The following is a 56,086-nucleotide window of genomic DNA, read 5'->3' on the forward strand; positions in this document are numbered from 1 at the left end:
ACCGCGTGATCGACGGTTTCATGATCCAAGGCGGTGGTTTTGCCGTGGGCATGACGCAAAAACCCACCCTCGACACGATCGAAAACGAGGCCAACAACGGCCTGAAAAACAAGCGCTACACGCTGGCCATGGCGCGCACCTCGGCCCCGCATTCGGCCTCGGCGCAGTTCTTCATCAACGTGGCCGACAATGGCTTTCTCGACCACACCGCGCCCACGGCGCAAGGCTGGGGTTATGCCGTATTTGGCAAGGTCATCGCTGGCACCGAGGTGGTGGATGCCATCCGCAGCGTAAAAACCGGGCGCAAGGGCTTTCACGACGACGTGCCGCAGGACGATGTGGTGCTGGAAAAAGCCGTGGAGCTGCAAGCCAGCGCAGCCTAAAGCGGTCTGTTGAAGCGGGGGGTCTGCCAATGCAAAGCCGCACTGCGTTGCGCCCCGTTCTTTGCCTCCCCTGATACGCTCAACCCTGCGACCATGAACCAAGCCACCGTGCCCACGGCGCACCCGCAAGCCCTGCCCGAACCCGACCTCGTCTGCTCCGCCCCGGGCTGGGAGCGGGTCGAGTTCATCTCTGACCTGCACCTGCGCCCCGAAGACCCCGCCACCGTGTCGGCTTGGCTGCGCTACCTGGAGCACGGCCGCTTCGACGCCCTGTTCATACTGGGCGACCTGTTCGAGCTCTGGTTTGGCGACGACATGCTGCAGCGCCCGCCCGAAGCTCCCGGCAGCGAGCTGTTGCAGCGCAGCATCCAGGCGCTGCAAAGCGCCAGTGCGCGCGCCCCGGTCTATCTGATGCACGGCAACCGCGACTTTCTGCTCGGCAGCGCCTTTGCCCAGCACAGCGGCGTGCGCCTGATCAGCGACCCCTGCGTACTCGAATTCGCCGGGCAGCGCTGGCTGCTCAGCCACGGCGACGCCTGGTGCCTAGAAGACCGCAGCTACCAGACCTTTCGCCAGATGGTGCGCGCCCCGGCCTGGCAGCAGGGCTTTCTGGCGCGCCCGCTGCCCGAGCGCGAGGCGCTGGCGCGCATGGCGCGCCACGCCAGCGAAAGCCAAAGAAGCGCCGGCAACACCGCAGCGACCAGCGCGCCCGACGCCCCCGACTACGGCGACGTGGATGCCGCCACCGCCTGCCAGTGGCTGCGCGCCACCGGCTGCCAGACCCTGATCCACGGCCACACGCACCGCCCCGGCCAGCACGATCTGGGCGCTGGCTTGCAGCGCCTAGTGCTGAGCGACTGGTGCGGCCTGAGCCAGCCACCGCGGCGCGAGGTGCTGCGGCTCGATCGCCAAGGCCAGGTCCACCGCCTCAGCCCCGAGCAAGCGGCCGCGCCCACACCCGCCGCGCAGGCCCCCGTGCCAGCGGCATGAGCCCGGCCCCGCGCTGGCTGCGCGTGCTGCGCCACAGCCGCTGGGTCCGCACACTCACACGTTGGTTGGGCGGTGCGCCACCCATTCCATCTGGCCTGTGGCGGCGTGTATTGCAAGCACAGCCCTTCCTGCAGCACCTCGAGCCGGCGCAACGGGAGCGCTTGCAGCTTTTGTGCCGCCATTTTCTGGCGCAAAAAACCTTTAGCGGCGCCAACGGCCTGCAGATCAACGACGAAATGGCGCTGCAGATTGCCACCCAAGCCTGCCTGCCCTGGATCCACTGGGGGCTGGCGGGGCTGGACTGGTACCGGGGTTTTGCCGGCATCGTGGTGCATCCGGATGAAGTCTGGGCGCAGCGTGAAGAAACCGACGCAGCCGGCGTGGTGCACCGCTGGCGCGAGGCGCTGGCCGGCGAAGCCATGCACGGCGGGCCGCTGATGCTGGCCTGGTCGCACGTGCGCGCCGCCAACGACAAGGTTCAGCACGGCCACAACCTGGTGATCCACGAATTCGCGCACCAGATCGACATGCGCCACAAATCGCGCCACCAGGCCGCCGACGGCTGCCCGCAGTTGCCGCGTGGCTTTCTGGGGCTGGAGCCGCGCGCCGCCGCGCAGCACTGGCAACAGGTCTGGAGCCAGCAATACCGCCACTTTGTGCGCCAGGTGCAAATGGCCGAGCGCTTCGGTGCCCACCTGCCCTGGCTCGACGCCTACGGCGCCACCGATGCGGCCGAGTTCTTCGCCGTCGCCTGCGAGGCCTATACGGTGCAGCGGGCGCGCTTCGGGGCCGAATTCCCGGCTTTGTTGCCGCTGCTCGATGCTTTTTTTCGGCATCCGGCGGCGGCGGGGTTGGCGCCACCAGCCCGCGCTTGCGCCTAGGCTTTCAGGACACCGGTAGCGGCGGCCTAGGGCACGCGCGGCTCAGCCCTCCCGGTGCCGGGGGGCAGATCCCGGGCTCAACGCCGCAGCAGCACCTTGAGCACCGCCTGCAAGCGCTCGGCGGCGGCGGCATCAAAGGGGCTGGCCAGCACCTGGGCCACGTCTTGGGCCCAGGTTTGCGCCGGGGCCGGGTCGTGGCGGCGCGTGAGCAGTTGCAGTTGCAGGGCGCGTCGCGCTTCGAGGTGCGCGGCCGGGGTGGGCAGTTCGGCCGCCATTTCGAGCCGCAGCAGGTGCGTGCTGCGCGCGGCCTCGGCTGCGGGTGCGGGGGCTTTGCCCAAGGCGCTGGCCCAAGCAGAGCGCGCCGCAGCCGCCGCCTTGCCGCCCAAGGCTTGGGCGCTGGGCACGGCCTCGGGGTTGCGCTGCTGCCAAGCGCCGAGCAAGCCCATCAACGCTTCGCCGTGGGCCTGGGTGGCGAGTTTTTTGAGTGCCAGCTCGGCCTGCTCCAGCGCCTGGCGCTGGGCCCGGAACGCGGCATCGCCCAAGCGCGGGCCGCGCTCTTCGCGCTCGCTGCGCCAGTCTGGGCGCTCGCCGCCGCGCTCGCCGCCGCGTTGTGGGCGCGCATCGCCGAAGCCGCCATCGCGTGGGCGGCGGTCGTCGCGGCCCGCACCCGGGCGGCCGGATTGCGGCTGCGCCCGCGCCATGCCGGGCCGGTCGTCGCCTCGCATGGCCACCAGCTTGCGTGGGGCGGCGGCGGCCGCAGCTGGGGCTGCTGGGGCTTTGCCCGCGGCCTCGGAGGGTGTGGCGGTGGTATCGGGTTCGGTGATGCTGGTGACCGAGTCGGCGTTCGAATCCGGGTTGGCTCCAGCGTCCGCACTGGCTTCGGAACTGGCTTCGGCCACGGCAGCATCTGGCGCAGCAGCATCTGGCTTGGCCGCCTTGGGCGGCACGGCAGGCGGGGTTTGCCCGCGCAAACAGGCTTGCAGGGCCTCGCTGGCGGCGCGGATGCGCTGCGCATCGCCCGCCGCACAGGCGGCTTCCAGTGCCTGCGCGGCTTGCAGCACCGCCTGATCGTGGGCGCCCAGCGAGGCGGAAACCTGCTCGCGCTCGGCCGTCTTGCGCTCAAAAGCGGCGTCGATGGGCTGGCGAAACGCCTCCCAGAGTTTTTGTTCCAGGCGCCGATCCAGCGGCACCGCTTGCGCTTCCTGTTGCCAGCGCTGTTGCAAGGCCTTCACGGCGTCGATGCGCAGCGGCACCACTTGAGCCAGGGCCTGCGCCTCGGCAATCAAGGCCTGACGGCGCTGCACGCTCTGATCTTGCGCCGCTTCTAGGCGCGCATGGGCTTGGCTGATGGCCGCTTTCCAGAGCGGTTGCAGCTCGGCAAACAGCTTTTCGCTCAGGTGGCCGCTCTGGCGCCAGCGCTCGGCATAGGCATGCAGGTCGCGCAGTTGCAGCTTCCAGTCGGTGTGGGTGGCATGCGCCGCCGCCCAAGCCTGCACTTCTTCGATCAGCGCCAGGCGCTGGGCCCGGCTGGCCTGGTTTTGCTGCTTGAGTTGCTCCAGCCACGCTTCAACCTGTTTGTGCGCCTCGTTGCAGGCTTCGTCGAATTTTTTCCAAAGGGCTTGGTTGGGTGCCCCCCCTTGATCGGTGGCTTTCCATTGTTCGCGCAACTGGCGCAGCGCCTCTTGCACCTTGCGCCCACCCAAACGCTGCCCCTCAGGGGCGAGGTTGAGCGCCACCGCCTTGGCCAGCAGTTCTTCGCGCAACTGGTCGGCGCGCCAGCGTTGCCAGCCTTCGAGTTCGCTGCTGCTGACCAGCGCCGCCTGGGCCTCGGCCTCGAGGGCGGGCGGGATGTGGCGAGCATGGTCTTTGAGCAGCTGGCGCAAAGCAGCGGCAGCCTTGGGTGCCGTTTTGCTGTGCCCTTGTGCCAACTCTTGCTGCAACGCGGCCACAGCCGCAGCCACAGCCAAGCTGGCCTGTTGCTGCCGACCCGATTGCTCGAGCGCATCGACGGCAGGTGGCGTGGCCTCACCCCGCAGGGCGCGCAATTCGTCGGCCCAAACCGGTACCGCTGGCAGGGCCACCTGCGCGTCGCTTGCAGCGGCCAGGGCTTGAGCGAGCGCGGCGTCAAAGGCTTCCCAGACCAGGTGCAACTGGTTGCGCGAGGTGTCGAGCTGCAAGGCGTATTTGGGTTCGAGGCTTTCCCAGACCGGGTCGGCTGACAGCCCGCTGGCATGATGGGTCCAGGCCGCCACGTCGGTGCGCAAGGGCTCGCGCTGGGCCTGCGCCTCGGCCAGTGCCTTGGTCGAGAGCAACTCGATGCGCTGCGCCAGCATGACGGCGGCTTCGCGCTGCACCTGCACCTGGTGCTGCAGGTCTTCGAGCGCTTTCATGCGCTCACTCAAAGCCAGCCGCAAGCCCGCCAGCGGCTCGCGCGACAGCGGCGCCCCGGCCTTGGCGGCATCGCGCTGCCAGCCCATGGCGTCGGCCAGATTCAGGCGCGGCTGGGCCAGCAGGGCCTTGGCCTTGGCCGCCCACTCTTCGGCAATGGCATCTTGCGCCTTGGTGCGCTTGAGCTCGTCGAGTTTGTCCTTGAGCGCTTTGGCCGCCCCTTTGTCGCGGTGCGAGAATTCGCGAAAAACCTCGGTCATTTGTTCGAGGCTGGGCTCGCTGGCCAGCCATTCGCGCAAGCGGGCGGCGCGCTCGCCAGAGGTCGGCGCCTTGAAGGCGCCTCCGGTCAGGGCGTCGAGTTGCGACAGATCGGCGGTGGGTTGGGCGGACTTGACAGAGGCGTTCACGGCTTCGGGGGTAGGCAAGGCAACCCGGCTCCCATAGGAGGCAAACGGGTACATCGGGTTGATCGGGATGAATAAAAATCAGCTGCCTATTGTCGCCGCATTCGCAGCCCAAATGGGCTGTGGCTGCCCGCAATTCGGTTTTGCCTGCACCCCGACCCCCGATTTGCAACAGCGGGGGGCGCAAACACGGCCCGCGAGCGGCAAAAAAACCGTGCTTTGGGTCTCAGGCCTCAACCCGCCCACAAATCCAGGGGTGGATCGTGCACCACGGCCTTCAGGATGTCGGTGCGGGTGACGAAACCCTCTACCCGGCCCTCGCCATCGACCACCGGCAGGCCTTGCAAACCGGTATCGAGCAGCACCAGCGCCAAGCGGCGCAGCTCCACTTCGGCGCTGACCGCAGGCACGGGGCTGAGCATGACTTGCGTCAGGGGCTGCGCCATCAGGGCCTGCCAGACCAGGGCGTGCCCGTCGGGGGTGGGCAAGCGCTCGGGCTGCATCAGTTCGGCACGCGACAGCAGCCCGATCACCAGCCCATCGCGGCCCAGCACCGGGGCCTGGCCAACGCCGCGCTGATACAAGACCCACCAGCCTTGGCGCACCGTCATGTCGTGCGAGAGCGTCACCGGGTTGCGGCTCATGACATCGGCCACGCTGCGCAAGGGCCGTCTGGCCAGCGGCGCCCGCTGCAACTGGCTGTAGGCGCTCAGGGCGTGGGCACTGCCTCGGTGCTCGGCATCGGGTGGGGTGCCGGTTTCGGGCACTTGCAGCGGGCGGTCGAACTCGGGCTCGAGCGCGCGCGTGCGCGCACTGCGCAAGGTGGGTACGACGCGGCGCAAATCCTCCGCCAAGCCGCGGTACATGAGCCCAGATGTGCCGTAAATCGCAAACATGATGCACCCCTCGTTCAGACGCAACCCTGTGCATTATGGCGGCATACCAGGTGCCACGGCCAAAAACCAGGCGCCAGCGCACGGCAGCAGCGCGACGGCCGCCGTCAGGGCGAAAACATCAGGGCAAAAACAGGGCTTGCAGGTCGTTGAGAAAATCAAAACCGCGTGCGCTGGGCCGGATGCGCCAGGCGTCGCGCTCGATCCAGCCCTTGGCCTCGGCCTCGGCCAATGGGGCCTGGATGGCAGCCAGCGGCAGGCCGGTGCGGGCACCAAAATCGGCCACCGCAAAGCCCTCGCGCAAGCGCAGCGCGTTGAGCATGAATTCAAACGGCAATTCGCTGGCGGGCACTTCGTTTTCGCTGGCAACCGGCTGGCCCTGCAAGGCCTGCTCCATGTAGCGCTGCGGGTCGCGCCAGCGCACCTGGCGCAGCACGCGCTGCGCGAAACTGAGCTTGCCGTGCGCCCCCGCCCCTATGCCCAGGTAGTCGCCAAAGCGCCAGTAGTTCAGGTTGTGGCGGCACTGGTGTTCGGCCCGGGCGTAGGCCGACACCTCGTAGCGCTGCAGCCCGGCGCTGGCGCAGCGGGCGCCGATGGCATCGAGCATGTCCCAGGCGCTGTCTTGGTCGGGCAAATGCGGCGGCGGATGCTTGGCAAAGGCGGTGTTGGGCTCGAGCGTGAGGTGGTAGAGCGACAGGTGCGGGGGCGCATAGTCCAAGGCGCGCTCCAGGTCCTGCTGCAAATCGGCCAGCGTCTGGCCCGGCAGCGCATACATCAGGTCGAGGTTGAAGGTTGGGAAGTGCTGCGCCGCCTCTTGCACCGCCGCGTGTGCCTGGGCGGCGTCGTGCACCCGGCCCAAGGCGTGCAAAAAGCGGTCGTCGAAGGATTGCACGCCCACGCTCAGGCGCGTCACGCCCACGGCGCGGTAGGCAGCAAAGCGCTGGCGCTCGAAGCTGCCGGGGTTGGCCTCGAGCGTGATTTCGGCATCGGGCAGCAGCGGCAGCAAGGCGCGCAGGTCGGACAACAAACGCTCCAGTGCCTCGGGCGGCAGCAGGCTGGGGGTGCCGCCGCCGATGAAGACGCTGTGCACGTTACGCCCCCACACCAGCGGCAGACTGGCTTCGAGGTCGGCGCGCAGCGCTTGCAGATAGCGCTCCCAGGGCGGGGGCGCAGCGCCTTGCAGGGCATGCGAATTGAAGTCGCAGTAGGGGCATTTTTTCAGGCACCACGGCAGGTGCACATACAAGGCCAGTGGCGGCAGGCTGGTGAGCTGGATGCGGCCGGGGCGCTCCAGGCGCACGGTCTGGACCGCGCTCACGACTCGCCCGCCCAAGGTAGCCAGCGCTGGCGCATCAGCTCCAGCAGGGCGCGCGCCGCTTGGCCGCGGTGGCTGAGGCTGTTTTTGAGCGCGGGCGGCAACTGGGCGCAGGTTTGCCCGTATTCGGGCAGGTAGAGCACCGGGTCGAAGCCAAATCCGTGCGTTCCGGTGGCTTCGGTGGCAATCAGGCCATGCAGGCGCCCGCTGGCCACCAGGGGCTCGGGGTCGTCGGGTGAGCGCAGCGCCACCAGGGTGCTGACTAGGGCGGCGCGCCGGTTGCTCTGGCCCTGCATCTGCTCCAGCAGGGCGCGCACGTTGTGGGTGTCGCCCTTGGGGTAGCCAAAGCGGGTCGCGTAGAAGGCGGTGTCCACCCCCGGCTGGCCACCAAAGGCCTCGACGCACAGCCCGGCGTCGTCGGCCAGCGCGGGCAGGCCGCTGGCGGCGCTGGCGTGGCGCGCCTTGGCCAAGGCGTTTTCCACGAAGGTGCGGTGCGGTTCATCGGCCTCGGCAATGCCCAACTCGGACTGGCTCAGCAGCCGCACGCCCAAAGGCTGCAGCAGGGCTTGCAGTTCGGCCAGTTTGCCGGCGTTGTGGGTCGCCAGCACCAGGGTCAGCGCCGGCTTCACGGCTGCTGCGAGGCCAAGCCGGGCACGGGGGCCGCCACGGCGGCGCGTTGCAGCGCGATCAGCTCGGTGATGCCGCTTTCGGCCAGGCGCAGCATCTGGCTCATCTGCTCGTGGCTGAAGGGCTGGCCTTCGGCGGTGCCCTGCACTTCCACGAAATGGCCGGCGCCAGTCATGACCACGTTCATGTCGGTGTCGCAGGCCGAATCTTCGTCGTAGTCCAAATCGAGCAGCGCCAGCCCCTGCAGCAGGCCGACCGACACCGCCGCCACCGGTTGCAGCAGGGGCGAACGCGCCAATTGCCCACTGCGCAGCAACTGCTGCACCGCATCGTGCGCCGCCACCCAGGCGCCGGTGATGGCGGCGGTGCGGGTGCCGCCGTCGGCCTGCAGCACGTCGCAATCGAGCGTGAGGGTGCGCTCGCCCAGCGCCGCCAGATCGAACACCGCGCGCAGCGAGCGCCCGATCAGGCGCTGGATCTCTTGCGTGCGCCCACTTTGCTTGCCCTTGGCGGCCTCGCGCGCGCTGCGGGTGTGGGTGGCGCGCGGCAGCATGCCGTATTCGGCCGTGACCCAGCCGGCGCCGCTGCCCTTTTGGTGCGGCGGCACCTTGTCTTCGATCGAGGCGGTGCACAGCACCCGGGTGCGGCCAAACTCAACCAGCACCGAGCCCTCGGCGTGGCAGGTGTAGGCGCGCGTGAGGCGCACCGGGCGCAGGGCATGGGCTGGGCGGGCGTCGAGGCGGGCGGGTGTGGGGTGGCTCAAGGGGTTTGCAGTCATGTGAAATTGGCTCAGGTATTACGGACGGTTGCGGCGCAAGGCGGTGCGGCGGATGGCGGCGTTGATTTCATCGATGGATTGCTCGATGCGCTCCAGATCGAACACATCGTCACCCTCCCCTGGGGTTGGCTGGGCGTCGGGGCCAAGGTCGACGACCTGACCGAAGCTGGAAATCGACGAGCCCTCAAACAAATCGGCCTGCGCCACCCCGGGCCCCGTTGCGGCCGCGCCATCGCCGCCCCACTGCAGCGCCAACAACGACACGTTGTCGCTGCGCGGGCCGGCCTTGTGCAAAGCCTGGCGCACCAAGGCCGGCACACTGTGGCGCAGCGCCCGGCCCTGCAGGGCCGCCACCAGATCGGCGTCGGATTGGGTAGACCACAGGCCATCGGAGCACAGCAGCAGCTGATCGCCGGCCTGCAAGGCCAAGGGGCCGGTGTGGTCGAACAAGGGCGTCGATTGCGAGCCCAAGCAGGTAAACAGCAAATTTCGATTCGCCAAACGGGACGGCTGCTGAAACAGCTCCGGTTTGTCTTGGAAGCTGTGGTCGCGGGTGCGAAACCACACCCGTTCGGCGCGCAGCCCGTACAGGCGCGAATCGCCAGCGTGCACCGCCCACAGTTGCCCGTCTTGCAGCAGCGCCGCCACCAGCGTGGTGCGCGGCTGCTCGGACAGGTCGTTGGAACGGGCGTAATCGACAATGGCGCGGTTGGCTTGCAACAGGGTCTGCTGCAAAAAAGCCGGCGGATGGGCCAGCCGCGGCCGCGCCTGCGCCAAAAAGGACTGGGTGAACACCCGCACCGCAATTTCAGCCGCCTGCTCGCCCCCGCTGTACCCCCCCATGCCATCGGCCAAGGTGAGCAAAATTGCCTCGTGGGTGTAGGTGTAACCGAGGCGGTCTTCGTTGTCGTCGCGCCCCCCTTGGCTGCTGGCCTGAAAAACCGAAAACTTCATGACTCGGGATGAAAACTGGAGCGCCCAGAAGGGGTGACGGGAAGTTTGGAGGAACCGGGCCAAAAACGACCGACTTGCTGGCGCAGTTTGTCGGCCAGGCTGGGCGGGCTAAAGACTGGGGTGGGCTCGCGTTGCAATTCTTTTTGCAACTCGAACACCGACTGCGGCCGCGCCGTGGCCTGCAGCGCCATGCACCACTGCACCACCTCGATCAGGTTGTCGGAATAGAGCCCGCGCAAGCGCGTCATGGCCAGCGGCAGTCGGTCTTTTTCAAGACGCTGCGGGGCGTCGTGGGGTGGGTAGCCTTGCATGCAGGAGTAGAGGCAGGCGCCCACGGCATACATATCGGTCCACGGGCCCAACTGGGCGCCGCGCTGGTACATCTCGGGGCCGGCAAAGCCGGGCGTGTACATGGGGCGCACGAAATTGCCTTCGGCGCTGAGCACCTCGCGGGCCGCGCCAAAATCGATCAAAATGGGTTTGTTGGCGTCAGTAATAAAAATGTTGGCCGGCTTGATATCCAAGTGCAGCATTTTGTGCTGGTGCACGATGCGCAAGCCACGCAGCAACTCGTCGTAGAGCGAGCGGATGGTGGCTTCACGAAAAATCTTTTTGCGCTTGAGCGCGCGCGCCGTGACGATGAACTCCTGCAGCGAGGCGCCTTCGAGCAGGTCCATGACCATATAGACGGTCTCGTTTTCTCGAAAAAAATGCCGCACCCCGACCACCGATGGGTGCGAAATTTGCGCCAGCGCCCGGCCTTCTTCAAAAAAGCTTTTGAGCCCGAGCCGGTACAGGGAGAGCTTTTCGGGCGGCACCTGCGGCAGCAACTCGCCCGGCGCGCGCAAGGCCAGCGAAGCAGGCAGGTATTCCTTGAGCGCCACCTTCTGCCCGGCCGGGTCGAGCGCCAGATAGACCAAGCCAAACCCGCCACTGGCCAACAGACGCAGCACCCGGTAGCCGCCAATCAGGGTTTCGGGGGGCAAGGGAGCGGGCTTGGTCTTTGACATAATCGGAACAGAGCAAAACCCGCATCGTTGCAACAAGAAAAGAGTGAATCCGTGCCAGTTTACAGCATGACCGGCTATGCCTGCGCCACCCAGCGCCTGCGCCCCACCGAGGCCGCCCCCCACTCGCCCGAGCTCGTGCTGGGGGTGGAGATTCGTTCCGTCAACAGCCGCTTTCTGGACTTGGGGTTTCGCTTGGGCGATGAACTGCGCGCCTGCGAACCCGCGCTGCGTGAGCGCCTGCAAGCCAGCCTCAAGCGCGGCAAGGTCGAGTTGCGGGCGTGGGTCGAGGGCCGCACCGAGGCCGCATGGCGCGCTCCCAACAGCGCCGAACTGCAAAAATTGCTGTCTATGCAAGACCAGATCCGCACTTGGCTGCCCCATGCGCGCGAACTCTCGGTGGCCGAGCTGCTGCAATTGCTGGCGCGCACGCCCCCACTGCCGGCCGCCTTGACCGAGGCCGCGTCCAGCTTGGCCGCACAGGTGCTCGACGAGCTGCGCCACGCCCGCCAACGCGAGGGCGAACGGCTGGTCCAGATGCTGCACGAGCGGCTCGCACAGTTGCAGGCGCTGGCGCAACAGGCCCAGCCCTTGGTGCCGGCCCAGGTCGAGCAGCAGCGGCTGCGTTTTCTGGAGCGCTGGAACGAGGCCATGGGCCACACCGGCGCCGACTCCAGCCCCGCCCCGGCGGCGGCCCACGAGCGCGCCCTGACCGAAGCCACCGCCTACGCGCTGCGGCTTGACGTCGCTGAAGAACTGACGCGCCTGCAGTCGCACCTGAGCGAGATCGGCGACGTGCTGCAGCGCGGCGGCGAGGTCGGCAAGCGGCTCGATTTTTTGATCCAAGAACTGCAACGCGAGGCCAACACCTTGGGCAGCAAATCCTCCAGCCTCACCCTGACGCGCATTGCGGTGGAAATGAAAGTGCTGATCGAGCAAATGCGCGAACAGGTGCAAAATCTCGAATAAAGATGGATTACCCCGGCAACCTGTACGTGGTCTGTGCCGCCAGCGGCACCGGCAAATCGAGCCTCGTCAAGGCGTGGCGGCAAGCTGATGCGCTGCTGGCCTTGTCGATCTCGCACACCACCCGGGCCCCGCGGGGCCAAGAGCGCAATGGGCGCGAATACCACTTTGTGAGCGCCCAGACCTTTGACCAGTTGCTGGCAGCGGGGGCCTTCGTCGAGTGGGCGCACGTGCACGGCCAGCGCTACGGCACCTCGCACCTGGCGCTGGCCGAGGCGCTGCGCAACGGGGCCGACCTGGTGCTCGAGATCGACTACCAGGGCGCCCTGCAGATCAAGCAACAATTCCCGCATGCGGCCCTGATTTTTGTGCTTCCCCCCAGTTGGGAGGAGCTGCGCACTAGGCTGCAACGGCGCGCCGAAGACAGCGCCGAGGTGATCGAGCTGCGGCTGCGCAACGCCGTGGAAGAGGTGGCCCAAGTCGATCGCTTCGACTTCGTTATAATCAATGATTCATTTGAGCGCGCCCTGTCTGATCTGCAGTCGATCGCCCACGCCCAGCGCTTGCGTGTGGCCACCCAGCGCCGCCGGCGTGCGGACACCTTCAGCGCGCTGCAAATCGCTTGATCACTCTCCCCATCCTCCCCACACAACCTTTTTGCACACCCATGGCCCGCATCACCGTCGAAGACTGTCTGGAAAAAATCCCCAACCGCTTCCAGCTCGTGTTGGCCGCCACCTACCGGGCGCGCATGCTCAACCAGGGCCACACGCCCAAGGTCGAGAGCAAGAACAAATCGGTTGTGACCGCCCTGCGCGAAATTGCCGAGGGCAAAATAGGGCTGGAAATGCTCAAAAAAGTGCCTTCCTGAGCCCCCAACCCGGGCTGCGCTGCCGCTCAGCGCCGGGTAAATTTTGGCGTTGGTTCTGCACGCCAGCGCCGTTCCGGCTAAAGTAGGGCTTACCATGAGCGACGACGTCATCGCAAGCCCGCGTGCCAATGCCCCAATGGCACCGTCGGCCGCTGTTGCGGCCAGTTTTTCTGCGCTCGAATCGGCCCTCGATTACCTCAACGCCGCCGAAATCGAGCAGGTGCGCCTAGCCTTTCGCTTTGCCGACCAAGCCCACTCGGGGCAGTTGCGCAACAACGGCGACCCCTACGTGACGCACCCGATTGCCGTCGCGCTGCAGTGCACCGAGTGGAAGCTCGACGCCCAAGCCCTGTGCGCGGCCCTGATGCACGATGTGCTCGAAGACTGCGGCTGCTCCAAAGCCGACTTGGTGCAACAGTTTGGCCCCCAAGTGGCCGACTTGGTCGATGGACTGACCAAGCTCGACAAGCTCGAATTCGACAGCCGCGAGCAAAACCAAGCCGAATCCTTTCGCAAGATGCTGCTGGCCATGGCGCGCGACGTGCGCGTGATCCTCATCAAGCTGGCCGACCGCACCCACAACATGCGCACCCTGGGCGACATGCCGCGCCGCAAATGGAGCCGCATCAGCACCGAAACGCTGGAAATCTACGCCCCCATCGCGCACCGCTTGGGCCTGAACAACAACTACCGCGAGTTGCAAGACCTCGCCTTCAAGCACCTGCACCCGTGGCGCTACCAGGCGCTGTCCAAGGCGCTGGAAAAATCGCGCAACCGGCGCCAAGATTTGGTCGCCAAAGTGCGCGGTGAAGTCGAGGGGGCCTTGTTGCGCCACGGGCTGGAAGCGCGCATCGTCGGGCGCGAAAAAACGCTGTTTTCCATCTACAACAAAATGGACAGCAAGCACCTGTCCTTTGCCCAAGTCACCGACCTCTACGGCTTTCGCGTCATCCTGCCTGAGCTGCTCGATTGCTACCGGGCGCTGGGCATCTTGCACCAAATTTACAAACCGCTGCCGGACAAGTTCCGCGACTACATCGCCATCGCCAAGATGAATGGCTACCAGTCGCTGCACACCACGCTGGTGGGGCCGTTTGGTGCCAACATCGAGTTCCAGTTGCGCACCCCGGCCATGGATGTGGTGGCCGAATCGGGCGTGGCCGCGCACTGGCTCTACAAGGCCAGCGCCGCCGATGGTCCGGTGCAGCAAGAACCCGACGCGCGCTGGCTGCAATCGCTGCTTGACATCCAACAAGTCAGCCAAGACGCAGCCGAGTTCTGGGACCACATCAAAATCGACCTGTTCCCGGATTCGGTCTATGTGTTCACGCCCAAGAGCCGCATCCTCACGCTGGCGCACGGGGCCACGGTGGTGGATTTTGCCTACACCATCCACTCCGACGTGGGCAACCGCGCCATCGGGGCCAAAATCAACGGCGAACAGGTGCCCTTGAGCACCCGGCTCAAAAATGGCGATATGGTAGAGATCCTCACCTCGCCGCACGCGCAGCCCAACCCGAGCTGGCTCGGTTTTGTCAAAACCGGGCGCGCACGCTCCAAGATCCGGCACCACCTGAAAACGCTGGCGCTGGAGGAGTCGCACGCGCTGGGCGAGCGGCTGCTGCTGCAGGCCTTGCGCGCCGAGGGCTTCATCGGCCTGCCCGACGAGACCGATGCCGCCCACCAAGCCACATGGGACAAGCTGCTGCGCTTTACCGGCAACCGCAACCGCCGCGAACTGCTCACCGACCTCGGGCTGGGCAAGCGCATTGCCGGCATGGTGTCCAAGAAGCTGGCGGCGCTGCTGGGCGAGATCGGCCACAAGCCCGATGTGCTTTTAATCAGCCAAGAACGCTACGGCATTGCGGCCGAAGACCAAGCCAGCCAAGGCGTGGTTTCGCTCGACGGCAGCGAAGGCGCCTCGGTGCAATACGCCGACTGCTGCCTGCCCATACCGGGCGACCGCATCGTGGGCTACTTGGGCAAGGGCGATGGCTTGGTGGTGCACACCGACGACTGCCCCACCGGCAAACGCCTGCTGCACCGCGACAGCGAGCGCTTCCTAGAAGTCGAATGGGCCGAGGAACCGACGCGCTCCTTCGAGACCAGCGTGCTCGTCACCGTCAACAACGGCACCGGCGTGCTGGCCAAGGTGGCGGCGGCGCTGGCGGCGGCGGAGGCCGACATCACGCACCTGCACATGGGCGACGAGCGCGGCCAGAGCACCATCGACCTGCGCTTTGCGCTGGCGGTGCGCGACCGGGTGCATTTGGCGCGCGTGCTGCGCCAGCTCAAGCGCACGCCGGCGGTGGTGCGGGCGCAGCGCCTGCGGCCCCAGCGGCCGGGTAGCTGACCTCGATCACTTCCAGCAGCTCCCAGCCCGCCGGGGTGCGCAAGCGCACCTCGTCGCCCACGCGCGCTTTCAGCAGGGCCTGCGCCACCGGGGCCACCCAACTGATCTGGCCCAAGCTCGGCTCGGCTTCGTCGATGCCCAGAATGGTGACGCAGGTCTGGCTGCCGTCGGCGCGGGCAAACACCACGCTGGCCCCAAAAAACACCTGTTCGCTGCCGTGCTGCAAAGCGGGATCGACCACCACTGCGATTTCCAGGCGTTTGCCCAAAAAACGGATGCGGCGGTCGATCTCGCGCAGGCGTTTTTTGCCGTACAGGTAGTCGCCGTTTTCCGAGCGGTCGCCGTTGCTGGCGGCCCAGTGCACCACCTCGACCACGCGCGGGCGCTCGACGTCGAGCAGATGCAGCAGCTCGGCGCGCAGCCGCGCATGGCCGGCGGGCGTGATGTAGTTCTTGCCGCCGGCAGGCAGCGGCGCTGCGCCAGCGGTGGCATCGTCGTCGTCGTCGTGATCGGTTTCTTTGGTGAAGGCTTTGCTCATGGGGCGGGTGCCATTTTGGGGCGTTCTTTCAACAGCGCATTGTCCCGGATGTGGTGGCCACCTGGGCGACCGCTTCGGACGCCCTTCTAGGCGAAAATCCCAGCTGCACCCATCACCCGAAACCCAATCCATGTCATCGACCGATTCCCTAAGTGCCTCCACCAGACCCCGGATCGTGTTTTCACACGCCAACAGCTTTCCCGGTCCCACCTACCGCGTGCTGTTTGAGCGCTTGCAGCAACTGGGCTACGCGGTGCGCGCGCCCGAGAAGTTTGGCCACGACCCGGCCTACCCAGTCAGCAGCAACTGGCCGCACCTGGTGCAGCAACTGGCCGATTTCGTGCTGCGCGAGTACGCCAGCGCGGCCGATCGGGAGTCCCCCCTGTATCTGGTGGGCCATTCGCTGGGCGGCTACCTGAGCCTGATGTGCGCCGCCAAATTCCCGCTGCTGGGCGGCCGGCCGGTGGCCGGGGTGGTGCTGCTCGACTCCCCGCTGCTCAGTGGCTGGCGCGCCCGCGCGCTGCAAGCGGCCAAGCAGACGCGGCTCATCGGTGCCGTCTCGCCGGGGCAGGTCAGCCGCAAGCGGCGCAACAGCTGGGCCAGCGCCGAGGAAGCGCTGGCGCACTTCGCCCACAAAAAAGCTTTTGCGCGCTGGGACGAACGGGTGCTGCGCGACTACATTGCCCACGGCACGCACGAGGCCGCCACGGCGCAGGGCAGCAAGCGCGTGCTCAGCTTTGAGCGCGAAGTCGAAACCGCGATCTACAACACCTTGCCGGACCACTTCGACCGGCTGCTGCGCCGCCACCCGCTGGCGTGCCCGCTGGCCTTCGTCGGCGGCAGCGAATCGGTGGAGCTGCGCCAAGTGGGCATGGGGCTCACGCACAAGCTGGTGGGCCACACGCCCAGCGACCGGCTGCAAACCCTGGAGGGCAGCCACCTGTTCCCGATGGAGCGGCCCGAGGAAAGCGCGCTGGCCATCGACCGGGCGCTGCGCAGCTTCGCCGGCGGCTCCTGAGGGGGGCTTTCAGCGCGTCCAGTCCACCCAGCCCATGTAGGCGGTGAGCAGCACCAGCAGCCCGAAGGCAATCCGGTACCAGGCAAAGGGCACGAAGGTGTGCTGCGCCACGTAACGCAGCAGCCAGCGCACGCAGGCCCAAGCCGAGAGCCAGGTCACGATCAGCCCGACAGCGAAAAACGGCAGGTCGGCGCGCGTGAGCAGATCGGAATTCCTGAACAGGTCGTAGCCCGCGGCCCCCACCAGCATCGGGATCGAGAGGAAGAAGCTGAATTCGGTGGCGGAACGGCGCGAAAAGCCAAAAGCCATGGCCCCGATGATGGTGGCCCCCGAGCGGCTCACGCCCGGCACCAGCGCCAGGCACTGGATCAGCCCCACGGTGAGCGAATCGCGCCAGCCCACCTCGTCCACCTCCTGGATGCGCTGCGGCGGCTGGCGCGCCTGGCGCGCTTCCACCCACAAAATCACCAGCCCGCCCGAAATGAACGTAGAGGCCACCACCAGCGGATTGAACAACACGCCGGTGATGAAGTCAAAAAACAACACCCCCAGCAGCACCGCTGGCAGGCAGCCGATGACCAGGTTGCTGGTGAAGCGCCACGCCACCGCATCGCCACGCGGCAGCCCCCGCGCAGTGGCCAGCAAGCGCTCCAAATAAACCGAGACGATCGCCAGCAGCGCCCCGACTTGGATCACCACCTCGAACAGCCGCACCTTCTCGCCATACAGCCCCAGCAGCGCCGAGGTCAGGATCAGGTGCCCGGTGGAAGAAATCGGCAAAAACTCGGTGATGCCCTGCACCAGCCCCATCACGGCGGCCTTGAGCAATAAAACGATGTCCATCGAGCGCTACTAAAAACAAAAGCCGCAGTGTAACGCCCGTCCTCTGGCTTACCCGCGCTTCCAGCGGCTTCAAGCGCGCGCGCATCGCATTGGCATACAATCGACCCCGACGGGCCTTCCCGCATGGTGAAGCGGCCAACCGGGTCAGGTGGGGAACCAAGCAGCCCTAACTGTCGATCCAGTGCCGGGGTCAAGGCTCGTCACCCCCATTTTCCGAACCCGCTCCCATTCCACCGTTTATTCCCGCAGCGACTCAAAATAGCGAGGCAACCCCACATGGCCAATCCCCTGATCAAGCAAGTCACCGACGCCAGCTTCGATGCCGACGTGCTCAAGTCTTCCCTGCCGGTGTTGGTCGATTTTTGGGCCGAGTGGTGCGGCCCCTGCCGCACCGTGGCGCCCATTCTGGACGAACTCGCCACCCACTACCAAGGCAAGCTGCAGATCACCAAAATGAACGTCGATGAAAGCCGCCAGGTGCCGGCCCAGTTCGGCATTCGCGGCATCCCGACGCTGATGATCTTCAAAGATGGCAAAGTGGCGGCGACCAAGGTGGGCGCCCTCAACAAATCGCAGCTGAGCGCTTTCATCGACCCCAACTTGGCCTAATCCGCTCCAGCACAAGTCGCTCAACTGGGGAGCCCGGTTGTTCACACCGGGCCGCTCGCCCGGTTGCCTGCTTTAGCTGTCATAATCCGACTTAAACAGAAAAAGAGAGCGCGTTTCGCCTTCCAAGGCCCGCTCCATTTTTTCCGCGCTGGCTGCCCAGCGCCTGCGCGCAGTCTTTGCACGCGGACCCCCTTTCCCCTTCCCCGGCTTTCATTTTTCCCCGACTCCTTGCAGGAGCGCACCCCATGCACCTCAACGAACTCAAGGCCTTGCACGTCTCGGAAGTGCTCAAGCAGGCCGATGCGCTGGAAATCGAAAACACCGGCCGCATGCGCAAACAAGAGCTGATGTTTGCCATCATCAAAAAGCGCGCCAAAACCGGCGAGCAGGTGTTTGCCGACGGCGTGCTCGAGGTGCTGCCCGACGGTTTTGGTTTCCTGCGCAACATGGACACCAGCTTCACCGCCTCCACCGACGACATCTACATCTCGCCCAGCCAGATCCGGCGCTTCAACCTGCACACCGGCGACATGATCGAAGGCGAGGTGCGCACCCCCAAAGACGGCGAGCGCTACTTCGCCCTCAACAAGCTCGACAAGATCAACGGCCTGTCGCCCGAGCACAACAAGCACAAGGTGATGTTCGAGAACCTCACGCCGCTGTTTCCGCAGGTGCAAATGCGGCTCGAGCGCGAGATCAAGACCGAGGAAAACATCACCGGCCGCGTGATCGACCTGATCGCCCCGATCGGCAAGGGCCAGCGCGGCCTGATCGTGGCCCCGCCCAAGAGCGGCAAAACGGTGATGATGCAAACCATCGCGCACGCCCTGGCCGCCAACTACCCCGAAGTCACGCTGATGGTGCTGCTGGTCGATGAGCGCCCCGAAGAAGTGACCGAGATGCAGCGCACCGTCAAGGGCGAAGTGATCTCCTCCACCTTCGACGAACCCGCCACGCGCCACGTGCACGTGGCCGAAATGGTGATCGAGCGCGCCAAGCGCTTGGTCGAGCTGAAAAAAGACGTGGTGATCCTGCTCGACTCGATCACCCGGCTGGCGCGCGCCTACAACAACGTGCTGCCCAGCTCGGGCAAGGTGCTCTCGGGCGGTGTCGATGCCAACGCCCTGCAGCGCCCGAAACGCTTTTTTGGCGCGGCGCGCAACGTGGAAGAAGGCGGCTCGCTGACCATCATCGCCACCGCCCTGATCGACACCGGCAGCCGCATGGACGAGGTGATCTTCGAAGAATTCAAGGGCACCGGCAACTCCGAGCTGCACCTGGACCGACGCCTGTACGAAAAACGCGTGTTCCCGGCGGTGCAACTCAACCGCAGCGGCACCCGGCGCGAGGAGTTGCTGCTGGCGCCCGAGATTTTGCAGAAAACCCGCATCCTGCGCCAGTTCATGTACAACATGGACGAGATCGAATCCATGGAAATGGTGCTCAAAAACATGCGCCAGACCAAAAACAACCACGAGTTCTTCGACCTGATGCGCCGCGGCGGTTGATATAATCACAGTCTTTGCGGAAAGTGTTGTCAGACAGGCTGACAATGGCTGCCGCGCCGCCCCTCAAGGAACCCAGCGATGAAATCCGGCATCCACCCCAACTACCGCGAAGTCTGCTTCGTCGATTTGTCGAACAGCCAGCAGTTCGTGATCCGCTCTTGCGTCAATACCCGCGAGAGCATCAAGCTCGACGACGGGCGCGAGCTGCCGCTCTACAAGCTCGACACCTCGAGCGAGTCGCACCCCTTCTACACCGGCACGCAAAAGAGTGTGGACAACATGGGCGGCCGCGTGGAGAAATTCCGCAACCGCTACGCCCGCACGGCCAAGTAAGCTTGTCGGCCATCCGCATGCCAACAAAGAGCAGCCGCGAGGCTGCTTTTTTCATGGTGCGGTTACAGTCCTGCGGTCTTGCCTTTCTTTGCCTTTGCCGCCTGTGATCCATCCCACCCCCGCCATCGTCAGCCAGCATTCTGCCCGGCGCTTGCCGCGCTGGGTGTTGTGGACGCTGGGCTTGCTCTACATCCTGCCTGGCTTTATCGGCCGCGACCCGTGGCGCAACGCCGACTTGGCCGCCTTTGGCGTGATGCGCGAACTCGCCGCCCAGCCCGGCCAGTGGCTGCATCCGCAATTGCTGGGCGAGAGCGCGCAGACCATCGGCTGGCTGCCCTACTGGCTGGGCGCTCTGGCCATCCACGCCCTGCCGTGGCTGCCGGCCCACCAAGCGGCCCAAATGCCATTCATGGCCCTGCTGGCCCTGACCCTCATTTGCACGTGGTACGCCGCCTACTACCTGGCGCGCTTGCCCGGCGCACAACCCGTGGTGTTTGCCTTTGGCGGCCAGGCACACCCGGTTGACTACGCGCGCGCCTTGGCCGACGCCGCCTTGCTGGCCTTGCTGGCCTGCTTGGGGCTGGCCCTGCTGGCACACCAATCCAGTGTCGATGCGGCGCGGCTGGCCTTCATCGCCCTTGCCTTGGCGGCTTTTGCGCGCAGCGTGCAGCCCGGCAAGAATCTGGCACCCACGCTGGGCATGTGGGCGCTGGCCATGTTCGGTCTGGCCCTGAGCGGAGCACCGGGCATCGCCTTGTTGCTGCTGCTCAGCGGCGAATGGGCCCGCTGGTGCTGGCCCAAGGCCTCCAGCGACATGATGGCCACCGAAGGGGCTGCCAGTCACGCCCAGGCCTCCAAAGCGCTGGCCATGCGCGGCAGCATGGCCGCCTTGGCACTGGCCGCCGCCGCCCTGGCTTATGCCATTGGCTGGCCCGGCGGTTGGCTGGATGGGCACGCTGTGCTGGCGCACTGGCAGTTGGGCGCTTCATGGGAGAGCCTGGCGCGCCTGTTGCTCTGGTTCACCTGGCCCTGCGCCCTGCTGGCGGCCTGGACGCTGTGGAAGTGGCGCCGCCAATGGCGCAGCCCCCACCTGCTGCTGCCCGCTGCGTGCTTGCTGGCGCTGCTGCTGGCGACCCTGTTGCACCGAGGCAGCGACCGCATCTTGCTGCTGGCGCTGCCCCCTTTGGCCGTGCTGGCGGCCTTTGCCCTGCCGACGCTGACGCGCAGCGTGGCGGCCTTGATCGACTGGCTGGCGATTTTGCTTTTCAGCGTCTCGGCCCTGCTGATCTGGATCATCTGGGTGGCCATGGTAACCGGTGTGCCCGCCGAACCAGCCGCCAATGTGGCCAAGCTGCTGCCCAATTTTGTGCCCCGCTTCCAAGCGCACGGGTTTGTGCCGGCGCTGCTGCTCACACTGGCATGGCTGGCGGTGATCGCTTGGCGCACCGGCCGCCACCAGCCCGCGCTCTGGAAAAGCCTGGTGTTGTCGGCCAGCGGCATCACGCTGTGCTGGGCGCTGCTGCTGACACTCTGGTTGCCGGCGCTCAACCACGGCATGAGTCTGGCGCCCATCAGTCAGCGGGTGGCTGCCCACACCCCGGCCCAGCAATGTGTGCTGGTGCATGGACTGGCACACGAACAGATTGCAGCGCTGCAATACCACGGCGGCTTGCGCGTGCAACGCATCACCGGCGGCCCGGCCGATGCGACCTGTTCGCGCTTGGTGGTCAGTTCAGAGGGGTTTGCGACGCTGAGCCAGCGGCTCGATGTGCGCCACTGGCATCTGCTGCGCGAGGAGCCACGCCTGCGCGAAAACCGCGATGTCTGGCTGGTATTTGAACGGCGCCTAGGCGCCACCGCACCGCAACATTGAAACACCCAGCGCGCCGCCGCAGCTTGAGTTAACTGAGCAACACCCGGCTGGGTGGCAAAATGACGCTGAAAGTCGAACCTTGGCCGGACGCGCTCTCGATCAACACCTGCCCCCCGTGGCGCTGTGCCACGTGTTTGACGATCGCCAGCCCCAAGCCGGTGCCGCCGGTCTCGCGCGAGCGGCTGCGGTCCACCCGGTAGAAGCGCTCGGTCAGGCGCGGCAAGTGCTCGGCTTCGATGCCCGGGCCGTCGTCGCTGACATAAAAAACGGCTCCGCCGTCGCTGGCCAAGCGCCAACCGACGCGCACCTGTGCGCCCGCTGGGGTGTGGCGCACCGCATTCCCGACCAAATTTGACATGGCGCTGTGCAGCTCCTGCCGCGCCCCCGCAATCTGGAGCGCTGGGCCATCCTGGGCCAACACCTGGTGCGGACCGCTGCCCAGCACCTCAGACAGCGCCTGCGCCTCACTGACCACCTGCGACAGCATGGCTTGCGCATCAATCCACTCGCCCACACCGGGCACCGGACTGCCTTCAAGGCGCGACAGCGTCAGCAGATCGCTCACCAGGCTCTGCATGCGCTGGGCTTGTGTGCCCATCAATTCGAGGTACTGACGCCGCTCCGGCGCCGACAGATCCAAAGTCAGCAAGGTTTCGATGAAGCCGCTCACCACCGTCAGCGGGGTGCGAATTTCGTGCGACACATTGGCCACGAAATCGCGTCGCATCGCCTCGGCCAGTTCCAGCGCCGTGACCTCGCGCGTCAGCATCAAGCGCCGCCCCTTACCGTAGAGGTAGAGATTAATCGAAATGCGCTGCGGATGCCCGGGCGTGGCGTCGCGGCCATCGATCTCGACCGAGGCGGCATAGTCGTTCTGTGTCAGGTAGTCGATAAAGGCCGGATCACGCACCAGGTGCCGAATCGGTTGTTTGAGATCGCGCTTGGTGTCAAAACCCAAGTGCTGGGCAGCGGTGAAATTGCTCCACTCGATGCTGGACGACTTGTCGAGCAGCACCACGCCGATAGGCGAGGCCTGAATGGCGGCCAAGAACTCTTGCAGCCGCGCCTCGCTCTTGCGCGACTTGCGGTTCAGGGTCTTGAAGGATTTGCGGGCCCGCTCGACCACCTCGGCCCACACCCCCACCGCAACGGGAGGCGTGGAAGCGCTGCCGTGGCGCAACCAATCGAGCACGCGCCGCGCCCGCATCGAATCGAACACAAACCACAGCACCGCCCCAAAGGCGCTGCCAACCAAGGCCAAGCCGTCTGGCTCCCCAAGGGCTGCCGCCAACGCGCCAAGCGCCAGCGTGCAAGCCAGCAGCTCCAGCAGCCGGCGCATCATGCCGCGGCAATATCGGGCTTGGGCTTGGTGTTGCTGGGCTGCGTCGTGATGCGGTAGCCGGCACCGCGCACGGTTTCGATCATGGCCCCGGCCAGACCCAGCGATTCGCGCAGGCGTTTCACATGCACATCGACCGTGCGCTCTTCGATGAACACGTGGTCGCCCCAGATGCGGTCCAGCAACGAACCCCGGGTATGGACCCGCTCCGGGTGCCTCATGAGGTAGTGCAGCAGCTTGAACTCGGTCGGGCCGATCTTGATTTCACTGCCATTGAGCGTGACGCGGTAGGTCGAGGCATCAAGCGACAAATCGCCCAAGCGCACCGCGTCGTTGACGATTTCAGGGGCGCGGCGGCGCAACACGGCGCGGATGCGCGCCAGCAATTCCTGCGTAGAAAAGGGTTTGGTGATGTAGTCATCCGCCCCGGCGTCAAGCCCCTGCACCTTGTCGGATTCCTCGGTGCGCGCCGTCAGCATGATAATGGGCACCGTCTTGATGCGCTCTTGCTGGCGCCAGCGCTTGGCCAGCGCCACCCCGCTTTCACCAGGCAGCATCCAGTCGAGCAAAATCACGTCGGGCAAGACCGCATCCACCTCGCGCTGCGCCGCTTCGCCGTCATAGACCACCGTCGGCGCAAAACCGTTGTGGCGCAAATTGACGGCAATCAGCTCGGCAATCGCCGATTCGTCTTCCACGACCAGCACGCGCGGCAGCTTTCTCATTGCAGCACCGACCTTCTTTCTTCATCGGTGCTGTGGCGCACGTCCGTCCCTTTGACGACGTAAATGGTGGCCTCGGCAATGTTTTTCGCCAGATCACCGATGCGTTCGATGGCCTTGGCCAGAAACATCAGGTGGATGCTGCTGCCGATCAGGCGCGAATCCTGCATCATGTAGGTGCTGATCTCGCGAAAATAGGATTCGTACTCGACATCGAGCTGGTCGTCGTCATTGATGACGGCCAGCGCTTCCTGCACATCGAGGCGGGCAAAGGCGTCCAGTGCACGGTGGAGCTGCGAAGCCGCCAACTGGGCGGTGCCACCGAGCGACTTGACCGGCAGCGCACGAGGTGCCCCGGATTGAATGAATTTATCGACCATGCGCGCGATGCGGGTGGCCTTGTCACCCGCCCGCTCGAGGTTGGTGATGACGCGCGAAATACCGATCAACAAGCGCAGATCGCGCGCCGTGGGCTGGCGCCGGCTCATGATCGAGATGATCTCGTGATCGATCTCGAGCTCAAACAGATTGACTTTTTTCTCGATTTCGAGCACCTGCCCGGTGGATTCGGTGCTCAAATGGTGCAGCGCGTGGATGCATTGTCGCAATTGAGATTCCACCACCCCACCCATTTCGAGCACGCGGGCGGTGACGTGGGCCAGTTCGGATTCGAACTGCGTAGAAAAATGCTTGTCGCTCATGATCAGCCAAACCTTCCAGTGATGTAGTCTTCGGTCTCGGTGCGCTTGGGTTTAAAGAAAATCTGCTCGGTGGCGCCGTATTCCATCAACTCGCCCAAGTACATGTAGGCGGTGTAATCGCTGCAACGCGCTGCCTGCTGCATGTTGTGGGTGACGATGGCAATGGTGTAGTCCTTTTTAAGCTCGTGCACCAGTTCTTCGATCTTGCCGGTCGAGATCGGGTCCAGCGAAGCGGTGGGCTCATCGAGCAACAGCACCGAGGGTTTGACCGCCACGCTGCGCGCAATGCACAGGCGCTGCTGCTGCCCGCCGGAAAGGCTCAGGCCGCTTTGTTTGAGCTTGTCTTTCACCTCGGTCCAAAGCGCGGCCTTGCTCAGGGCCCATTGCACCCGCTCATCCATTTCAGAGCGGCTAAGCTTTTCGTAGAGCTTGACACCAAAAGCAATGTTGTCGTAGATCGACATCGGAAACGGCGTGGGCTTTTGGAACAGCATGCCGATGCGCGCGCGCAGCAGGTTCAGATCCTGCTTGGGGTCCAGAATGTTCTGGCCATAAAAACTGATCGTCCCCTCGGCGCGCTGCCCAGGGTAGAGGCTGTACATGCGGTTGAGGGTGCGCAGCAGCGTGGATTTGCCACAACCCGATGGGCCGATAAAAGCTGTGACCTTGCCCTCGACGATGTTGAGGTTGACGGATTTGAGGGCATGAAAGCCACCGTAATAGAACTGGAGGTTGCGCACCTCGATGGCGTTTTTGGTGTCGATTGCGGGTTCGCTCATGATTAAATCTTCGAAAATATAGGACCTTAAACCTTGACGCGCTCACGGAACACAATGCGTGCCGTGATGTTGATGGCCAACACGGTGAGGGTAATCAGCAGCGCGCCCCCCCAAGCCAGCTCGTTCCAGTTGTCAAATGGGCTCATGGCCATGTGGTAGATCCAAACCGGCAAGTTGGCCATCGGGCCATTCATATCGAGGGTAAAGAACTGGTTGTTGAGCGCCGTGAACAACAGCGGTGCGGTTTCGCCGCTGATGCGCGCCAGCGCCAGCATCACCCCGGTAATGACACCGGCGCGGGCACCACGCAACACCACCGTAATCGCCACTTTCCAGTGCGGCGCCCCCAGCGCAAAAGCGGCTTCGCGCAAGCTGCCGGGGATCATGCGCATCATGTTTTCGGTGGTTTTGATGACCACCGGAATGGCGATCAGCGACAGCGCCACCATGCCGGCATAGCCTGAGAAGTTGCCCATCGTCATCACCACCACGGCAAACACGAACAGGCCCAACACCACCGAAGGGGCCGAGAGCATCACCTCATTGACGAAGCGCGTGACGCTGGCGACTTTGCTGGAGTCCCCAAACTCGGCCAGATAGATGCCAGCCAGAATGCCAATCGGGGTGGAAATCAGCACTGCGCTGCCCACCATGATTAGGCTGCCCACGATGGCATTGCGCAAGCCGCCGCCGGGGGTGCCGGGAGCAGGTGTGTCTTCGGTGAAAAGTGCCCAGTCGATGGCGTAAAAACCATTGGAGAAAAGCACGTACAAAATCCACAGCAAGATCGACAGGCCAATGGCCGAGGCCACCATGGAAAAACCCATGATGACGGCGTTTTTGCGACGCCGGCTGTTGTAGAGGGATTGGTTAAATTCCATTTCAGTATCCTTTGCTGCCCTTGCCTTCTTCAACGTGTGCAATCAGCAAGCGCGCCAGCGCCAACACGATAAAGGTGAGCATGAAGAGCAAAAAGCCGAGCGCGAACAGGGTGTACATGTGCATTCCAAACGATTCGGCGAATTCGTTGGCCAGCGTGGAGGTGATCGAGGCCCCGGGCGCAAACAGGGTTTCGGGTATGCGGTGTGCGTTGCCGATCACGAAGGTCACGGCCATGGTCTCACCCAAGGCCCGACCCAAACCCAGCATCACCGCGCCCACCACCCCTTTGAAAGCATAAGGCATCACCACATGGCGCACCACCTCGGACGTGGTGCTGCCCAGCCCGTAGGCGGATTCGCGCAAGATTTGCGGCACCACCTCGAACACGTCGCGCGTCACGGCAGCCATATAGGGCAGCACCATGAACGACAAGATAATGCCCGCCGCCAAAATTCCCAAGCCGTTCGGGGCGCCGCCAAAGATCGAACCAATGATCGGCATACCGGCCATCAGATCTTGCACCGGCACCTGAAAATAATCGGCAAACAGGGGCGCAAACACAAACAAGCCAAACATGCCATAAATGATGGAAGGAATGGCAGCCAGCAGTTCCACCGCCGTGCCCAACGGGCGGCGCAGCCACGGCGGACAGGTTTCGGTCAGAAACAGTGCAATACCGAAAGCCAGCGGAACCCCGATCAACATGGCAATGAACGAGGTCGCCAAGGTGCCAATGATGGGCACCAATGCGCCAAACTGCTCATTGACCACATCCCACTCGGCGGTCCAGATAAAGGCAATGCCAAAGGTTCTGAAGGCCGGCCAAGCATTGACAAACAGGGTAACAATGATGCCAATCAGGGCCACCAGCACCAGCAAGGCAAAAGCCTGCGAGAGTCGGTAAAAAACAGCGTCTTGCAAACGCTGGCGCTTGGCTATAGCAAGCACATGGGGCGAGCCCATGTCGGGAGACTTAAAGGATGGGTCCATAGGTGAGTTTTGGCTGGCAGTAGAACAGGCACCAATTGTTTGATCAATACACAAAAACAGACCCGCCGACCGAATCAGTCGGCGCGGCGGGTGTTATGGCCCCATTAGTTGAGGCTCAGAGCGCATCAGGTGCGCTGGATCAGGTTCCAAACGCGGGCGCGAATGGCGTCAGCCAAGGTGTCGGGGATCGGCACGAAGTCGAGCTCAATCGCCATCTGGTCACCATTTCGGAAGGCCCAGTCAAAGAAGGCCAGCACGGCGTTGCTCTCGGCTACGTTGGCCGGTTGGCGATACATCAGAATGAAGGATGCGGTGGCAATCGGCCAAGCGTTGGCACCGGCGGCGTTGACTATCGAGACGCCCATGCCCGGCACGCTGAACCAGTCCACGCCTGCAGCGGCAGCCGAGAAGGTGCGGTCGTCGGGCTGCACGAAGTTGCCGGCCGCGTTTTGCAGTTGCATGTGCGGAATGTTGTTGCGCCGCGCAAAAGAGAATTCCACGTAGCCGACGGCACCGCGGGTGCGCGCCACGATGGCTGCCAACCCTTCGTTGCCACGGCCGCCGATCGAGGAAGCCGCCGGCCAGCGCACGCTGGCACCTCGGCCCACGGTGCTGGCCCAATCGGGGCTGACGGCGGTGAGGTATTCGGTGAAGTTGAAAGTGGTGCCGGAGCCGTCGGCACGGTGCACCACGGTGATGGCTTGGTTGGGGAAGGTGCGGCCCGGGTTGAGGGCGGCGATGCGCGGATCGCTCCAGTTGACGATGCGGCCCAAAAACATGTCGGCCAGAACCGGGCCGGTGATGCGCACCTCGCCCGGGCGGAAGCCCTCGAGGTTGAACATCGGCACCGTGCCGGCGATGATGGCCGGAAACTGCACCATGCCGTCGCGCTCGAGGTCGGCCCCGGATACGGGTGCGTCGGTGGCACCAAAAGTCACGGTACGAGCGCGAATCTGGCGAATGCCGGCCGAAGAGCCAATCGACTGGTAGTTCAAGCGCACACCGGTGGCGGCTTGATAGGCCTCAGCCCAGCGCGAGTAGATCGGGAACGGCAGCGACGCGCCCGCACCAGTAATAATGGTCGAAGCGGTGGCCAGCTTGGTAAAACCGCCAGTCATGGCCAATGCAGCGGTAGCCGCCACGGTTTTCAGGAAAGTGCGTTTCATCGGGGTCCTCTGAGGGATGGTTAACAGACAAAACCTATGCTAGCGTAGAATTATGGCAGTTTTGTGACAGTCATTTGAAGACTCGGCGACACCCAGGCCGGATCAAGACGGCGCCTGTGGTTTCCCCCAAGGGTTCTCGTGTGACAATGGCATGAAAGGTCTGCGCGACTGGGTTACAGTAGCGCCATTGTCGCCAAGCCGCCGGTTTATGGCTTGGTCATCCTTTAGTCTTTGCCCTAGGAGCCCCAGTGCCGATCAACCACAAAGAACGCAATGCCGCCCCGCGCAGCGTCGCCGCCAGCCACCCTTACGAGGAGCACCAAGGCGAGTCGACCCGCCGCGAGGACTCGCGCTTGGCCGACGCACTGGCTTTTTTGCGCGGCTTCGTGGCACAACCGATGTCGGTGGCTTCGGTGGTGCCTAGCTCCCCTTATTTGGAACAAGGGGTGGTGCGGGCCACCGATTTGTCGCGTGCGCGCTGCGTGGTCGAACTGGGCCCGGGCACCGGCGGCAGCACGCGCGCCCTGTTGCGCGCCATGAACCCGCAGGCGCGGCTGCTGGCGATCGAGCTCAATCCTGATTTTGCTGCCCGGCTGCGCCAGCGCGTGCAAGACCCGCGGCTGCTGGTGCAAGAGGGCAGCGCCGCCGACATGGGTGAACACTTGGAGCGCTGGGGCCTGCCAGCACCCGATGCGGTGGTCTCGGGCATCCCGTTTTCCACCCTGCCAACCGAGGTTGCGCACAGCATCGTGGCCGCCATCCAAGCCAACCTGGCTGTGGATGGGCGCTTCGTGGCCTACCAGTTCCGCGCCCATGTGGCCAGTTACACCAGCCCGGTGATGGGTGAGCCCAGCTTTGAATGGGAGTGGCGCAACGTGCCGCCGATGCGCGTGTTCCGCTGGGTCAAGCGCTAACGCGCTAAAGCGCCTTGACGCCGCTGCTTGAACTGCTGGCGCTGCTGGCTGCTGCGGTGGCGGCGGTGGCGCTGTTCCAGCGCAGCGGCATTCCGGCCAGCTTGGGCTATCTGGCGGTCGGGGCCCTGCTCGGCCCCTATGTGGCGGGGCTGATCAGCCACACCGAGACCATCCGCTTGGTGGCCGAGTTCGGCATCGTTTTTCTGCTCTTTACCATCGGGCTGAACTTCTCGCTGCCGCAGATTTACGCCCTGCGCCACACCGTGTTCTGGCTCGGCACCGGGCAGGTGGTGCTGACCACGGCGCTGGTCACGCTGGCCGGCTGGGCACTGGGCTTTCCGTTGGCGGCGGCCTTCGTCGTCGGGGCGGTGTTTGCCCAGTCATCGACCACCATCATCGCGCGCCAGTTGAGCGAACAAGGCGAGGAACACAGCCGCCACGGCCGCCTCGGGCTGGCGATGTCGGTGTTCCAAGATGTGACGGCGGTGCCGTTCCTGATCATCATTCCGGCGCTGGGCCTAGCGGCGGCGGGTTCGCTGGCCGAGCCGCTGGGCTGGGCGCTGGTGAAGGCGCTGCTGGCTTTTGCGCTGGTCTATCTGGCTGGGCGCTGGCTGCTGCGGCCGCTGTTTCACGCCATTGCGGTGCGCCGCTCGACCGAGCTCTTTACGCTCACGGTGCTGCTGGTGACGCTGGCCTCAGCGGCGATCACCGACAGCCTGGGGCTGTCGCTGGCCTTCGGGGCCTTTCTGGCCGGCATGATGCTGGGCGAGACCGAATTCCGGCACCAGATCGAGTCCACCATCCGCCCCTTTCGCGACGTGCTGCTGGGGCTGTTTTTCGTCTCGATCGGCATGCTGGTCAACCCGCTGGCGCTGCTGGCCGTCTGGCATTGGGCGCTGCTGGGAGCGTTGGCGCTGCTGGTGGCCAAGGTGCTGCTGGTGGCGCTGCTGGTGCGCGCCGCGGGCTTTGAGCCGCGCACCGCCTTGCGCACCGCGCTGGTGCTGGCCATGGGCGGCGAGTTTGGTTTTGCACTGCTGGCGCTGGGCCTAGCCGGCGGCAGCATCGACGGCCACACGGCGCAGATCGCCCTCGCTGCGGTGCTGTTGAGCATGATGATCGGCCCATTCCTGGTTCGCTACAGCCTGCCACTGAGCGCGGCGCTGCTGGGCCGCGAAAGGTCGGGGGCATTGAATGTGACGGGCAGCGCCCCACACCCGGAACCGACAGCGTCCAACCACTGGAAGCAGCACGTGATTCTGTGCGGCTATGGCCGCATCGGCCAGAGCGTGGCCAATTTCCTGGAGCGCGAGCGCATTGCCCACGTGGCGCTGGACTTGGACCCGACCTTGGTGCGCGACGCCCACGCGGCGGGCGAACCGGTGTTTTATGGCGACGCCACCGACCCGGCGGTGCTCGAGGCGGTGGGCTTGGCGCGCGCGCGGCTGCTCATCATCAGCTACGAAGACCCGGCCGCCGCGCTCAAGGTGCTGCAGCAGGTGCGCGCGCTGCACCCCGATTTGCCGGTGATGGTGCGCACGCGCGACGAAACCCATGTGGAGGCGCTGCGCCAGGCCGGTGCCACCGAAGTGGTGCCCGAGACGCTCGAAGCCGCCATGATGATGGTGGCGCACGCGCTGGCGCTGCTGCAAGTGCCCACGGCGTGCGTGTTGCGGCGCCTGCGCGAGGCGCGCAGCGACCGCTACCGGCTGCTGCGCGAGCTGTTTCAGGGCGACCCGGCGCTGGACACCGCCGACGCAGCCACACCGCGCCTGCACTCGGTCACCGTGCCGGCAGGCTGCGCCGCACTGGGCTGCCGCTTGGGTCAACTTGAACTGAGCGAGGGCGTTGAACTCAGCGCCTTGTTGCGCCACGGCCAACGCATGCTCGACCCCGCACCCGACCTGCTGCTGCAAGCCGACGATGTGCTGGTGTTGTTTGGCAAGCCCGATGCGCTGGCGCAAGCCGAACAGCGCCTGCTCTCCTGAGACAAGCCGAGGCCGCAGGGCGCTATGAGGCAGACTCGCCGCACCGGGCTATATTCTTGAGAAAAACAGGCGGATAATGCCACCATGGACTTCACCACTTTCTCGCAAGCTGCCGGCGGCCTAGCCCTGTTCCTGCTGGCCATGCTGATGATGACCGAAGGGCTCAAAACCTTTGGTGGCGGCGGCCTCAAGCGCCTGCTCAGCCAATCGACTTCCACTCCGCTGCGCGGCGTCGGGGCGGGCATCTTGGTGACGGCGGTGGTGCAGTCCTCCAGCGCGGTCACGGTGGCGGCGATCGGCTTCGTCAACGCCGGGCTCATGAATTTGCGCCAGGCGCTGGGGGTGGTGTTCGGCACCAACATCGGCACCACCATGACCGCTTGGCTGGTGAGCTTGGTGGGCATCGGGTTTGACATCGACGCCTTTGCGCTGCCCATCATCGCCGTCGGGGTGGCGCTGCGCCTGATTGTGCGCAACAAACGCTACCAAGGCCTGGGCGAGGCGCTGACTGGCTTTGGCTTGTTTTTCATTGGCCTAGGGCTGCTGCAACAGGCCTTTTCGGGTGTGGCGGCCGGCTTTGAGGCCGAGGTGCTCGGCGGCGGTTTTGCCCTGCACTGGGCCGCTGCGCTGGCAGTGGGTTTCCTCGTCACCACACTGACCCAGTCTTCCAGCGCCTCCATCGCGCTCATCCTCACTGCCGCCGCCGGTGGGTTGTTGACCCTGCCCACGGCAGCGGCCGCGATCATCGGGGCCAACGTCGGCACCACCACCACCGCCGTGCTGGCTGCACTCAACGCCACCGCCGCCGCGCGCCGCTTGGCCATGGGCCACGTCGGCTTCAATGTGATCACCGGCTGCGTGGCGTTGCTGATCTTGCCCTTGATGCTGTGGACGGTGGACGGGCTGGCCCTGTTCTTCGGCCTGGTGGGCAATGTGGCCGCCAAACTGGCGCTGTTTCACACCGTTTTCAATGTGTTGGGGGTGATGCTGCTGCTGCCCTTTGTCGGCCGCTTGGCGGACTGGCTCGAAACCCGTTTTCGCAGCCAGCAAGACGAGCTGGCGCGCCCGCAGCACCTGGATGCCACCTTGGCGGCATCACCCGAACTGGCGCTCGGTGCGGTGCAAGCCGAGCTGCAGCGGCTGCGCGCTGGCGTGGGTGCGGTGGCCGGCGCGGCCCTCAAAAACGAGCGCGCAGTGGACAAGGAAGCCGAAGCGGTGCGCCAACTGGCCGCCACCGTCACCGAGTACATTGCCGGGCTGCGCGCCGAACGGATGCCGCGCCAGGTCTCGGACGCGCTCACCCTGTGCCTGCGCGCCGCCCGCTACCTCGATGAAGCCGGGCGCATGGTGGCCTCGGCGCAGGCCTTGGCCGCCGCCTCCCAGACCGGGCCAGAAAACGTGCGCGCCCTGATCGCTCCGGTGCTGGCGGCCGCGGCGGATTGTCTGGCCGCTCCGGGTGCCGAGACCGCACGCAGCCTAGAGGCCTTCGAGCCCACCTATCAGCAAGGCAAGGGCGCGTTGCTGGCCGCCGTGGTGGCGCAGCAGCTTGGCGCCGAAGCAGCCGACACCCTGCTCGACGACCTCAGCCACCTGCGCCGCCTGGTGCAGCAGTGGGTGAAAGCCGACGACATGCTCAACAGCCCGGAGCTGGCGCTGGTGCCGCAGCGGGCCGGGGGTGCCAAGCTGAATTCGTGACCCCAATCCCCAAAAGCCGCTGTCACTGCCCGATATCCCCAGCACCCAGCCCCAAGCGTGGCCGATGATGCGCGCAGCCTTGCACATCATCGCATGCCGCCCAAGCGTACCAGCGCTGGCGCATTGTGGCGCAAGAGGGCACCGCACGCCGGCCCAAGGCGTGGTGCGAAAACCACTGGGAACAAAAGCCTTTGACGGCCTCGAAGTTGTGCTTGCCCAAGGTGAGCAGGCCTAGGTAGCACTTGAGGATGTGGTTGTTGGCTATGCCGCTGCGTACCGGGTATTTGGGGTCAAGCAAGGCCGGCCGCTTGATGCGCTTGAACCACCGCCCTACCAAGGCCAGTCCGCCATGGCTGCTGAGCTCTTAGGGTAATTGCTTGACTGTGAATTAAACTGGATCGGTCATGTGGGCTGCACATACCCGCTGGGTGCTGAAATGACGTGGTGTAATTCGATGTATTTAAACAGAAATCCGCCTGATTTGGGATGTGATGTCACAGATTCAGGAACCTGCAAGGAGGAGCCAAAATGAGCGATTTTCAAAAGCAATACGCCCAGTGGGACAAATTCCTGAGCGATTGGCCGCGCACGCGGCTTGACACGATGACGCTGGATAAGTACACCAAAGCGGGCGAAAAAAAACCTTCACCCACTGGATCGAATCGCTCCTCAATGTGACGGGCAGCATCCGGGGCGGGTCGTCGTTCAAGTTCGGCGTGTTCTCGCGCAAGAACCACGAGAACAAGAAGTCCGACGCCAAGCTGAGCTACTCCGACACCCACGGCTGGTATTCGTCCCTCGGTGCGACTGCGCAGGAGGCCTTTGAGAAGGTGCGCGGGTATGTTTGTCAGGTGGCAGATCTGGCGGAGCGAGGCGACTTGGACGGCATCGAGGCATTCGAACACTTGGGCGAAGCCTTCAAGTGGAAGATCGCCTTCCACTACCAAGACCGGAAGGCGCCGGTGATCGTGAGCATCTTTAAGCGGGAGCTGCTGGCCGTCTACGTTGGTGTCACCGCGAGCCAGAGCATGGCGACGTTGCAGAAGGCAGCGCTGGCCAAAAGACCTGCCGATCTGGGCATACTTGAATTCGGTCAGCAGGTGTGGGAGGCATTGAGCCAGAAAAACCTGGCAATCTGGAAACTCTCGCACGGCAACCCGCCCACCTTCACCGAGGCCGAGCGTCAGCAGTATCTGGGCGGTCATTGGGCGGTGATGCATCGCGACACCGGCAAAGAGCAAGGCAAGAAGTTCGCCGAGGCACCGGTGGGCGCGCTGTTCTTTCTCTGTCATGGCCACAGCCCGCAGTGCATCGGGCAGTTCACGTCGAAAGCCCAGCCCTGCGCCAAGGGCGATGGATGGTTGCAGCGCAGTTACCGTGTACTCAAGCCTGCCCAGCGCAACGACCGCTACACCGCAAACTCCAAGGGATGGTCGCCGCAGGGCAATTCGACCTTTTGGCAGGTGGGCGCGCACGATCTGCCGGAGTTCGAGTCCACGCTGCTCAAGCCATACTTCGCCACGGACCTCGCGGAATTAGCAGTGCTGGCAGGCGAACCCATTGAGGCGGCCAGCCTCAGTAACGGGGCGGCACAGACGCCAGCGCCGGTGCACATGCCCGCCCCCATCACGGCGAGCAAGCCGATTGCCCCCTGCGTCAATCGCATCTACTACGGCCCGCCGGGCACCGGCAAGACCTACACGCTGACCCGGCTGCTCAAGCGCGACTACGAGCAGCAGGCGAAGTCAATCTCCACCGAGGAATGGCGCACTCAGTTGATTGCAGAGAAGATCGCCGTCCTGAAATGGTGGGAAGGTGCCGCCGCCACCCTTTATGACCTTGGCGGCAAGGCCAAGGTGGCGGACATCGCAGAGCACCGATTCATCCAAGCCATCACCGCCGCCAATGGCTCGAACCGCAACGTGAGGCAGACGCTGTGGGGAGCCTTGCAGAGCCACACCGTGGACGAATCCACCTTGGTCAAGGTGAAGAAGCGGCTGAGCCCCGCTGTGTTCGACAAGAGCGCAGAGGCGGTGTGGCAGTTCGCCGGAGACTGGCAGGAAGCCTGCGCGGATCTGATTGCGCTCGTCGATCAACTCAAGCAGGGCCCGCAGGACGCCCATGCCATCCAGCGCTACAGCTTCGTCACGTTCCACCAGTCTTACGGCTACGAGGAATTCGTCGAGGGTTTGCGGCCGGTTCTGACTGGTGAGGCGGACGCGGGCGAAGTGGCCTACGAGATGCGACCGGGCGTGTTCAAGGAGTTGTGCCGCAAGGCGCGACAGGCGCCCGAGCAACGATTTGCAATGGTCATTGATGAGATCAACCGGGGCAACATCAGCAAGATCTTCGGCGAATTGATCACGCTGATCGAGACCGACAAACGCGACCCGCTGGACGGCAACGCCCCGTCCGCCGAAGTTACCCTAGCCTATTCGGGCGAAAAGTTCTCGGTTCCTGCCAACGTGGACATCATCGGCACGATGAACACGGCGGATCGCTCACTGGCCTTGCTTGACACGGCCCTGCGTCGCCGCTTCGAGTTCGTGCCACTGATGCCCGATACGCGTGCCGAGAAAGCCCCTGCCGATCAGGACAGTGCCCCGCTAGCCGGGCTGGTGGTTACGACGGACGCCGGATTGATCGACATTCGTCTGCTGCTGCTGCGGATGAACGAGCGCATCGAGGCCCTCTATGACCGCGACCACGGCATCGGCCACGCGTATCTGACCGGGTTAGCAGGCGTGGAGGATGGTCCCTTGCGATTCAATGCGCTAGCTGCGACCTTCCGCAACCGCATCGTGCCGCTGCTTGAGGAATACTTCTTCGAGGATTGGCAAAAGATCCGGCTGGTGCTGGCAGACAACCAGAAGATCGACAAGGCGATTCAGTTCATCCGCGAGAGCGTGGAACGCGAGCAGGATCTGTCGGCCCTGTTCGGCAACGACCACGGGCTGGACAGCTACGCCACGAAGCGTCGTTATCACGTTCAGGATTCGGCCTTCTCTCAGCCGGAGGCCTACATCCGAATCTACCAGGCACTGGCCTGACGTCCGAGGTGCGCTGATGGCTGGCATCACGATCTACGAGTTCGACGCACTGGTGGCAGCAGCATCCGGCGTGCCGGACGTTGGCGGTCAACGTGTCGTGCCTCCCGGCGTATTCGAATGGTTGGAACTGCAGACGCTGCGGGCGGCTGAGGCCGGCGCGTCGGCTTGGTTGCGCCTGACACAGCGGCGCGGTCGCCGGGCCGTCCAGGTCACCAGTTTCGTCGGCGTGATTCGGTCGCCGGACGGTTTTCAGATCGAAGTGCTGCCAAAGGTCGGCAAGGCGAACGGCGAAGGCGATGCACAGGCTCGTCAATTGCTGATCGAGATGCTGCGCTGCCTGGGCGGGTTCCGACACGTCCAGACCGACAGCGCCAAGCTTGTGGCCACGCGCATGCCCTTGCTGGAAGTCTTCATCGGTGAGTTCCTCCTCGCCGTGGAGCACATCGTCAAGCAAGGGCTGCGCAGTGACTACGCGGCTAGGCGGGACAACGTGTTCGCGCTGCACGGCAAGCTGCAGATCGCCACGCACCTGCGGCAGAACCTGTGCCGGCGGGATCGGTTCTTTGCGGAGTTCGACGAATTCTCTACCAATCGCCCGGAGAACCGGTTGCTGCACGCGGCACTGCGGCGGGCACTTGCGTGGACCGCATCACAAGCAAACCAGCAACTCGCACGCGAACTTTGCTTCGTGTTCGCCGATGTACCCGAATCCGAACAACCGGCGGTGGACTTCTCCATTGTTCGGCTTGATCGCGGCATGGGGCACTACGCTGATGCGCTGGCATGGGCGAGGCTGATCTTGGGCGATGCATCCCCACTCACCGGGGCGGGTGGTCATCGGGCGCCTTCACTGCTTTTTCCGATGGAGGCGGTTTTCGAGGCCTACGTTGCCAAGCATCTGGCGCGGCAGCTGGCGCACCCGTTCACACTCAAGACGCAGGCGCGCAGCTACTCGCTCGTGACGCATCTCGGGCAGGACTGGTTTCGCCTGAAGCCAGATCTTCTCGTCCAAGAATCGTCGGCGAATCGCTTGGTTCTGGACACCAAATGGAAGCTGCTCGACGACAAGAAGGCCACGGGCACGGACAAATACGGACTGGACCAAGGCGATTTTTATCAACTGTACGCCTATGGCCAAAGTTATCTCGATGGCCAGGGCGACGTGGTGCTTATCTATCCCCAAACGGATGCCTTCGAGGAGGCGTTGCCCGTGTTCGGCTTCCCAAAGTCCAGTGGCCTGCGGCTGTGGGTGCTGCCATTCTGCCTGGATAAGCGCGCGCTCATCCTTCCTCCCTGCGGCAGCCTCGACGCTTTGTTTGTCGGCAACGGACTGCAGTCGGAGTGACAGGGCGCGACACCGGACCGATCAGCTGCTGCATACGAGGTGACCTTGAAATGACCGATCTACAAGCGCCTCAAGGCATCAACCCAGAAAGGAAAGTGAACGTGGTACTGACCCGTGATTTCAAGGTAACCGTAGCCGCGCGCGTGCAGAGCGATCCGGCCCTTTGCGCAGACGCTTCTGGACGAGGCCATCACCTTGATCTTCAATGGTGAACCTGAATCGGCCAAGCTGATCCTGCGGGATGTGACAGATAGCCAAGGTGACATCGCCCAGATACTTGTCCAGACCTCAGAATCTGAAAACCTCAGAACCTAAAACCCTCAAAAATCGACCGCCACCGCATCGCCCGCGCGCTCCATCAGCGCCCGGCGCGCCGCCGCCTCACCTTTGCCCATCAACTGGCCGATGCGCGCCTCGGTCTGCAGCCAATCGAGTGCTCCCAGTTGCACCGGCAGCAGGCGGCGCGTGTCGGGGTTGAGCGTGGTGTCCCACAACTGCTCGGCGTTCATCTCGCCCAGGCCTTTGAAGCGGCTGATGCTGCATTTGTCGCGCGCCAGCCCGTCTTTGGCGCACTTGTCCAGAATCGCTTCCAGCTCGCCCTCATCCAGTGCATAGGCCTTGGCGGCGGGCTTTTTGCCGCGCGCGGGCACATCGACGCGGTACAGCGGCGGGCGCGCCACATACACGTGCCCGGCCTCGACCAGGCGCGGGAAGTGGCGCAAAAACAGCGTCAAAAGCAGCACCTGGATGTGCGCGCCATCGACGTCGGCATCGGCCAAAATGCAGACCTTGCCGTAGCGCAGGCCGCTCAAATCGGCCTGATCGGCCAGCCCATGCGGATCGACCCCGATGGCCACCGCGATGTCGTGGATTTCGGTGTTGGCGTACAGGCGCTCGCGCTCCACCTCCCAGGTGTTGAGCACCTTGCCGCGCAGCGGCAGCACCGCCTGGCATTCTTTGTCGCGCCCCATTTTGGCGCTGCCACCGGCCGAATCACCCTCGACCAAAAACAGCTCGTTGCGCGCCAGCTCGCGGCTCTCGCAGTCGGTGAGCTTGCCGGGCAGCACCGCCACCCCCGAGCCCTTGCGTTTTTCCACCTTCTGCGCCGCCTTCTGGCGGTTTTGCGCGGCGCGGATCACCAGCTCGGCCAGCTTCTTGCCGTGCGCCACGTGCTGGTTCAACCACAGCTCGAGCGCCGGCCGCAGCACCGAGCCGACCAGGCGCAGCGCGTCGCGCGAATTGAGCCGCTCCTTGATCTGGCCCTGGAACTGCGGGTCCAGCACCTTGGCCGAGAGCACGTAGCTGGCGCGCGCGTACACGTCTTCGGGCAGCAGCCGCACCCCTTTGGGCAGCAGCGCGTGCAGCTCGATGAAACCCTTGACGGCCTGGTACAGCCCGTCGCGCAAGCCGCTGTCGTGGGTACCGCCGGCGCTGGTGGGAATCAAATTGACGTAGCTCTCGCGCAGCGTGGCGCCCTCTTCGGTGAAGGCCACCGCCCAGGCCGCGCCCTCGCCCTCGGCAAAGCTCTCGTGCCCGGCGTCGGCATAGCCCGAACCCTCAAAGAGCGGGATCAGCGGCTCGGCGGGCAGGCTTTGCAACAGGTAGTCGCGCAGGCCGCCCTGGTACTGCCAGTGCAGGGTTTCGCCGCTGGCTTCTTGGATTAGGCTCACGCTCAAGCCCGGCAGCAGCACCGCCTTGCTGCGCAGCAGGTGCTGCAACTCGGCCAGCGGCAGGGCGGCGGTGTCGAAATATTTGGGGTCGGGCCACAGGCGCACCGTGGTGCCCTGCTTGCGCGCGCCGGCCGGGGCCGCTTGCAGGCTCAAGGGTTCGAGCACGGCCCCATCGGCAAAGACCATGCGCGCTACCTGGCCGGCGCGGTAGCTGCTCACTTCGAGCCGGCTGGCTAGGGCGTTGCTCACGCTCACCCCGACTCCGTGCAGGCCGCCAGAAAAGCTGTAGGCACCGCCGCTGCCCTTGTCGAACTTGCCACCGGCGTGCAAGCGCGTGAACACCAGCTCCAGCACCGGGGCCTGCTCCTCCGGGTGCAGCCCGTGCGGGATGCCGCGCCCCTCGTCTTCCACGCTCACCGAGCCGTCGCGGTGCAGGGTGAGGCGGATGCGCTTGCCGTAACCGGCCAAGGCTTCGTCGGCGGCGTTGTCGAGCACCTCCTGCACCACGTGCAAGGGGTTGTCGGTGCGGGTGTACATGCCAGGGCGCTGGCGCACCGGCTCCAGCCCTTTGAGCACGCGAATCGAGGATTCGGCGTAAGCGCCTGGGGTTGGGGTGGCGTTAGAAGGGGTGTCTGGCATGGAGGCGCATTGTAGAGAGGCGGCCGCCTCCCTGCCTCCGCCCTTGGCTTGATGCGCAAGGCTGCAAAGCGGCGCCAAATTGGTTACATTTACCCGATGTCTGCGCCGCCACGCCCTGCCACCGCCGCCCACGCGCCGAGCCTGCCTATCGCCCAGGTGCTGCTCTGCGGCGCGGCCATCGTCATGCTGTCGATGGGCATCCGGCACGGTTTCGGGCTCTGGTTGCTGCCCATCACCGAGGCACAGGGCTGGACGCGCGAGCATTTTTCTTGGGCGCTGGCGGTGCAAAACCTCTCGTGGGGGGTGTTTGGCATTTTTGCCGGCATGTTGGCCGACCGCTTCGGGGCCTTCAAGGTGCTGGTGCTGGGCGCGCTGCTGTACGCGCTCGGGCTGGTGGGCATGGCGCTCTCGACCACCCCGCTCATGTTCGCCCTCACCACCGGGGTGTTGATCGGCGCGGCGCAGGCTGGCACCACCTTTGCCGTGATCTACGGCGTGATTGGCCGCCAGGTACCGGCCGAGCGCCGCTCCTGGGCCATGGGCGTGGCGGCGGCGGCGGGCTCCTTCGGCCAGTTTTTGCTGGTGCCGGTGGAGGGCTTCCTGATCCTCTCCTTTGGCTGGCAAGAAGCGCTGCTCATTTTGGCCGCTGCGGTGCTGTTGATCGCGCCGCTGGCCTGGGGCCTGCGCGAGCCCGGCTTTGCCGCTGGCCAAACCCAGCCGGTGCGCGAACAAAGCATCTGGCAAGCGCTGCGCGAAGCCAGCGCCTACCGCAGCTTTCAGTTGCTGATGGCGGGCTATTTCGTGTGCGGCTTCCAGGTGGTGTTCATCGGCGTGCACCTGCCGAGCTACCTCAAAGACCACAACCTGGAGCCGCACGTGGCCAGCACCGCGCTGGCGCTGATCGGGCTCTTCAATGTGCTGGGCACCTACGCCGCCGGGGTGCTTGGGCAGCGGCTGGCCAAGCGCAAAATCTTGGCCTTCATCTATTTGGCGCGCTCGCTGGCCATCACCCTGTTTCTGCTGGCCCCGCTCACGCCTTGGAGCGTGTATCTGTTTGCCGCCGTGATGGGGGTGTTGTGGCTCTCGACCGTGCCACCCACCAACGCGCTGGTGGCACAAATTTTTGGCGTGGCGCATTTGTCGATGCTGGGCGGCTTTGTGTTCTTTAGCCACCAGATCGGTAGCTTCCTCGGGGTTTGGCTCGGCGGCCTGCTGCACGACCAGACCGGCAGTTACGACATCGTCTGGGCGCTGGCCGTGGGCTTGGGGCTGGTGGCAGCGGCGCTGAACTGGCCGATCAACGAACAACCGATCCAGCGCGGGCCGCAGCGCGTCAAGGTGGCGGCATGAACCCGACGCTGCCAGACCAGAGCGGGACCGGCAACCTTGGCCGCATCCGCCTCTCCAGCCGGGCCATCCGGGCCATCCGGGCCATCCGGGCCATCCGGGTCTTGGGCGGCGTGGCCGGGCGCGTGTTGGCTTGGGCAGCGGTGGCGGCGCTGTTGCTGCTCACCTTCGACCTCTACACCCAACCCGACTTCCTGCTCAAGTTGTCCAACCAAATCTGGCTGTGTTTTTGAGCATGCCGCCGCACCGCCCCCACGCCGCCCCCTCGGACTGGCTGCTGCGCTGGAGCCACCTGATCGGCCCCGAGCCCGACCCCGGCCGCACCGGCCAGACCGCCCCGGCCCCGCACGTGCTCGACCTCGCCTGCGGCCACGGGCGCCACAGCCGCTGGCTGGCGGCGCGGGGTTGCCAGATCACGGCGCTGGACCGCGACCCCGCTGCGCTGGCCGCTTTGGCCGATCTCTGCGCCCCAGTCACATCGGCACCCACCCCGGCCGGGCGGGTGCGCACCGTGCAAGCCGACCTGGAAAACGCGCCTTGGCCGCTGCCCGGTCAGCAATTCGACGCCGTGCTGGTGACCAACTACCTCTGGCGCCCGCTCTGGCCCGATCTGCTGGCCAGCCTGCGACCCGGCGCGCTGCTGATCGTCGAAACCTTTGCCCACGGCCAGGCGCGCATCGGCCGGCCCTCGCGGCCCGAATTTTTGCTGCAAAGCGGTGAGTTGCTGCGCCTGTGCCAAGGTCTGCAGGTGCTGGCTTTCGAGGACGGCTGGCTGCCCGAACCGGCGCGCTTCGTGCAACGCATCTGCGCCGTGCGCCCCCTACCCAGCGCCAGCGCACAGCCGGCGCGGTTTTTTTTGAATCCAGGCCTTGTGCAAGCCGATTGATCGGCCTCAACAGCGGCCTCAAGGCCGATCAATCCCCCATCGGGGCTCGAGGCGACCCCAAGCCGCGCCAGGCTGGGTAGAATGCGGCTTTGATCCCCTGATTTCACCCCTTTAGCCCCTATGACGAAACCGATCACTGCGCTCACTGGCAGCATCGTGGCCTTGGTCACCCCCATGCACCCCGATGGCAGCGTGGATTACGCCTGCCTGCGCCAGTTGATCGACTGGCACATCGAGCAGGGCACCGACTGCATCGGCGTCGTCGGCACCACCGGCGAATCGCCCACCGTGAGCGTGCAGGAACACTGCGAGATCATCCGCGTGGCGGTCGAGCAGTCGGCCGGACGCCGCCCAATTTTGGCCGGCTGCGGCGCCAACTCCACCGCCGAAGCCATCGCGCTGGCGCGCTACGCCCAGCAAGTGGGGGCCGACTGCCAGTTGCAAGTCGTGCCCTACTACAACAAGCCCACCCAAGAAGGGCAGTACCAGCACTTCAAGGCCATCGCCGAGGCCTGTGGCGACCTGCCCATCATGCTCTACAACGTGCCCGGGCGCACGGTGGCCGACCTGCAACCCGAAACCGCGCTGCGGCTGGCCGAACTGCCCGGCATCTTTGGCATCAAGGAAGCCAGCGGCAACATCGAGCGCGCCCAGTGGCTGATCCGCCAGGCGCCGACGGGTTTCAGCGTCTATTCGGGCGACGACCCCACCGCCGTGGCCCTGATGCTGTGTGGCGGCCGTGGCAACGTGAGCGTGACGGCCAACGTGGCCCCGCGCCTGATGCACGAATTGTGCGTGGCTGCCATCGCCGGCCAGGTGCAGCGCGCCATGGAAATCCAGATGCGCTTGCTGCCGCTGCACAAGCAGTTGTTCGTCGAACCCAACCCGATCCCGGTCAAATGGGCGCTGGAGCGCCTGGGCCGCTGCGGGGCAACCTTGCGCCTGCCCCTGACGCCACTGAGTGCCGACAAGTACCCGTTGGTGGAAAATGCCCTGCAAGAGGCCGGTCTGCTGTAAGCTGCGTCTCGCTGCCTTGCCCCGTCGTCGAATTCAAAGCCCACCCATGAAACCCAGCCTCCTCGCCCCGACCCGCCGCACCGCCCTTGCCGCCAGCACCCTGCGCGCCAGCACCCTTGGCCTCGCGGCCGTGCTCGTTGCCGGTTGCTCGGTGCTCGAAGAAGACCGCATCGACTACCGCAGCGCGCGCCCAGCCGCCACGCTCGAGGTGCCACCCGACCTGACCCAGTTGCAGCGCGACAGCCGTTTCGTAGCCCCCGGCGCGGCCGTAACGGCAGCCGGTTTCCAGGCTGCTCAACCCGGCGTGGCCGCCGTGCCCACGGCAGCCGTGCAAGTGGGTGACGTGCGCATCGAACGCGCTGGCGACCAGCGCTGGCTGGTGGTGAACCGGCCACCCGAGCAACTGTGGAGCCCAATCCGCGACTTCTGGCAGGAAAACGGCTTTTTCCTCACCCTCGACCAGCAGCAACTGGGCCTGATGGAGACCGACTGGGCCGAAAACCGGGCCCTGATTCCGCAAGACATCATCCGCGCCACCTTGGGGCGCCTGTTCGACACCCTGTACTCCACCGGCGAGCGCGACCGCTTCCGCACCCGGCTCGAGCGCCGCGCCGACGGCGGCACCGAAATTTTCATCAGCCACCGCGGCATGATCGAACTCTTCAACGAACGCCGCGACGGCACGCTGTGGCAGCCGCGCCCCACCAACCACGAGCTCGAAGCCGAGTTTTTGCGCCGCCTCATGGTGCAGCTGGGTGTCACGCAGGAACAATCGCAGGCCTTGCTGGCTGCCGCCACCCCGGCGCAGCCGCTGGCCCGAATCGCTACGGTCAACAACTTGCCGGTGTTGCAACTCGATGAAGGCTTCGACCGCGCCTGGCGCCGCGTCGGGCTGGCGCTGGACCGCACCGGCTTCACGGTGGAAGACCGCGACCGCGCCCAAGGCCTCTACTTTGTGCGCTTCGTGGCCCCCGACGCCACCGTGCAACGCGCCGAACCGGGTTTCTTGGGCCGCATTTTCGGCGGCGCACGCGCCGAGGCCGCAGCCCCCGAGCGCTACCGCATCGTGGTGCGCAGCACCGACAACCGCAGCACCGTCTCGGTGCTCGACCACGCCGGCCAGCCGGCCCCTGCGGCGGTGGCCCAGCGCATCGTGCAGGTATTGGCCGAGGATCTGAGGTAATTTACGCTCACCTGCGCCTTGCTCCCGGTCGGGTTTTGGCGGTCTGCTTGGCCGCCTGCCCTCCGCCTCGTGCATGACCACCCCACTCCAGTCAGCCACAGAAGCTGAGTCCACCCTCACCGGCATCGACCCCGGGCCGCATTGGAAGCTGCGTTACTGGTCGATCTTTTTTGGCCAGGCCTTGTCGCTCATCGGCTCGGCCATGACGCAGTTCGTGCTGCTGTGGTGGATCACCGACACCACCGGCAGCGTCTCGATGCTGGCCACGGCGGGCATCTTGGCTCTGCTGCCCTTCGCCTTGCTCAGCCCCATCGGCGGCGTGCTGGCCGACCGCTACAACCGGCGTTGGCTGATGGTGGTGGCCGACACCCTGGGGGCGCTGTGCATGGTGGTTTTGATCGCGCTCTTTTTGAGCGGGCGCATCGAAATCTGGCACATCTTTGTGATGGTGTTCATCCGCAGCGCGCTGCAGGCCATCCAATACCCGGCGGCCATCGCCAGCTTGGCCAATTTGGTGCCCGCGCATTTTCTGCCACGTGCCGTGGGCCTCAACCAGAGCCTGACCGGCATCATGACGGTGGCCGCCGCCCCGCTGGGGGCCTTTGCCATCAGCGTGCTGCCAATCGGCTGGGCGCTCGGCATCGACGTCTTCACCGCGGTGCTGGGCATCATCCCGTTGCTGATTTTCAGCATTGCCCAGCCGCGGCGTGCGCAGCGGCGCGAACACGGCTTTTTCGACACCCTGCGGCGCGATTTCGTGGAAGGCTTTAGGACCGTCTGGTCGATTCCGGGCTTGCGCAAACTCTACGCCCTGCTGGCCATGGTGGTGATGGTGGTGATGCCCTCCTTCACGCTGGTGATGCTGCTGATACGCAACCATTTTGGCGGCGGCGCGCCCGAGGTGGCGCTGATGGAGGGCCTGGCCGGGGCGGCCATGATCTTGGCCGGTCTGGTGGTGGCCGCTGTGGCGCCCAAGCGCCACATCCGTTGGGTGATCGGCGGCTTTTCCTTGTCGTGCTTCATGCTGGCGGCCACGGCCTTGCCCAACCCAGACTGGTTCGTGCTGGCGGTGCTGGCCTGGACGCTGAGCGGCTTTTTCTACATCATTGGCAACGCGCCGCTGTCCACCTTGCTGCTCAGCACCATCCCCAATCAGCTGCAAGGGCGCGCGTTGTCGCTCATGACCACCGTGGTGGCGCTGGCGGCGCCGGTCGGGCTGGCGCTGGCGGCGCCCTTGGGGGAACTGCTCGGCATTCGCGGCCTGTTCATTTTTATGGGCTTGACCGGGGGTTGCCTGGTGTTGCTGGGTTTGCTGTCCAAAGACATTCGAAGCCTGGATGTGTCCCGAACGCGCAGCCAAGGCCCAAAACGGGTGGAGCCCCACCCAGCCGAGGCCCCAGCGCTCAGTGAAACCGGCAAAACAGAACCCCAGCGCCCAATCAAGGGTGGGATTGAACCTTGAGGGCGCCCAATTTGCTGGAGTAGTCGCGCCCGAGCAGGCTCAGCGCCGCTGCCGTGCGCAGCGCCAAACGGCGGTATTGCGCCGCCAATTCGCCTTCGGGCGCAGCCACCACGATCGGCTCACCCCGGTCGGCTTGCTCGCGAATGGCCAGCGCCAGCGGCAAGGTGGCCAGGCACTGCAAGCCCATTTCGGCCGCCAGGCGCTGCCCCCCTTCGAGGCCAAACACCGCTTCGGCATGGCCGCAGCGGCTGCACACATGCATCGCCATGTTCTCGACCAGGCCCAGAATCGGCACCCCGACCTTTTCAAACATGCGTATGCCCTTGCGCGCGTCTTGCAGGGCCACGTCTTGGGGCGTGGTGACGATCAGCGCCGCCGTCAGGGGCACCCGCTGCGCCATGGTCAGGTGGATGTCGCCGGTTCCGGGCGGCAGATCGACGATCAGGTAATCCAGCGCCTGCCAGTTGGACTGGCGCAGCAGCTGCTCCAGCGCCTGGGTCGCCATGGGGCCGCGCCAGATCATGGCGTCGTCGGGCTTGATCAAAAAACCGATCGACATCACCTGCAAGCCATGCTTGAGCAGGGGTTCCATGGTTTTGCCGTCCAGGCTTTCGGGCTTTTGACCCTGCAAACCCAACATGGTGGGCACGCTTGGGCCATAGATATCGGCATCCAGCACACCCACCTTGGCCCCTTCGGCGGCCAAGGCCAAGGCCAAGTTGACCGCCGTGGTGCTCTTGCCCACCCCCCCTTTGCCGGAAGCCACGGCCACGATGTTTTTCACCTGCTCCAGCGCCGGCACGGTGGGCGCCGCCACCTGATGCGCCACGATGCGCGTCTGCCAATGCACCTGCACCTGGCCCACCCCCGCCACCGTTTGGGCGGCGCCGCGCAGCGCCTGGCCCAGTTCGGGCCACAGGCTTTGCGCCGGGTAGCCCAGATCGACCTCGAACGACACCTCGGCGCCGTGGATTTGCAGGTTTTTGAGCGCTTTGGTCGAGACAAAATCGCGTCCGGTCAGCGGGTCGAGCACGGTTTGCAGCGCCTGCAGCAGGGCCTGGGGTTCAATAGCCATTTTTCAAATTCCACCTGGGGTTGATCGTCGCTGCCGAGTCTAATGCGATTGCGCGCGCGGCCCGCCAAGGTGGGCCACATATCCGCGCCCAGCCAGGGAGGCTCTGGGTTTGTGGGGGTTTGGTGGCGCCAAGTTGTGACCGCTAAAATCAAGCGCTTACCTGCCCACCGCCCAGCCCCATGACCCAGCGCCGCTTTTTCGTCACCACCGCCCTGCCCTACGCCAACGGTGCCTTCCACATCGGCCACATCATGGAGTACATCCAGGCCGACATCTGGGTGCGCTCGCAGCGGCTGCACGGGCACGAGGTGCACTTCGTCTGCGCCGACGATGCGCACGGGGCGCCGATCATGATCGCGGCCGAAAAGGCCGGCCAGACGCCGCAGCAGTTCGTGGCTGCCATCGCCGCCGGCCGCGCGCCCTACTTGGACGGTTTTCACATCCGCTTCGACCACTGGCACAGCACCGACGCGCCCGAAAACCACGCGCTGGCGCAGCGCATCTACCTCGACCTCAAGGCCGCTGGCCTGATCGAGAGCCGCACCATCGAGCAGTTTTTCGACCCCGAGAAAAACATGTTCCTGCCCGACCGCTACATCAAGGGCATCTGCCCCCAGTGCGGCGCGCCGGACCAGTACGGCGACAACTGCGAAGCCTGCGGCGCCGTCTATGCCCCGACCGAGCTGCGCCAGCCCTACTCGGCGCTCTCGGGTGCCACGCCGCTGCTGCGCCAGTCCGAGCATTTCTTCTTCAAACTGTCCGACCCGCGCTGCCTCGAATTCCTCGACCAGTGGACCAGCACGCCCGGGCGCTTGCAGCCCGAGGTGCTCAACAAAATCAGCGAATGGCTAGCCCCCGGCGACGACGGCCAGGCCAAAATGGGCGACTGGGACATCAGCCGCGACGCGCCCTACTTTGGGATCGAAATCCCCGATGCGCCGGGCAAGTATTTCTACGTCTGGCTCGACGCCCCGATCGGCTACCTCGCCAGCCTCAAGCACCATTTCGACAGCGGCCAGGCCGCCGCGCACGGACACCCGGCCTCGCGCACCGCGCAGAGCTTCGAGCAGTTCCTGGCCGACCCAGCCGTGGAGCAGGTGCACTTCATCGGCAAAGACATCATCACCTTTCACAGCCTGTTCTGGCCCGCGATGCTGCATTTTTCCGGCCGCAAGGTGCCCAGCGCCATTTACGTACACGGCTTCTTGACCCTGCACGGCGGCGAAAAGATGAGCAAGAGCCGCGGCACCGGGCTCGATCCGCTCAAATACCTGCAACTCGGCCTCAACCCCGAGTGGCTGCGCTACTACCTGGCGGCCAAACTGAGCAGCCGCAACGAAGACGTGGACTTCAACCCGCAAGACTTCGTGGCCCGCGTCAATTCCGATTTGGTCGGCAAATACATCAACATCGCCTCGCGCGCGGCCGGTTTTCTGGCGCAGCGCTTCGAGGGCCGCCTCGGCCCCCTGGCCCCGGACGGCGAAGCCCTGCTCGACGGCTTGCAGCGCGCCGTGCCGCAAATCGCCGAGCTGCTGGCCGAGCGCGAGTATGGCAAAGCCATCCGCGAGACCATGGCGCTGGCCGACCGCGTGAACGAATACGTGGACCAAAACAAACCCTGGGAACTGGCGCGCCAGCCCGACTGCGCGGCGCGCCTGCAAGACGTGTGCAGCACCTGCATCGAGTGCTTTCGCGTGCTCACGGCGCTGCTCAAGCCGGTGCTGCCGCAGTTGGCGGGCCAAGTCGAAGCCTTTTTGCGCTGCGCCCCGCTGGACTGGGCCAACGCCGCCACGCCGCTGGGCGCTGGCCACGCCATCGGCGCCTACCAGCACCTGATGCAGCGCGTTGATGCCAAGCGCCTGCAAGAGCTGTTCGAGCCTGCCGCCGCTCCTGCCAACCCCGCCAGTCCAGCCAACCCCGCCGCCCCGGTGCTCAAAGCCAGCCCCAAAGCCGCACACACCGAGCATCCAGCGCCCGCAGCGGCCGACCCCGACGCCCCCCTGCCCGGCGGCGAATCCGTTGCCCCCCAGATCGGGATCGAGGACTTTGGCAAAGTCGATCTGCGCATCGCGCGCATCGTCGCCTGCGAGGCCGTCAGCGGCTCGACCAAGCTGCTGCGCCTCACGCTCGACGCCGGGGAGGGGCGCTTGCGCAACGTGTTTTCCGGCATCGCCAGCGCCTACCAGCCGGAGCAACTGGTCGGCCAGCTCACCGTGCTGGTTGCCAACCTGGCCCCGCGCAAAATGAAGTTTGGCGTCAGCGAAGGCATGGTGCTCTCGGCCAGCCACGCCGACGAACAGGCCCGCCCCGGCCTGTACCTGCTGCAAGCCTGGCCGGGGGCCGAGCCGGGGATGCGGGTGCATTGAAGGGCTTGCGCGCGCAATATAATCACAGGCTCTGGGTTTTCCCCAGTCTTGCTTCAGTGCCGGAATAGCTCAGTCGGTAGAGCAGCTCATTCGTAATGAGAAGGTCGGGGGTTCGATTCCTCTTTCCGGCACCACTTGAAAGCAGAAAAGGCCCTCCAAGTGCGTGCAGGACGTCAAGCAGCAGGCAAGCGCCGCAGCGCCAGCGGCGCAAAACCATGATTCAGCGGCCCGTGCCCAGCACCGATGCGCGCACCGGCGCCGGCCTCGATCGCGCTGCGCACCCAGGCGTGGGCCGCCTGCACCGCCTGGGGCAGCGCCAAGCCGAGCGCCAACTGCGCCGCAATCGCCGCAGCGAGGGTGCAGCCGGTGCCGTGGATGTTGCGGCTGGCGATGCGCGGCCCGCGCAGGCGCAGCCAGGCGGCGGGGGCGGTGCCGGCGCTGGCCAGCACGTCGGTCAGGTGCTCGCCCTGCAGGTGCCCGCCCTTGAGCAGCACGGCGCGCGCGCCCAGCGCCAGCAAGTCGGCGGCGGCGGCGTCCAACGCGGCTTCATCGGGCAGGGCGCGGCCCAGCAGCAGCGCGGCTTCGTCGAGGTTGGGCGTGACCAGGCTGGCGCGGGGAAACAGCTCGGCGCGCAGCAGCGCCACGGTTTCGGGCTCGATCAGCGCGTCGCCGCTGGTGGCGACCATCACCGGGTCCAGCACCACCCAGGGCGGCGCGTAGCGATCGAGCGCGCGCGCCACCACGCGCACCACCTCGGGCGCGTGCAGCATCCCGATCTTGACCGCATCGACGCCGATGTCTTCCAGCACGGCGGCGATTTGCTGCTCCAAGAAGGCCGGGGGCACGGCGTGGATGGCGCGCACCCCGAGGGTGTTTTGCGCCGTCAGCGCGGTGATGGCGCTCATGCCGTAGCAGCCCAGCGCGGCAAAGGTTTTGAGGTCGGCCTGCACCCCGGCCCCGCCGCCGCTGTCGCTGCCGGCTATGGTGAGCACCCGGGCATAGCGCCACGGGGGGTTGAGGGAGTCGGGCGGTGCGGGGGCGTGCGACATGGGTGTGGGTGTCTCAAAAGCGATGATGGGCGGGCTGCAAGAGGGAGCCAGCCTGTGGCCCTCGAATGGGCGATTCAATAACCCTGAAACAAAAAATCCAGCGCCGCGTTGATGGGCTCCTGCTCATGCGCGAGCGAGCCCACGGCCGAGCGCAAAACCCGCTTGGGCACGGCAGCCATTTTGGGCGTCTCCAGCAGAAACTCATCGCCTTCTATGCGCAGCACGGGCATGAGCGGTGTAGGCAGCCGAAGCACGGGAAAATGCGCGAGGCGGCGCAAGGGGATCACCATGCGGCTGTCGAGCGCGTCGAGCAAATCGCTCTGCACATCGAGCAGATAGGGCGTGGTGTCGGCGTGTCGGCCCGGATTTGGATAGACATCAAAACGGGCCATCAGAAGCTGCTCCACTCACTCAGCGGCAAGCCTTCGGCCTCGACGGTGGCGTTGTAGGCGGCAATGAATTCGGCGTGGTCGCTGCGCCAGCGCCGCTCCAGCTCGTGGCGCACCCGCTCGCGCAGATAGGCATCGCAAACCTGCGACAGGTTGAGGTTCAATTGTTTGGCCGCATCCAGCACATCGCTGCTCAAGCTGAGGTTGGTTGCGCGCTTGCCAGTCGGGCCAGCGCGGGGGCGCCGCACCGTCTGCGTAGGGGGCATAGCAATCTCCATGCGCATGTTGATGTGCGCATATTTTAACCCACACTGCTTGGCCCACATTGGGTGCTTGTGGGCTGCGGGCCGGTGCCAGAAGGCACGGACAGCGGACGCGGCGCAGCGCTTTTGTCATGGACCAAAACCGGCATGGTATATTTTCCCCAGCGCCGTTGAGCCCGCATTGGCCAGCGCCTCCTGTGCAGCATTTGCCCGCTGCGACATGACACGGCCCTGCCTGCCGCCCGCGTTTGGGCGGTTTTTATCGCTTGGAATCTACCCCTCATGTCAGTGTATCGCCCCCAACCCGCACCGGTGCTCATCCTCGGGGCCGGCCTAATGGGCCGTTTGCTGGGCGTGGCGCTGGCGCGCAGCGGCCACCCGGTCACGCTCCATGAAGCGCGCGCCGCCACCGACCAAGGCGCGGCCGCTTGGGTCGCCGCCGCCATGCTGGCCCCACTGGCCGAAGCCGCCGTGGCCGAGGCCAATGTGGTGCGCATGGGGCTGTACGCGCTGCCGCGCTGGCGCGAACTGATTGCCTCGCTGCAGCAGCCGGTTTATTTCCAGCAAGACGGCACCCTCATTCTGTGGCACCGCCAAGACGCCGCCGAGGCCACGCGCCTGAGCCGCGTCTGGGCGCAGACGGTGCAGCAGCTGCCCGAGCTGCAAGCGGCGCAGCCGCTGGACGCGCAGCAACTGGCGGCGCTGGAGCCCAGCGTGGCCGGGCATTTCCAGAGCGGCATCTACCTGCCCCAAGAAGGCCAGCTCGACAACCACCAACTGCTGCAAGCGCTGCAAGCCGAACTGGAGCAGCGCGGCACGGCGCTGCACTGGAGCCACCCCACCGGGCTGGAGCAGGCGCTGGCTTGGCAACGCCAGCACGGCGGCTGGGTGCTGGACTGCCGCGGCCTGGGGGCGCAGCCCGACTGGGCCGCCACCGAGCGGCCACTGCGCGGGGTGCGCGGCGAAGTGGCCTGCCTGTATGCCCCCGGCGTGACGCTGCAGCGCCCGACCCGGCTGCTGCACCCGCGCTACCCGCTCTACATCGCGCCCAAGCAGGACCATTTTTTTGTCGTCGGGGCCACGCAGATCGAGTCCGAAGATTTGTCTGAGGTGAGCGCGCGCTCGGCGCTGGAGCTGCTCAGCGCCGCCTACGCGGTGCACCCCGGCTTTGGCGAGGCGCGCATCGTCGGGCTGCAAAGCCAGTGCCGCCCCACCCTGCTCGACCACCAGCCGCTGGTGCGCGAGTGCGCGCCGCAGGTACTGCAGATCAACGGCCTGTTCCGCCACGGCTACCTGATCGGCCCCGCCGTGTGCGACGCCGTGCTCGAATACGTGCAGCAGCGCAGCCACGATCTGGCCCAAGGGCTGGGGCTGCGCTTCGAGCCTTGCGCGGCGGCGCTGGCGGCTTAAAGCACGCCTTTGCCGAACCCTTTGCCTACGACCGTTCCCGCATCCAGCCCACCCATCACCCCCATGACGCCACCCCTTGCAGCCACTGCCAGCGCCACCTTGCAAATCTGGCTCAATCAGCAGCCGCTGACCTTGCCCCTAGGGGCTACCCTAGCCGATGCGGTGGCCGCCGTGCGGCCAGCCGAGCCCTTTGCCGCCGCCCTCAATCTGCAGTTCGTCCCCAAAAGCCAGTACGCGCACACCGCGCTGGCCGAGGGCGACCGGATCGAGCTCATTTCCCCCGTCACCGGCGGCTGAGCGCGCCGCCCGCAGCATGAACCCCAGCCCCACCGCCGACCCCCTCATCCTCTACGGCCAGCATTTTTCCAGCCGCCTGATGCTGGGCACGGCGCGCTACCCCTCGCCCGCGCTGCTGCAGCAGGCCGTGGCGCTGGCCCAGCCCTGCATGCTCACCGCCGCGCTGCGGCGCCAGAACGCCGCCGCCCCCGAGGCTGGCCAGCCCTTCTGGAGCCTGCTGCAGCAAATGCAGGTGCCACTGCTGCCCAACACCGCCGGCTGCCACAGCGTGCAAGAGGCCATCTCCACCGCCGAAATGGCGCGCGAGCTGTACGGCACCGACTGGATCAAGCTCGAAATCATCGGCGACGACTACACCTTGCAGCCCGACACCCTGAACCTGGTGAGCGGCGCCGACCAGCTCACCCGGCGCGGCTTCAAGGTGCTGCCCTACTGCACCGAAGACCTGGTGCTGTGCCAGCGCCTGGTCGATGTGGGCTGCCAGGCCGTGATGCCCTGGGCGGCCCCGATCGGCACCGGCAAGGGCCCCTTGAACCCCTGGGCCTTGCGCAGCCTGCGCGAGCGCCTGAGCGTGCCGCTGATCGTCGATGCCGGGCTCGGCCTGCCCTCGCACGCCTGCCAGGTGATGGAGTGGGGCTTCGACGGCGTGCTGCTCAACACCGCGGTGGCGCTGGCGCTGGACCCGGTGCGCATGGCGGGTGCCTTTGCGGCTGCGGTGCAGGCCGGGCGCAGCGCCTTTTTGGCCGGTGCCATGCCAGCGCAAGACAGCGCCCAGCCCAGCACACCGGTGCTGGGAACGCCGTTTTGGCACCAGGCCTGAAAGGCTGGCCGCACCCCCACATGAACACCACCCCAGAGCGCCTGCACGACCTGGTGCAGCGCCACGCCGCCTTGGCCCTGCCCGACCAAGCCGACCGCTTGGCCGAACCCGCCAGCGCCAGCGCGAACGACTTGGCCTATGCCGCTGCGCGCCGCCTGGGCTTCATCGAGCCCGACGCCGCCGCCATTGCCCGTGCCTGGCAGCGCCGCAGCGAGCGCGAGGGCCGACTCGCATCAGCCTCTGCCAGCGCCCCCGCCAGCGACTGGAACCCCAACTGGCCCACTGAAGCGCAAGATTTCGGCCTGCTCGACCCACCCACCGAAGCCGCTCCAGCGCCGCCCTTCGCTCCCTGCCCGGCCGAACTCGGCCTCTACGCCGTGCTGCCCAGCGCCGCCTGGGTGCAGCGCATGGCGCAGGCCGGCGTGCCCACGCTGCAACTGCGCTTCAAATCGGGCCACGCCGCCGCCGTGCGCGCCGAGGTGCAAGCCGCCGCAGCGGCAGTGCAAGCCGTGGCCAGCGCCAGCGGCCAGCCACCCAGCCGCCTGTTCATCAACGACCACTGGCAAGCCGCCCTCGAGGCCGGGGCCTACGGTGTGCACCTGGGGCAGGAAGACCTCGACACCCTGCCCCCCGACGCCCTGCCCGCGCTGCGCCGCGCCGGGCTGCGGCTGGGCCTGAGCACCCACGGCTACGCCGAACTGCTGCGCGCCGCCCGCCTGCGGCCCAGCTACTTGGCGCTCGGGGCGGTGTACCCCACCACCCTCAAAGCCATGGCCACCGCGCCGCAAGGCAGCGCCCGACTGCACGCCTACGCGCAGTTGCTGCGCGGCCTGCTGCCCAGCGTGGCCATCGGTGGCATCGGGCCCGAGCAACTGCCCGCCGTCGCCGCCAGCGGCGTGGGCTCCTTTGCCGTGGTGCGCGCCCTGACCAGCGCCGCCGAGCCCGAAGCGGCCGCGCGCGCGCTGATGCAGCGCTGGGCGCAACTGCGCGCGGCCTGAGCGCTTGGGCATGCAGGCAACACGGTAAAATGGGGGTTTTGACTTGCAGGCTTGCTCAGCCCCAAGCGCCCTTTTCATCCTACCCACAGGCCCCTCCCATGTCCCTCTTTTCCGCCGTCGAAATGGCCCCGCGCGACCCGATCCTGGGTCTGAACGAGCAGTTTGCAGCCGATCCGCGCCCCAACAAAGTCAACCTCGGGGTCGGGGTTTATTACGACGACGAGGGCAAGCTGCCCCTGCTGCAATGCGTGCAACTGGCCGAGCGCGCCCTGATGGAAAAACCCGCCGCACGCGGCTACCTGCCCATCGACGGCATCGCCGCCTACGACAACGCGGTCAAGGCGCTGGTCTTTGGCGCCGCCAGCGAGCCGGTACAAAGTGGGCGCGTGGCCACGGTGCAGGCCATCGGCGGCACCGGAGGCCTGAAAATCGGCGCCGACTTCCTGAAAAAACTCCAGCCTGGCGCCCAGTTGCTGATCAGCGACCCGAGTTGGGAAAACCACCGCGCCCTGTTCACCCAGGCCGGCTTTGAAGTCGGCACCTACGCCTACTACGACGCGGCGCAGCGCGGCCTGAACTTTGCCGGAATGCTGGCCAGCCTAGAGGCTGCCGCCCCCGGCACCGTGGTGCTGCTGCACGCCTGCTGCCACAACCCGACCGGCTACGACCTCACGCCGGCGCAGTGGGCGCAGGTGGTGGCCGTGGTCAAGGCGCGCGGCCTCACGCCCTTCCTCGACATGGCCTACCAGGGCTTTGGCCACGGCATCGTCGAAGACGGCGCGGTGATTCAGCAGTTTGTCGCCGCCGGCCTCGATCTGCTGGTTTCGACCTCGTTTTCCAAGAGCTTCAGCCTCTACGGCGAGCGCGTGGGGGCGCTCTCGGTGCTGTGCGCCAGCAAAGACGAAGCCGCGCGCGTGCTGTCGCAGCTCAAAATCGTGATCCGCACCAACTACTCCAACCCGCCTACGCACGGCGGCGCCATCGTGGCCGTGGTGCTCAACGACCCCAAACTGCGCGAACTCTGGGAGCATGAGCTGGGGGAAATGCGCGTGCGCATCAAGCACATGCGCCAGCAATTGGTGGCCGGCCTGAAAGCCGCCGGGGTGGCGCAAGACATGGGCTTCATCACCGAACAGATCGGCATGTTCAGCTACTCGGGCCTGAGCAAGGAGCAGATGCTGCGCCTGCGCGGCGAGTTCGGCGTCTATGGCACCGACACCGGCCGCATGTGCGTGGCCGCGCTCAACAGCCACAACATCGGGCACGTCTGCCGCTCGATTGCGGCCGTGGTTTGAGGCACCTGTGCGACACTGGGCGTCAAGCGCAGCATTTAGTCAGGACAAAATCAGTCTATCCTGATATATTGTGTTGCACTGCAACATTTTTCTAGGGGCAAGCCCATGCTGTACCAAATTTACGAGAATCAGCGTTCACTGATCGAGCCCTTTTCCGACTTTGCGCAAATGACCGCCAAGTTGTTTGCCAACCCGCTCTCGCCGCTGGGTCAGGTGCCGATGGCGCAGCGCATTGCTGCCGCCTACGACCTCGTGCACCGCCTCGGCAAAGACTACGAAAAGCCCGAGTTCGGCGTGCGCCATGTGGACATCGAGGGCCAGCACGTGGCGATCGACGAGCGCATCGAGATCGACAAGCCCTTTTGCGAGCTGCGCCGCTTCAAGCGCTTTTCTGACCACCCGGCCACGCTGACCCGGCTCAAAACCCAGCCCGTGGTGCTGATCGTGGCACCGCTGTCGGGCCACTACGCCACGCTGCTGCGCGACACCGTGCGCACCATGCTGCGCGAGCACAAGGTCTATATCACCGACTGGAAGAACGCGCGCATGGTGCCGCTGTCCGAAGGCGATTTTCACCTCGACGACTACGTCAACTATGTGCAGGAGTTCATTCGCCATCTGCAGCAAAAATACGGCAACTGCCACGTCATCAGCGTTTGCCAGCCGACCGTGCCGGTGCTCGCGGGGGTCTCGCTCATGGCCAGCCGGGGCGAACTCGCGCCGCTGTCCATGACCATGATGGGCGGCCCCATCGACGCGCGCAAATCACCGACCTCGGTCAACAACCTGGCGGCGCAGCGCAGCTTCGAGTGGTTCGAGA

53 protein-coding genes, 1 tRNA gene and 1 other RNA gene (2 of these 55 running past the window's edge) are annotated in these 56,086 nt (G+C 65.6%); 33 read left to right on the forward strand and 22 right to left on the reverse strand.

Annotated features, from left to right (window positions below; translation table 11 throughout):
* From SRAA_RS06295 to SRAA_RS06305, 3 genes are all read left to right on the forward strand, one after another.
* On the forward strand, positions 1–383 hold the 3' portion of the coding sequence (locus SRAA_RS06295) for a peptidylprolyl isomerase (RefSeq protein ID WP_045531520.1). 139 nt of this gene lie to the left of the window's left edge; 383 of the gene's 522 nt are visible here — the last part of the coding sequence; the start codon falls outside the window, past its left edge; its stop codon occupies positions 381–383.
* Positions 384–476: 93 nt separating this feature from the next.
* On the forward strand, positions 477–1,373 hold the full coding sequence (locus SRAA_RS06300; RefSeq protein WP_045531522.1) for a UDP-2,3-diacylglucosamine diphosphatase: 897 nt from the start codon (positions 477–479) through the stop codon (positions 1,371–1,373).
* Positions 1,370–2,254 (forward strand): M90 family metallopeptidase, encoded by an 885-nt coding sequence (locus SRAA_RS06305; protein WP_082039948.1) that lies wholly within the window; start codon positions 1,370–1,372, stop codon positions 2,252–2,254. Before SRAA_RS06300 ends, SRAA_RS06305 begins: the two co-directional genes overlap by 4 nt.
* Positions 2,255–2,331: 77 nt before the next feature.
* Here the strand turns inward: SRAA_RS06305 and SRAA_RS06310 are convergent, their stop codons facing one another.
* From SRAA_RS06310 to SRAA_RS06340, 7 genes are all read right to left on the reverse strand, one after another.
* Positions 2,332–5,103, reverse strand: coding sequence for a DUF349 domain-containing protein (locus tag SRAA_RS06310; protein WP_045531524.1), 2,772 nt, complete (start codon positions 5,101–5,103; stop codon positions 2,332–2,334).
* A 176-nt stretch (positions 5,104–5,279) separates the two neighbouring features.
* The gene (locus SRAA_RS06315) at positions 5,280–5,942 is read right to left on the reverse strand and encodes a CBS domain-containing protein (RefSeq protein ID WP_045531525.1); all 663 of its coding nucleotides are present in this window, start codon (positions 5,940–5,942) and stop codon (positions 5,280–5,282) included.
* Between the two features lie 118 nt (positions 5,943–6,060).
* Positions 6,061–7,257, reverse strand: a complete 1,197-nt coding sequence (gene hemW / locus SRAA_RS06320; protein WP_231849257.1) for a radical SAM family heme chaperone HemW — start codon at positions 7,255–7,257, stop codon at positions 6,061–6,063.
* Positions 7,254–7,871: an RdgB/HAM1 family non-canonical purine NTP pyrophosphatase gene (gene rdgB / locus SRAA_RS06325; protein WP_045533427.1), complete on the reverse strand. Its 618-nt coding sequence runs from the start codon at positions 7,869–7,871 to the stop codon at positions 7,254–7,256. Before rdgB ends, hemW begins: the two co-directional genes overlap by 4 nt.
* 8 nt (positions 7,872–7,879) lie before the next feature.
* A complete protein-coding gene (gene rph / locus SRAA_RS06330; protein WP_045531526.1) occupies positions 7,880–8,659 on the reverse strand; it encodes a ribonuclease PH in 780 nt (259 codons plus the stop codon).
* Positions 8,660–8,677: 18 nt separating this feature from the next.
* The gene (locus SRAA_RS06335; RefSeq protein WP_045531528.1) at positions 8,678–9,613 is read right to left on the reverse strand and encodes a PP2C family protein-serine/threonine phosphatase; all 936 of its coding nucleotides are present in this window, start codon (positions 9,611–9,613) and stop codon (positions 8,678–8,680) included.
* Positions 9,610–10,623: a serine/threonine protein kinase gene (locus SRAA_RS06340; RefSeq protein WP_045531530.1), complete on the reverse strand. Its 1,014-nt coding sequence runs from the start codon at positions 10,621–10,623 to the stop codon at positions 9,610–9,612. The genes SRAA_RS06335 and SRAA_RS06340 overlap by 4 nt, the downstream gene beginning before the upstream one ends.
* A 51-nt stretch (positions 10,624–10,674) precedes the next feature.
* Between SRAA_RS06340 and SRAA_RS06345 the strand changes: the two genes are divergently transcribed.
* The 4 genes from SRAA_RS06345 to SRAA_RS06360 all read left to right on the forward strand — a co-directional run bounded on the left by SRAA_RS06345 (position 10,675) and on the right by SRAA_RS06360 (position 14,810).
* Complete coding sequence (locus SRAA_RS06345) at positions 10,675–11,589, forward strand: YicC/YloC family endoribonuclease (protein ID WP_231849258.1); 915 nt, start codon at positions 10,675–10,677, stop codon at positions 11,587–11,589.
* A 2-nt stretch (positions 11,590–11,591) separates the two neighbouring features.
* A complete protein-coding gene (gene gmk, locus SRAA_RS06350; protein WP_045531533.1) occupies positions 11,592–12,212 on the forward strand; it encodes a guanylate kinase in 621 nt (206 codons plus the stop codon).
* Positions 12,213–12,253: 41 nt separating this feature from the next.
* The gene (gene rpoZ, locus SRAA_RS06355) at positions 12,254–12,457 is read left to right on the forward strand and encodes a DNA-directed RNA polymerase subunit omega (RefSeq protein WP_045531534.1); all 204 of its coding nucleotides are present in this window, start codon (positions 12,254–12,256) and stop codon (positions 12,455–12,457) included.
* Positions 12,458–12,551: 94 nt separating this feature from the next.
* Positions 12,552–14,810, forward strand: coding sequence for a RelA/SpoT family protein (locus tag SRAA_RS06360; RefSeq protein WP_045531536.1), 2,259 nt, complete (start codon positions 12,552–12,554; stop codon positions 14,808–14,810).
* On the opposite strand, the gene greB is transcribed toward SRAA_RS06360, so the two are convergent.
* Positions 14,749–15,348 (reverse strand): transcription elongation factor GreB, encoded by a 600-nt coding sequence (gene greB, locus SRAA_RS06365; RefSeq protein WP_045531538.1) that lies wholly within the window; start codon positions 15,346–15,348, stop codon positions 14,749–14,751. The two genes, SRAA_RS06360 and greB, sit on opposite strands and share 62 nt — an antisense overlap.
* A gap of 130 nt (positions 15,349–15,478) precedes the next feature.
* On the opposite strand from greB, the gene SRAA_RS06370 reads away from it, so the two are divergent.
* Positions 15,479–16,366 (forward strand): alpha/beta fold hydrolase, encoded by an 888-nt coding sequence (locus tag SRAA_RS06370; RefSeq protein WP_045531539.1) that lies wholly within the window; start codon positions 15,479–15,481, stop codon positions 16,364–16,366.
* 9 nt (positions 16,367–16,375) lie between these two features.
* On the opposite strand, the gene SRAA_RS06375 is transcribed toward SRAA_RS06370, so the two are convergent.
* Positions 16,376–17,209 carry an undecaprenyl-diphosphate phosphatase gene (locus tag SRAA_RS06375; protein WP_045531541.1) on the reverse strand — a complete coding sequence of 278 codons (834 nt, stop codon included), beginning with the start codon at positions 17,207–17,209 and terminating at the stop codon, positions 16,376–16,378.
* Positions 17,210–17,317: 108 nt separating this feature from the next.
* On the opposite strand from SRAA_RS06375, the gene ffs reads away from it, so the two are divergent.
* From ffs to SRAA_RS06395, 5 genes are all read left to right on the forward strand, one after another.
* Positions 17,318–17,414: signal recognition particle sRNA small type (gene ffs, locus SRAA_RS12245), an RNA gene on the forward strand.
* Positions 17,415–17,485: 71 nt separating this feature from the next.
* Positions 17,486–17,818 carry a thioredoxin TrxA gene (gene trxA, locus SRAA_RS06380; RefSeq protein ID WP_045531543.1) on the forward strand — a complete coding sequence of 111 codons (333 nt, stop codon included), beginning with the start codon at positions 17,486–17,488 and terminating at the stop codon, positions 17,816–17,818.
* A gap of 245 nt (positions 17,819–18,063) precedes the next feature.
* Positions 18,064–19,326, forward strand: coding sequence for a transcription termination factor Rho (gene rho / locus SRAA_RS06385; RefSeq protein ID WP_029463120.1), 1,263 nt, complete (start codon positions 18,064–18,066; stop codon positions 19,324–19,326).
* Positions 19,327–19,404: 78 nt separating this feature from the next.
* Entirely contained in the window at positions 19,405–19,659 is a 255-nt protein-coding gene (locus SRAA_RS06390; protein WP_034112511.1) for a type B 50S ribosomal protein L31, read from the forward strand.
* Between the two features lie 103 nt (positions 19,660–19,762).
* Positions 19,763–21,532 carry a hypothetical protein gene (locus tag SRAA_RS06395; RefSeq protein ID WP_045531544.1) on the forward strand — a complete coding sequence of 590 codons (1,770 nt, stop codon included), beginning with the start codon at positions 19,763–19,765 and terminating at the stop codon, positions 21,530–21,532.
* 28 nt (positions 21,533–21,560) lie between these two features.
* Here the strand turns inward: SRAA_RS06395 and phoR are convergent, their stop codons facing one another.
* From phoR to pstS, 7 genes are all read right to left on the reverse strand, one after another.
* Complete coding sequence (gene phoR / locus SRAA_RS06400; protein WP_045531545.1) at positions 21,561–22,874, reverse strand: phosphate regulon sensor histidine kinase PhoR; 1,314 nt, start codon at positions 22,872–22,874, stop codon at positions 21,561–21,563.
* A complete protein-coding gene (gene phoB / locus SRAA_RS06405; RefSeq protein ID WP_045531546.1) occupies positions 22,871–23,596 on the reverse strand; it encodes a phosphate regulon transcriptional regulator PhoB in 726 nt (241 codons plus the stop codon). The genes phoR and phoB overlap by 4 nt, the downstream gene beginning before the upstream one ends.
* Positions 23,593–24,294 (reverse strand): phosphate signaling complex protein PhoU, encoded by a 702-nt coding sequence (gene phoU / locus SRAA_RS06410; RefSeq protein WP_045531547.1) that lies wholly within the window; start codon positions 24,292–24,294, stop codon positions 23,593–23,595. Before phoU ends, phoB begins: the two co-directional genes overlap by 4 nt.
* A 2-nt stretch (positions 24,295–24,296) precedes the next feature.
* Positions 24,297–25,073, reverse strand: coding sequence for a phosphate ABC transporter ATP-binding protein PstB (pstB, locus tag SRAA_RS06415; RefSeq protein ID WP_045531548.1), 777 nt, complete (start codon positions 25,071–25,073; stop codon positions 24,297–24,299).
* 26 nt (positions 25,074–25,099) lie between these two features.
* Positions 25,100–25,954, reverse strand: coding sequence for a phosphate ABC transporter permease PstA (pstA, locus tag SRAA_RS06420; protein ID WP_045531549.1), 855 nt, complete (start codon positions 25,952–25,954; stop codon positions 25,100–25,102).
* A 1-nt stretch (position 25,955) separates the two neighbouring features.
* Positions 25,956–26,945: a phosphate ABC transporter permease subunit PstC gene (gene pstC, locus SRAA_RS06425; RefSeq protein ID WP_144318719.1), complete on the reverse strand. Its 990-nt coding sequence runs from the start codon at positions 26,943–26,945 to the stop codon at positions 25,956–25,958.
* Positions 26,946–27,070: 125 nt separating this feature from the next.
* Positions 27,071–28,111, reverse strand: a complete 1,041-nt coding sequence (pstS, locus tag SRAA_RS06430; protein WP_045531551.1) for a phosphate ABC transporter substrate-binding protein PstS — start codon at positions 28,109–28,111, stop codon at positions 27,071–27,073.
* 248 nt (positions 28,112–28,359) lie between these two features.
* On the opposite strand from pstS, the gene SRAA_RS06435 reads away from it, so the two are divergent.
* From SRAA_RS06435 to SRAA_RS06445, 3 genes are all read left to right on the forward strand, one after another.
* On the forward strand, positions 28,360–29,025 hold the full coding sequence (locus SRAA_RS06435) for a class I SAM-dependent methyltransferase (protein WP_197538499.1): 666 nt from the start codon (positions 28,360–28,362) through the stop codon (positions 29,023–29,025).
* Between the two features lie 14 nt (positions 29,026–29,039).
* The gene (locus tag SRAA_RS06440; RefSeq protein ID WP_045531552.1) at positions 29,040–31,010 is read left to right on the forward strand and encodes a monovalent cation:proton antiporter family protein; all 1,971 of its coding nucleotides are present in this window, start codon (positions 29,040–29,042) and stop codon (positions 31,008–31,010) included.
* A gap of 84 nt (positions 31,011–31,094) precedes the next feature.
* Entirely contained in the window at positions 31,095–32,705 is a 1,611-nt protein-coding gene (locus SRAA_RS06445) for a Na/Pi cotransporter family protein (RefSeq protein WP_045531553.1), read from the forward strand.
* A gap of 22 nt (positions 32,706–32,727) precedes the next feature.
* Here the strand turns inward: SRAA_RS06445 and SRAA_RS06450 are convergent, their stop codons facing one another.
* Positions 32,728–33,003 (reverse strand): hypothetical protein, encoded by a 276-nt coding sequence (locus SRAA_RS06450; RefSeq protein WP_144318720.1) that lies wholly within the window; start codon positions 33,001–33,003, stop codon positions 32,728–32,730.
* Positions 33,004–33,233: 230 nt separating this feature from the next.
* Here SRAA_RS06450 and SRAA_RS12600 point away from each other — a divergent pair, with 230 nt between their 5' ends.
* The 3 genes from SRAA_RS12600 to SRAA_RS06460 are packed head-to-tail and all read left to right on the forward strand — an operon-like array spanning position 33,234 to position 37,100.
* Positions 33,234–33,383, forward strand: a complete 150-nt coding sequence (locus tag SRAA_RS12600) for a hypothetical protein (protein ID WP_171820228.1) — start codon at positions 33,234–33,236, stop codon at positions 33,381–33,383.
* Positions 33,380–35,755, forward strand: coding sequence for an McrB family protein (locus tag SRAA_RS12045; RefSeq protein ID WP_052467510.1), 2,376 nt, complete (start codon positions 33,380–33,382; stop codon positions 35,753–35,755). Before SRAA_RS12600 ends, SRAA_RS12045 begins: the two co-directional genes overlap by 4 nt.
* A 16-nt stretch (positions 35,756–35,771) precedes the next feature.
* A complete protein-coding gene (locus SRAA_RS06460) occupies positions 35,772–37,100 on the forward strand; it encodes an McrC family protein (protein WP_045531555.1) in 1,329 nt (442 codons plus the stop codon).
* A 320-nt stretch (positions 37,101–37,420) separates the two neighbouring features.
* Here the strand turns inward: SRAA_RS06460 and SRAA_RS06465 are convergent, their stop codons facing one another.
* Entirely contained in the window at positions 37,421–39,409 is a 1,989-nt protein-coding gene (locus tag SRAA_RS06465) for a DNA topoisomerase IV subunit B (protein WP_045531556.1), read from the reverse strand.
* Between the two features lie 96 nt (positions 39,410–39,505).
* Here SRAA_RS06465 and SRAA_RS06470 point away from each other — a divergent pair, with 96 nt between their 5' ends.
* The 6 genes from SRAA_RS06470 to SRAA_RS06495 all read left to right on the forward strand — a co-directional run bounded on the left by SRAA_RS06470 (position 39,506) and on the right by SRAA_RS06495 (position 45,304).
* Positions 39,506–40,759 (forward strand): MFS transporter, encoded by a 1,254-nt coding sequence (locus SRAA_RS06470; protein WP_045533432.1) that lies wholly within the window; start codon positions 39,506–39,508, stop codon positions 40,757–40,759.
* Positions 40,756–40,989: a hypothetical protein gene (locus SRAA_RS06475; RefSeq protein WP_045531558.1), complete on the forward strand. Its 234-nt coding sequence runs from the start codon at positions 40,756–40,758 to the stop codon at positions 40,987–40,989. Before SRAA_RS06470 ends, SRAA_RS06475 begins: the two co-directional genes overlap by 4 nt.
* Positions 40,990–40,991: 2 nt before the next feature.
* On the forward strand, positions 40,992–41,642 hold the full coding sequence (locus SRAA_RS06480; RefSeq protein ID WP_045531560.1) for a class I SAM-dependent methyltransferase: 651 nt from the start codon (positions 40,992–40,994) through the stop codon (positions 41,640–41,642).
* 120 nt (positions 41,643–41,762) lie between these two features.
* Positions 41,763–42,659, forward strand: coding sequence for a 4-hydroxy-tetrahydrodipicolinate synthase (gene dapA / locus SRAA_RS06485; protein WP_045531561.1), 897 nt, complete (start codon positions 41,763–41,765; stop codon positions 42,657–42,659).
* A 46-nt stretch (positions 42,660–42,705) separates the two neighbouring features.
* The gene (bamC, locus tag SRAA_RS06490; protein WP_045531562.1) at positions 42,706–43,842 is read left to right on the forward strand and encodes an outer membrane protein assembly factor BamC; all 1,137 of its coding nucleotides are present in this window, start codon (positions 42,706–42,708) and stop codon (positions 43,840–43,842) included.
* 73 nt (positions 43,843–43,915) lie between these two features.
* A complete protein-coding gene (locus tag SRAA_RS06495) occupies positions 43,916–45,304 on the forward strand; it encodes an MFS transporter (protein ID WP_082039949.1) in 1,389 nt (462 codons plus the stop codon).
* Here SRAA_RS06495 and apbC read toward each other — a convergent pair.
* A complete protein-coding gene (gene apbC / locus SRAA_RS06500) occupies positions 45,282–46,379 on the reverse strand; it encodes an iron-sulfur cluster carrier protein ApbC (protein WP_045531563.1) in 1,098 nt (365 codons plus the stop codon). The genes SRAA_RS06495 and apbC overlap by 23 nt on opposite strands.
* Before the next feature lie 179 nt (positions 46,380–46,558).
* On the opposite strand from apbC, the gene metG reads away from it, so the two are divergent.
* Entirely contained in the window at positions 46,559–48,745 is a 2,187-nt protein-coding gene (metG, locus tag SRAA_RS06505) for a methionine--tRNA ligase (protein ID WP_045531564.1), read from the forward strand.
* A 58-nt stretch (positions 48,746–48,803) separates the two neighbouring features.
* Positions 48,804–48,879 (forward strand) — tRNA-Thr (locus SRAA_RS06510).
* Positions 48,880–48,918: 39 nt separating this feature from the next.
* On the opposite strand, the gene thiD is transcribed toward SRAA_RS06510, so the two are convergent.
* The 3 genes from thiD to SRAA_RS06525 form a co-directional block, all read right to left on the reverse strand.
* On the reverse strand, positions 48,919–49,794 hold the full coding sequence (thiD, locus tag SRAA_RS06515; RefSeq protein WP_045531565.1) for a bifunctional hydroxymethylpyrimidine kinase/phosphomethylpyrimidine kinase: 876 nt from the start codon (positions 49,792–49,794) through the stop codon (positions 48,919–48,921).
* Positions 49,795–49,868: 74 nt separating this feature from the next.
* On the reverse strand, positions 49,869–50,186 hold the full coding sequence (locus SRAA_RS06520; RefSeq protein WP_045531567.1) for a CcdB family protein: 318 nt from the start codon (positions 50,184–50,186) through the stop codon (positions 49,869–49,871).
* Positions 50,186–50,449 carry a type II toxin-antitoxin system CcdA family antitoxin gene (locus tag SRAA_RS06525; RefSeq protein ID WP_045533436.1) on the reverse strand — a complete coding sequence of 88 codons (264 nt, stop codon included), beginning with the start codon at positions 50,447–50,449 and terminating at the stop codon, positions 50,186–50,188. Before SRAA_RS06525 ends, SRAA_RS06520 begins: the two co-directional genes overlap by 1 nt.
* Positions 50,450–50,728: 279 nt before the next feature.
* Here SRAA_RS06525 and SRAA_RS06530 point away from each other — a divergent pair, with 279 nt between their 5' ends.
* The 6 genes from SRAA_RS06530 to SRAA_RS06555 form a co-directional block, all read left to right on the forward strand.
* On the forward strand, positions 50,729–51,856 hold the full coding sequence (locus SRAA_RS06530) for an FAD-dependent oxidoreductase (RefSeq protein ID WP_045531569.1): 1,128 nt from the start codon (positions 50,729–50,731) through the stop codon (positions 51,854–51,856).
* Between the two features lie 63 nt (positions 51,857–51,919).
* Complete coding sequence (gene thiS / locus SRAA_RS06535) at positions 51,920–52,153, forward strand: sulfur carrier protein ThiS (RefSeq protein ID WP_420834912.1); 234 nt, start codon at positions 51,920–51,922, stop codon at positions 52,151–52,153.
* A 16-nt stretch (positions 52,154–52,169) separates the two neighbouring features.
* Positions 52,170–52,973 (forward strand): thiazole synthase, encoded by an 804-nt coding sequence (locus SRAA_RS06540; RefSeq protein WP_045531571.1) that lies wholly within the window; start codon positions 52,170–52,172, stop codon positions 52,971–52,973.
* A 20-nt stretch (positions 52,974–52,993) separates the two neighbouring features.
* Positions 52,994–53,971: a thiamine phosphate synthase gene (locus SRAA_RS06545; RefSeq protein WP_045531573.1), complete on the forward strand. Its 978-nt coding sequence runs from the start codon at positions 52,994–52,996 to the stop codon at positions 53,969–53,971.
* Positions 53,972–54,069: 98 nt separating this feature from the next.
* The gene (locus SRAA_RS06550; protein WP_045531575.1) at positions 54,070–55,266 is read left to right on the forward strand and encodes an amino acid aminotransferase; all 1,197 of its coding nucleotides are present in this window, start codon (positions 54,070–54,072) and stop codon (positions 55,264–55,266) included.
* Positions 55,267–55,371: 105 nt separating this feature from the next.
* Positions 55,372–56,086: the 5' portion of a polyhydroxyalkanoate depolymerase gene (locus tag SRAA_RS06555; protein ID WP_045531576.1), read on the forward strand. It continues 713 nt past the right edge of the window; 715 of the gene's 1,428 nt are visible here — the first part of the coding sequence; its start codon is at positions 55,372–55,374; the stop codon falls past the right edge of the window.

The organism is Serpentinimonas raichei, from assembly GCF_000828895.1.
GTDB lineage: Bacteria > Pseudomonadota > Gammaproteobacteria > Burkholderiales > Burkholderiaceae_C > Serpentinimonas > Serpentinimonas raichei.

Bases quoted from the DNA above. Each gene is read 5' to 3' on its own strand.
- SRAA_RS06300 (WP_045531522.1), top strand. From the start codon at position 477: ATGAACCAAGCCACCGTGCCCACGGCGCACCCGCAAGCCCTGCCCGAA.
- SRAA_RS06305 (WP_082039948.1), top strand. From the start codon at position 1,370: ATGAGCCCGGCCCCGCGCTGGCTGCGCGTGCTGCGCCACAGCCGCTGG.
- SRAA_RS06310 (WP_045531524.1), bottom strand. From the start codon at position 5,103: ATGTACCCGTTTGCCTCCTATGGGAGCCGGGTTGCCTTGCCTACCCCC.
- SRAA_RS06315 (WP_045531525.1), bottom strand. From the start codon at position 5,942: ATGTTTGCGATTTACGGCACATCTGGGCTCATGTACCGCGGCTTGGCG.
- rph (WP_045531526.1), bottom strand. From the start codon at position 8,659: ATGACTGCAAACCCCTTGAGCCACCCCACACCCGCCCGCCTCGACGCC.
- SRAA_RS06335 (WP_045531528.1), bottom strand. From the start codon at position 9,613: ATGAAGTTTTCGGTTTTTCAGGCCAGCAGCCAAGGGGGGCGCGACGAC.
- SRAA_RS06340 (WP_045531530.1), bottom strand. From the start codon at position 10,623: ATGTCAAAGACCAAGCCCGCTCCCTTGCCCCCCGAAACCCTGATTGGC.
- gmk (WP_045531533.1), top strand. From the start codon at position 11,592: ATGGATTACCCCGGCAACCTGTACGTGGTCTGTGCCGCCAGCGGCACC.
- rpoZ (WP_045531534.1), top strand. From the start codon at position 12,254: ATGGCCCGCATCACCGTCGAAGACTGTCTGGAAAAAATCCCCAACCGC.
- SRAA_RS06360 (WP_045531536.1), top strand. From the start codon at position 12,552: ATGAGCGACGACGTCATCGCAAGCCCGCGTGCCAATGCCCCAATGGCA.
- greB (WP_045531538.1), bottom strand. From the start codon at position 15,348: ATGAGCAAAGCCTTCACCAAAGAAACCGATCACGACGACGACGACGAT.
- SRAA_RS06370 (WP_045531539.1), top strand. From the start codon at position 15,479: ATGTCATCGACCGATTCCCTAAGTGCCTCCACCAGACCCCGGATCGTG.
- SRAA_RS06375 (WP_045531541.1), bottom strand. From the start codon at position 17,209: ATGGACATCGTTTTATTGCTCAAGGCCGCCGTGATGGGGCTGGTGCAG.
- trxA (WP_045531543.1), top strand. From the start codon at position 17,486: ATGGCCAATCCCCTGATCAAGCAAGTCACCGACGCCAGCTTCGATGCC.
- rho (WP_029463120.1), top strand. From the start codon at position 18,064: ATGCACCTCAACGAACTCAAGGCCTTGCACGTCTCGGAAGTGCTCAAG.
- SRAA_RS06390 (WP_034112511.1), top strand. From the start codon at position 19,405: ATGAAATCCGGCATCCACCCCAACTACCGCGAAGTCTGCTTCGTCGAT.
- phoR (WP_045531545.1), bottom strand. From the start codon at position 22,874: ATGATGCGCCGGCTGCTGGAGCTGCTGGCTTGCACGCTGGCGCTTGGC.
- phoB (WP_045531546.1), bottom strand. From the start codon at position 23,596: ATGAGAAAGCTGCCGCGCGTGCTGGTCGTGGAAGACGAATCGGCGATT.
- phoU (WP_045531547.1), bottom strand. From the start codon at position 24,294: ATGAGCGACAAGCATTTTTCTACGCAGTTCGAATCCGAACTGGCCCAC.
- pstB (WP_045531548.1), bottom strand. From the start codon at position 25,073: ATGAGCGAACCCGCAATCGACACCAAAAACGCCATCGAGGTGCGCAAC.
- pstA (WP_045531549.1), bottom strand. From the start codon at position 25,954: ATGGAATTTAACCAATCCCTCTACAACAGCCGGCGTCGCAAAAACGCC.
- pstC (WP_144318719.1), bottom strand. From the start codon at position 26,945: ATGGACCCATCCTTTAAGTCTCCCGACATGGGCTCGCCCCATGTGCTT.
- pstS (WP_045531551.1), bottom strand. From the start codon at position 28,111: ATGAAACGCACTTTCCTGAAAACCGTGGCGGCTACCGCTGCATTGGCC.
- SRAA_RS06445 (WP_045531553.1), top strand. From the start codon at position 31,095: ATGGACTTCACCACTTTCTCGCAAGCTGCCGGCGGCCTAGCCCTGTTC.
- SRAA_RS12600 (WP_171820228.1), top strand. From the start codon at position 33,234: ATGAGCGATTTTCAAAAGCAATACGCCCAGTGGGACAAATTCCTGAGC.
- SRAA_RS06460 (WP_045531555.1), top strand. From the start codon at position 35,772: ATGGCTGGCATCACGATCTACGAGTTCGACGCACTGGTGGCAGCAGCA.
- SRAA_RS06465 (WP_045531556.1), bottom strand. From the start codon at position 39,409: ATGCCAGACACCCCTTCTAACGCCACCCCAACCCCAGGCGCTTACGCC.
- SRAA_RS06470 (WP_045533432.1), top strand. From the start codon at position 39,506: ATGTCTGCGCCGCCACGCCCTGCCACCGCCGCCCACGCGCCGAGCCTG.
- SRAA_RS06475 (WP_045531558.1), top strand. From the start codon at position 40,756: ATGAACCCGACGCTGCCAGACCAGAGCGGGACCGGCAACCTTGGCCGC.
- SRAA_RS06480 (WP_045531560.1), top strand. From the start codon at position 40,992: ATGCCGCCGCACCGCCCCCACGCCGCCCCCTCGGACTGGCTGCTGCGC.
- dapA (WP_045531561.1), top strand. From the start codon at position 41,763: ATGACGAAACCGATCACTGCGCTCACTGGCAGCATCGTGGCCTTGGTC.
- bamC (WP_045531562.1), top strand. From the start codon at position 42,706: ATGAAACCCAGCCTCCTCGCCCCGACCCGCCGCACCGCCCTTGCCGCC.
- SRAA_RS06495 (WP_082039949.1), top strand. From the start codon at position 43,916: ATGACCACCCCACTCCAGTCAGCCACAGAAGCTGAGTCCACCCTCACC.
- apbC (WP_045531563.1), bottom strand. From the start codon at position 46,379: ATGGCTATTGAACCCCAGGCCCTGCTGCAGGCGCTGCAAACCGTGCTC.
- metG (WP_045531564.1), top strand. From the start codon at position 46,559: ATGACCCAGCGCCGCTTTTTCGTCACCACCGCCCTGCCCTACGCCAAC.
- thiD (WP_045531565.1), bottom strand. From the start codon at position 49,794: ATGTCGCACGCCCCCGCACCGCCCGACTCCCTCAACCCCCCGTGGCGC.
- SRAA_RS06520 (WP_045531567.1), bottom strand. From the start codon at position 50,186: ATGGCCCGTTTTGATGTCTATCCAAATCCGGGCCGACACGCCGACACC.
- SRAA_RS06525 (WP_045533436.1), bottom strand. From the start codon at position 50,449: ATGCCCCCTACGCAGACGGTGCGGCGCCCCCGCGCTGGCCCGACTGGC.
- SRAA_RS06530 (WP_045531569.1), top strand. From the start codon at position 50,729: ATGTCAGTGTATCGCCCCCAACCCGCACCGGTGCTCATCCTCGGGGCC.
- thiS (WP_420834912.1), top strand. From the start codon at position 51,920: ATGACGCCACCCCTTGCAGCCACTGCCAGCGCCACCTTGCAAATCTGG.
- SRAA_RS06540 (WP_045531571.1), top strand. From the start codon at position 52,170: ATGAACCCCAGCCCCACCGCCGACCCCCTCATCCTCTACGGCCAGCAT.
- SRAA_RS06545 (WP_045531573.1), top strand. From the start codon at position 52,994: ATGAACACCACCCCAGAGCGCCTGCACGACCTGGTGCAGCGCCACGCC.
- SRAA_RS06550 (WP_045531575.1), top strand. From the start codon at position 54,070: ATGTCCCTCTTTTCCGCCGTCGAAATGGCCCCGCGCGACCCGATCCTG.